Annotated in this window: 37 protein-coding genes and 1 pseudogene; 19 read left to right on the forward strand and 19 right to left on the reverse strand. The window is 53.0% G+C overall.

The annotated features are described in order from the left end of the window. From infB to uraH, 6 genes are all read right to left on the reverse strand, one after another. The coding region (gene infB / locus ACVBEF_RS10280; protein ID WP_447123844.1) for a translation initiation factor IF-2 at positions 1-2529 on the reverse strand (2529 nt) is incomplete at its 3' end. Positions 2530-2579: 50 nt separating this feature from the next. Further along, a complete protein-coding gene (nusA, locus tag ACVBEF_RS10285) occupies positions 2580-4139 on the reverse strand; it encodes a transcription termination factor NusA (RefSeq protein ID WP_447123845.1) in 1560 nt (519 codons plus the stop codon). Continuing rightward, a complete protein-coding gene (rimP, locus tag ACVBEF_RS10290) occupies positions 4136-4624 on the reverse strand; it encodes a ribosome maturation factor RimP (RefSeq protein ID WP_447123846.1) in 489 nt (162 codons plus the stop codon). The genes nusA and rimP overlap by 4 nt, the downstream gene beginning before the upstream one ends. A gap of 329 nt (positions 4625-4953) precedes the next feature. Further along, on the reverse strand, positions 4954-6933 hold the full coding sequence (rluB, locus tag ACVBEF_RS10295; protein ID WP_447123847.1) for a 23S rRNA pseudouridine(2605) synthase RluB: 1980 nt from the start codon (positions 6931-6933) through the stop codon (positions 4954-4956). Next, a complete protein-coding gene (scpB, locus tag ACVBEF_RS10300) occupies positions 6933-7748 on the reverse strand; it encodes an SMC-Scp complex subunit ScpB (protein ID WP_447123848.1) in 816 nt (271 codons plus the stop codon). The genes rluB and scpB overlap by 1 nt, the downstream gene beginning before the upstream one ends. Before the next feature lie 393 nt (positions 7749-8141). Continuing rightward, positions 8142-8495, reverse strand: a complete 354-nt coding sequence (gene uraH / locus ACVBEF_RS10305) for a hydroxyisourate hydrolase (RefSeq protein ID WP_447123849.1) — start codon at positions 8493-8495, stop codon at positions 8142-8144. Positions 8496-8800: 305 nt separating this feature from the next. Between uraH and puuE the strand changes: the two genes are divergently transcribed. Beyond that, positions 8801-9757: an allantoinase PuuE gene (puuE, locus tag ACVBEF_RS10310; protein ID WP_447123850.1), complete on the forward strand. Its 957-nt coding sequence runs from the start codon at positions 8801-8803 to the stop codon at positions 9755-9757. 61 nt (positions 9758-9818) lie between these two features. On the opposite strand, the gene ACVBEF_RS10315 is transcribed toward puuE, so the two are convergent. Then, positions 9819-11444: an HAL/PAL/TAL family ammonia-lyase gene (locus tag ACVBEF_RS10315; RefSeq protein ID WP_447123851.1), complete on the reverse strand. Its 1626-nt coding sequence runs from the start codon at positions 11442-11444 to the stop codon at positions 9819-9821. A 130-nt stretch (positions 11445-11574) separates the two neighbouring features. After that, positions 11575-12816: a urate hydroxylase PuuD gene (locus ACVBEF_RS10320; protein WP_447123852.1), complete on the reverse strand. Its 1242-nt coding sequence runs from the start codon at positions 12814-12816 to the stop codon at positions 11575-11577. Between the two features lie 453 nt (positions 12817-13269). Here ACVBEF_RS10320 and ACVBEF_RS10325 point away from each other — a divergent pair. The 7 genes and pseudogenes from ACVBEF_RS10325 to ACVBEF_RS10355 all read left to right on the forward strand — a co-directional run bounded on the left by ACVBEF_RS10325 (position 13270) and on the right by ACVBEF_RS10355 (position 20524). Beyond that, positions 13270-14207, forward strand: a pseudogene (locus tag ACVBEF_RS10325) (LysR substrate-binding domain-containing protein). A gap of 184 nt (positions 14208-14391) precedes the next feature. Then, positions 14392-15786: a nucleobase:cation symporter-2 family protein gene (locus tag ACVBEF_RS10330; protein ID WP_447123853.1), complete on the forward strand. Its 1395-nt coding sequence runs from the start codon at positions 14392-14394 to the stop codon at positions 15784-15786. Between the two features lie 69 nt (positions 15787-15855). After that, positions 15856-17616 (forward strand): allantoate amidohydrolase, encoded by a 1761-nt coding sequence (locus tag ACVBEF_RS10335; RefSeq protein WP_447123878.1) that lies wholly within the window; start codon positions 15856-15858, stop codon positions 17614-17616. A gap of 206 nt (positions 17617-17822) precedes the next feature. After that, complete coding sequence (locus tag ACVBEF_RS10340) at positions 17823-19184, forward strand: 8-oxoguanine deaminase (RefSeq protein ID WP_447123854.1); 1362 nt, start codon at positions 17823-17825, stop codon at positions 19182-19184. A gap of 80 nt (positions 19185-19264) precedes the next feature. Next, positions 19265-19729, forward strand: a complete 465-nt coding sequence (locus ACVBEF_RS10345) for an RDD family protein (protein ID WP_447123855.1) — start codon at positions 19265-19267, stop codon at positions 19727-19729. Beyond that, on the forward strand, positions 19719-20093 hold the full coding sequence (locus tag ACVBEF_RS10350) for an AbrB/MazE/SpoVT family DNA-binding domain-containing protein (protein WP_447123856.1): 375 nt from the start codon (positions 19719-19721) through the stop codon (positions 20091-20093). The genes ACVBEF_RS10345 and ACVBEF_RS10350 overlap by 11 nt, the downstream gene beginning before the upstream one ends. Next, a complete protein-coding gene (locus ACVBEF_RS10355) occupies positions 20090-20524 on the forward strand; it encodes a PIN domain-containing protein (RefSeq protein ID WP_447123857.1) in 435 nt (144 codons plus the stop codon). The genes ACVBEF_RS10350 and ACVBEF_RS10355 overlap by 4 nt, the downstream gene beginning before the upstream one ends. Positions 20525-20699: 175 nt before the next feature. On the opposite strand, the gene ACVBEF_RS10360 is transcribed toward ACVBEF_RS10355, so the two are convergent. Next, entirely contained in the window at positions 20700-20837 is a 138-nt protein-coding gene (locus ACVBEF_RS10360; RefSeq protein WP_447123858.1) for a hypothetical protein, read from the reverse strand. Positions 20838-20891: 54 nt separating this feature from the next. On the opposite strand from ACVBEF_RS10360, the gene ACVBEF_RS10365 reads away from it, so the two are divergent. The 3 genes from ACVBEF_RS10365 to ACVBEF_RS10375 are packed head-to-tail and all read left to right on the forward strand — an operon-like array spanning position 20892 to position 26664. Then, positions 20892-22334 (forward strand): Wadjet anti-phage system protein JetA family protein, encoded by a 1443-nt coding sequence (locus ACVBEF_RS10365; protein WP_447123859.1) that lies wholly within the window; start codon positions 20892-20894, stop codon positions 22332-22334. Continuing rightward, complete coding sequence (locus ACVBEF_RS10370) at positions 22331-23059, forward strand: DUF4194 domain-containing protein (protein ID WP_447123860.1); 729 nt, start codon at positions 22331-22333, stop codon at positions 23057-23059. Before ACVBEF_RS10365 ends, ACVBEF_RS10370 begins: the two co-directional genes overlap by 4 nt. Further along, entirely contained in the window at positions 23056-26664 is a 3609-nt protein-coding gene (locus tag ACVBEF_RS10375) for an ATP-binding protein (protein ID WP_447123861.1), read from the forward strand. The genes ACVBEF_RS10370 and ACVBEF_RS10375 overlap by 4 nt, the downstream gene beginning before the upstream one ends. A gap of 121 nt (positions 26665-26785) precedes the next feature. On the opposite strand, the gene ACVBEF_RS10380 is transcribed toward ACVBEF_RS10375, so the two are convergent. After that, positions 26786-27049, reverse strand: a complete 264-nt coding sequence (locus ACVBEF_RS10380) for an AbrB/MazE/SpoVT family DNA-binding domain-containing protein (protein ID WP_447123862.1) — start codon at positions 27047-27049, stop codon at positions 26786-26788. Between the two features lie 260 nt (positions 27050-27309). Between ACVBEF_RS10380 and ACVBEF_RS10385 the strand changes: the two genes are divergently transcribed. Further along, positions 27310-27666, forward strand: coding sequence for a type II toxin-antitoxin system RelE/ParE family toxin (locus tag ACVBEF_RS10385; RefSeq protein ID WP_447123879.1), 357 nt, complete (start codon positions 27310-27312; stop codon positions 27664-27666). Next, entirely contained in the window at positions 27666-27995 is a 330-nt protein-coding gene (locus tag ACVBEF_RS10390) for a helix-turn-helix domain-containing transcriptional regulator (protein WP_447123863.1), read from the forward strand. The genes ACVBEF_RS10385 and ACVBEF_RS10390 overlap by 1 nt, the downstream gene beginning before the upstream one ends. 76 nt (positions 27996-28071) lie before the next feature. Here the strand turns inward: ACVBEF_RS10390 and pyk are convergent, their stop codons facing one another. Both pyk and ACVBEF_RS10400 read right to left on the reverse strand, forming a co-directional pair. Further along, positions 28072-29493: a pyruvate kinase gene (gene pyk / locus ACVBEF_RS10395; RefSeq protein ID WP_447123864.1), complete on the reverse strand. Its 1422-nt coding sequence runs from the start codon at positions 29491-29493 to the stop codon at positions 28072-28074. 229 nt (positions 29494-29722) lie between these two features. Then, positions 29723-29851 (reverse strand): hypothetical protein, encoded by a 129-nt coding sequence (locus ACVBEF_RS10400; RefSeq protein ID WP_447123865.1) that lies wholly within the window; start codon positions 29849-29851, stop codon positions 29723-29725. 426 nt (positions 29852-30277) lie between these two features. On the opposite strand from ACVBEF_RS10400, the gene ACVBEF_RS10405 reads away from it, so the two are divergent. Continuing rightward, positions 30278-30505, forward strand: coding sequence for a hypothetical protein (locus ACVBEF_RS10405; RefSeq protein ID WP_447123866.1), 228 nt, complete (start codon positions 30278-30280; stop codon positions 30503-30505). A gap of 58 nt (positions 30506-30563) precedes the next feature. On the opposite strand, the gene ACVBEF_RS10410 is transcribed toward ACVBEF_RS10405, so the two are convergent. Next, positions 30564-31832 carry a glycerate kinase type-2 family protein gene (locus ACVBEF_RS10410; RefSeq protein ID WP_447123867.1) on the reverse strand — a complete coding sequence of 423 codons (1269 nt, stop codon included), beginning with the start codon at positions 31830-31832 and terminating at the stop codon, positions 30564-30566. 143 nt (positions 31833-31975) lie between these two features. Between ACVBEF_RS10410 and ACVBEF_RS10415 the strand changes: the two genes are divergently transcribed. Together ACVBEF_RS10415 and ACVBEF_RS10420 are read left to right on the forward strand one after the other, a co-directional pair. Beyond that, complete coding sequence (locus ACVBEF_RS10415) at positions 31976-32104, forward strand: hypothetical protein (RefSeq protein WP_447123868.1); 129 nt, start codon at positions 31976-31978, stop codon at positions 32102-32104. Beyond that, on the forward strand, positions 32088-32513 hold the full coding sequence (locus ACVBEF_RS10420) for a hypothetical protein (RefSeq protein ID WP_447123869.1): 426 nt from the start codon (positions 32088-32090) through the stop codon (positions 32511-32513). Before ACVBEF_RS10415 ends, ACVBEF_RS10420 begins: the two co-directional genes overlap by 17 nt. A gap of 159 nt (positions 32514-32672) precedes the next feature. On the opposite strand, the gene glxR is transcribed toward ACVBEF_RS10420, so the two are convergent. The 3 genes from glxR to gcl form a co-directional block, all read right to left on the reverse strand. Further along, positions 32673-33560, reverse strand: coding sequence for a 2-hydroxy-3-oxopropionate reductase (glxR, locus tag ACVBEF_RS10425; protein ID WP_447123870.1), 888 nt, complete (start codon positions 33558-33560; stop codon positions 32673-32675). A 140-nt stretch (positions 33561-33700) separates the two neighbouring features. Further along, a complete protein-coding gene (gene hyi / locus ACVBEF_RS10430) occupies positions 33701-34480 on the reverse strand; it encodes a hydroxypyruvate isomerase (protein WP_447123871.1) in 780 nt (259 codons plus the stop codon). Between the two features lie 192 nt (positions 34481-34672). Then, on the reverse strand, positions 34673-36448 hold the full coding sequence (gene gcl, locus ACVBEF_RS10435) for a glyoxylate carboligase (RefSeq protein WP_447123872.1): 1776 nt from the start codon (positions 36446-36448) through the stop codon (positions 34673-34675). Positions 36449-36781: 333 nt separating this feature from the next. Here gcl and ACVBEF_RS10440 point away from each other — a divergent pair, with 333 nt between their 5' ends. Beyond that, positions 36782-37699: a LysR family transcriptional regulator gene (locus ACVBEF_RS10440; RefSeq protein WP_447123873.1), complete on the forward strand. Its 918-nt coding sequence runs from the start codon at positions 36782-36784 to the stop codon at positions 37697-37699. Positions 37700-37913: 214 nt separating this feature from the next. Here ACVBEF_RS10440 and ACVBEF_RS10445 read toward each other — a convergent pair whose 3' ends face one another. The 3 genes from ACVBEF_RS10445 to ACVBEF_RS10455 form a co-directional block, all read right to left on the reverse strand. Then, complete coding sequence (locus ACVBEF_RS10445) at positions 37914-38609, reverse strand: IS6 family transposase (protein ID WP_447123880.1); 696 nt, start codon at positions 38607-38609, stop codon at positions 37914-37916. Between the two features lie 89 nt (positions 38610-38698). Then, positions 38699-38920, reverse strand: a complete 222-nt coding sequence (locus tag ACVBEF_RS10450) for an HD domain-containing protein (protein WP_447123874.1) — start codon at positions 38918-38920, stop codon at positions 38699-38701. 239 nt (positions 38921-39159) lie between these two features. After that, positions 39160-39342, reverse strand: coding sequence for a hypothetical protein (locus tag ACVBEF_RS10455; RefSeq protein ID WP_447123875.1), 183 nt, complete (start codon positions 39340-39342; stop codon positions 39160-39162). Positions 39343-39418: 76 nt separating this feature from the next. On the opposite strand from ACVBEF_RS10455, the gene ACVBEF_RS10460 reads away from it, so the two are divergent. Together ACVBEF_RS10460 and ACVBEF_RS10465 are read left to right on the forward strand one after the other, a co-directional pair. Then, positions 39419-39928, forward strand: a complete 510-nt coding sequence (locus ACVBEF_RS10460; RefSeq protein WP_447123876.1) for a glycine zipper 2TM domain-containing protein — start codon at positions 39419-39421, stop codon at positions 39926-39928. A 188-nt stretch (positions 39929-40116) separates the two neighbouring features. Continuing rightward, complete coding sequence (locus tag ACVBEF_RS10465; RefSeq protein ID WP_447123877.1) at positions 40117-40269, forward strand: DUF3309 family protein; 153 nt, start codon at positions 40117-40119, stop codon at positions 40267-40269. Positions 40270-40373: the final 104 nt, after the last annotated feature.

Below are 40373 nucleotides of genomic sequence, written 5' to 3' on the forward strand. Positions count from 1 at the left end.
GCAGTCGGTGATAGCTTCTCTAAGCGCCCGGTTCATCGAGCACGAATCGATTTTGCGCGCTTGTGCATCAGCACGGACGTTAAAGCCGATGATGACCGCTTTCGAAGCTAACGCCAGATTGACGTCAGACTCGGTGATACCACCAACGGCAGCATGCACAACCTGAACCCGGACTTCACTCGTCGACAGTTTTTGCAATGACTGTACCAACGCCTCTTGTGAACCCTGCACGTCGGTCTTGATGATCATCGGCAGATTTTTAACTTCGCCTTCGGCCATCTGATCGAACATGTTTTCCAGCTTAGCAGCTTGCTGTTTAGCCAATTTAACGTCACGGAATTTACCTTGACGGAATAAACCGATTTCACGCGCTTTGCGCTCATCGACCATGACCATGACTTCTTCACCGGCTACTGGCACTTCTGTTAAACCCTGAATTTCAACAGGAATAGAAGGACCAGCTTCGCTGATAGCCTTGCCATTTTCGTCAAGCATCGCACGCACACGTCCATATGCCGATCCAGCCAAGACTACATCGCCGCGCTTCAACGTACCGGACTGAACCAATATCGTTGCGACCGGGCCACGTCCTTTATCAAGGCGCGCCTCAACCACCAAACCACGCGCTGCAGTGGTAATAGGGGCTTTCAATTCAAGTACTTCCGCCTGCAACAAAACCTGCTCGAGCAATGCTTCAATGCCTTCGCCAGTTTTAGCCGAGACACCGACAAAAGGTGACTCTCCGCCGTATTCTTCAGGCACAACTTGCTCAGCGATCAACTCTTGCTTAACGCGATCCATATTCGAACCAGGTTTGTCGATCTTAGTGACGGCTACGACCAGCGGAACACCAGCTGCTTTTGCATGCGCAATCGCCTCTTTCGTTTGCGGCATCACGCCATCATCACCAGCAACCACCAAAATGACGATATCGGTCGCTTTTGCACCACGTGCACGCATTGCCGTAAATGCTTCATGGCCAGGCGTATCGAGGAAAGTAATCATTCCACCCGGTGTTTCAACGTGATACGCACCGATGTGCTGCGTAATTCCGCCAGCTTCACCAGACGCCACTTTAGAACGACGGATGTAATCCAGTAACGATGTTTTACCATGATCAACGTGACCCATGACAGTCACTACCGGCGCACGTGAGACAAACTCAGCATCAGCATGTTCTTCACCGTCAACCAGCAAGGCTTCCGGGTCGTCTTCTTTGGCAGCATGTGCAGCGTGGCCCATTTCTTCCACCAAAATCATGGCGGTTTCTTGATCCAACACTTGATTAATGGTGACCATTTGGCCAAGTTTCATCAAATGCTTAATGACTTCCGATGCCTTGACTGCCATCTTATGGGCAAGCTCGGCAACGGTAATGGTTTCAGGAACGTACACATCCTTGACTACTGCCTCAGTAGGAACTTGGAAGTTCGTTTCGTGATCATCACTATGTGAGCTACGACGACCCTTACCACCACTACGCCAACCATCGCGACCGCCACCTGCATTCCCACGGGTTTTAATGCCAGCACCGCGCTTTTTAGCGTCATCCGACCAGGTCGAAGACACATTTGCAGATTTAATCGATTTCTTATCGACGACAACTTTCTTGTCGTCTTTTTTCTCGCCAGGTTTTTTATCAGCGGGCTTGTGTAGTGTTCCTGCTGGCGCTGCTTTAGCAACAACAACCGGGGCAACCACAACAGGCTCAGGCGCTTTAATGACGCGGCGAGGCGCGTTCATCATCGCCTTGATTTGCGCTACTTCATCCTGCACGGCTTTACGGGCACGCTCAGTTGCAGCGGATTTTTCGGCTGCGTCCTTAGCGGCTTCTGCCACTTTTTTCTTAGCTTCTTCAGCAGCTATACGCTTCTTCTCGTCTTGCTCTGCGTGATCAGCAGTTTTCACTGGCGTTGATGCAGGTGTAGAAGAAGTAGCTTCTGGTGCGGCAGCAACTGCCGCTTTCTTTGCGTCAATTTCTGCTTTTTTGGCTTCGGCTTCCACTTTTCTGGCATCGCTCGCCGCTTTTTCTGCAGCCTTTGCTTGCGCTTCCTTCTCTGCTTCAAGCTTTACCAGATAATCTTGCTTTTCTCGCAGCTCAGCTTCTTGACGGGCCATTAATTCAGCTTGACGGCGCGCATCTTCTGCACGACGAGCCAATTCAGCTTCATCAATAACCGCAACAACAGGCTCAACCGGAATATCAGTCGTTTCCACCGCAGGCTCATCACGCTGGACGAAAGTACGCTTCTTGCGCACTTCAACCTGGATCGTGCGTGACTTCCCTGTTGCATCAGCTTGCTTGATCTCGGTGGTTTCCTTACGGGTCAGCGTGATCTTCTTTTTCTCGCCATCAGTCGCCGCACCGTGCGAACGTCGCAGGTGTTCCAACAAACGATCCTTGTCTTCTTTCGACAAGGAAGCATCCGTCGAATCTTTCGAGACGCCTGCTGAGCGCAACTGCGCCAGCAATACATCTGCAGACATCTTTAGCTCGGTGGCAAATTGGGCTACATTATTACTCGCCATTCAGTCCTCTTTTCTATGTGGCGCGGTAGACGACATTGGAACCTCGCGGATCACTTGACTTCCGCGGTATTCCATGCTTTAGCCTGTAAGGCTTTGGCACGATCATCGTACTTGGCATCGATGAGTTTCATCTCATCGTCGGTCACATCTTTAAATTCTTCTTTAATCAATTGACGGGCGCGGTCAGTTGGCAAAGCCAGAATCGCACCAAATTCGTCATACGCAAGACCGGCGAAAACCGCCAGAGTCTTGACACCTGCCAAGCCCAACTTACCAGCGACAACACGGTCCATGCCATCAAAATTGGCTAGCGCATCTTCCATGCCTTCCATGCCTTCTTCCGAAGCAATAGCTTCTGTCACCAATGCATCGCGTGCACGGTTACGCAACTCGTTGACAGTCTCCTCATCAAACGATTCGATTTCCAAAATTTCGGTAATCGGCACATAAGCGATTTCTTCAAGACTGGCAAAACCCTCTTCTACCAGAATATCAGCGACTTCCTGGTCAACATCGAGTTTTTCCATGAACAGTGCACGGATCGCAGCAGTTTCAACAGCTGACTTATCTGCAGATTCTTCGGCTGTCATAATGTTGATTTGCCAACCGGTGAGCTCTGCTGCCAAGCGTACATTTTGACCACCACGACCAATTGCGATAGCCAAATTTTCAGCATCGACAACGACATCCATCGCATGCTTTTCTTCATCAACTACTATAGACGAGACATTTGCCGGCGCAAGTGCGCCGATCACGAACTGTGCCGGATCTTCAGACCACAATACTATATCAACACGCTCGCCACCAAGTTCGCCAGTGACTGCTTGTACACGTGATCCACGCATACCAACGCAGGTGCCGATAGGATCAATACGCTTATCGCTTGTATATACGGCAATCTTGGCCCGAACACCTGGGTCCCGTGCAGCCGATTTGACTTCAAGCGAACCTTGCTCAATCTCCGGAACTTCGAGCTCGAACAATTTCATGATGAATTCTGGTGCAGTGCGCGAAAGAATGACTTGCGGGCCACGAGCATTGCGATCTATGCGCAAAATAAAGGCACGAACACGGTCGCCAATACGCAGATTTTCCTTAGGGATAGTCTGATCGCGCGGCAAACGTGCTTCAATTTTGCCTGACTCGACGATGGCATCACCACGCTCCATGCGCTTAATTGTGCCTGTCACCAGCGAGTCGCCACGCTCCAGAAAGTCAGCCAGAATTTGCTCGCGCTCTGCGTCACGAATACGCTGCAACACTACTTGCTTGGTATCCTGCGCAAAACGACGACCGAACTCAACCGATTCAATCGGCTCTTCAATGTGATCATCCACTTCGACGTCATCGATTTGTTCTTTTGCTTCAAAAAGCAAAATTTCCTGATCTGGTAATTGCAGGCCCGCTTCATCAGGCACAACGTGCCAGCGACGAAACGATTCGAACTCACCAGTTTCACGATCGATCGATACACGAATATCAACATCACCTTCATACCGTTTCTTGGTTGCCTGACCAAGTGCATGCTCGAGCGCGCCGAACACTACGTCTCGGTCGACGTTTTTTTCATGCGCGAGCGCATCGACCAACAATAAAATTTCGCGACTCATGCTTTGCGACTCCTAAAATTCACCTGCGGCACCAAGCGTGCCTTTTCGACATCAGCGAATGTAAAATCCAGCACCGCTGACGACCCATCGTTTGCTTCAAATTCCAATTTCAGATTATCGCCATCGGGCACCTGCAAAATACCCTGAAACGTTTTTCGATGCGCAGGACCCGGCATCGGCAAACGCAACTTGATAATCACTTCGTTACCCGCAAAGCGCACATAATCTGCATATTTTTTTAAGGGACGATCCAAGCCCGGTGATGACACTTCAAGCCGCTCGTACACCACATTTTCGACCGTCAAGACATGCAGCAACTGATGTGTCACTTTTTCGCAATCTTCAACAGTGATGTTCCCTTGTTCGGCATTTTCGGGGGTAACGTCGATAAAAACGCGCAATAAGCCACCTGCGGCTTTCTCGAGCTCTACCAACTCATAGTCCATGCCTACAACAGTTTTTTCGATCAGTTCCAGCACCTGCAAGGCGACTCTCCATTAAATAGCTACGCATTTCATCGCCCGAAAAAACCTGCAACAAATGTTTAGCAAAAAAAAAATGGGCATCAGCCCATCTTCTTATTACTTATTATTTGATGCTGTCTTTCACGACGACAATTGCGAAATGACTTTTGTTAACTTATAAAGTATAAGCTATCGGCATGGTTTCCGCAATGCGGAAACCATTTTTTCTTGTTATCGTCAATTTTAAAAAGATAAATAAAAATTATCAAATGATAATTTTTAAAATCCAAGCCAACAATATTTAAACGCGCAATCACGTATTTAAATACCTGAACAAATCAACGACATCCTTACCGTGGACGTCTGCGTGGTGAACCCGGAGTTCCCTGACCTTGATGGCCGCCAACTGGTGCTCTACCGCCTGCACGAACGGGACGCGCATTGTTGTTATTACGTCGCTGCCCGGCATCAGGAAAACCGAGTGCAGTTTGCAAAGGATCGGGCTGACGACTACGCTGCTGCCCCTGAGGGCGCCCACCTTGACCACCCTGGCCCTGCCCTTGGTATCCTTGCGTCTGATTCGGACCTCGCCCCTGATTCTGACGCGACTGTCCGTAACCCTGCCCTGGCCCTTTATTAAAACCTTGACCCGGATTTTGTGGACTGCTACTAGCGCGATTACCATTTGGCTCGCGATCACGCTCCCTTGCATCATCGCGCCCCTTGTTACCACCAGCACTAGGCGCTGCTATTTTTTCCAACCCATTAGCAGCCATCATTGCTCGTACAGCATTCTCATCCAACTCTTCCCAGCGACCGCGTTTCAGGCCACGCGGCAATGTCATTGCTCCGTAACGCGTACGAATCAAACGGGAAACAGTCAGGCCGATTGCCTCGAACATACGGCGCACTTCGCGATTACGACCTTCACCGATCGTCACGCGGTACCATTTATTGATACCCTCGCCGCCGCCGTCTGCGATCTTTGAAAATTGCGCAGTGCCGTCGTCCAGTTCAACGCCAGCCAACAATTTTTGGCGCATCCCCTGCTCCAACTCACCAAGTGTACGCACCGCATACTCACGATCAATGTTGTAACGCGGATGCATCAGCTTATTAGCCAGATCGCCGGAGGTTGTGAACAGCAGCAATCCTTCGGTATTAAAGTCGAGACGACCAACGGCCAACCATTTGGCAGCCTTCATATTTGGCAAACGATCAAATACCGATGGGCGACCATCCGGATCGTTATGGCTAACAATTTCGCCTGAAGGCTTGTGATAAACCAATACCCGTGGTGGACGCTTCGACACTTTGCGTTGTAACAATTTGCCGTTAATGCGTACCTGATCGCTCGGCAAAATGCGCTGACCGATATGGGCCGGCTCACCATTGACCGAGACACGACCGGCAATAATCAACTCTTCCATGTCACGGCGCGAACCCAATCCAACCTCTGCCAACACTTTATGCAATTTCGGCGCATCGTCTTCAGCCGTCAGATCGCGACGCACATTTTTTTGTGGCGCATTCCGACCGGCACGTTCAGTGGCTTCATCCTCGGTCACCAAGTCATCGAAATCTTCTGATGTCACAAACGAGAACACCTCATCGGCATCGGCGACACGCGGAGCACCTTGGGTTTTCTGACCCGGGCGACCTTGCTGGTTATGCGGTTTTTTAGCCTGCTGACGATCACGCGAATTCGTATTGTTGAGACTATTACCGTTATGACCGTCACGGCCCGGCGTCCGCCCTTCGCTACGACCGCCTGTACGTGCATTGCGTTCATTGCGCGGCGCACTCGCAGGAACCGCTCCAGTATCGGTATTGCCATTCGACTCAGATGGTGCAGGAGCATCAAGCGACACCACTTGCGACGAATCAACCGCTGGCTTTTGCGCAGCAAGTTCTTGCGCACGCGCAGCACGATTAGTACGTAATGCACGGGGGCCGCGGACACCACGTCGAACCGGCTTCTCTACAGAATTAGCATCACCAGATGAAACTGCCTCCAATGGTACAAACACCGGCGCTTCTGCAACGACATCAGTTACCGGCAATTTCTTTACCGCTGGTTTTCTGGGCCGCTTAGCTGGAACAACAGTTTCAGCTGAGACTTCGGCTACAAGCTCTTTTGCCACAGGCTTTTTGCGTGGAGCACGCTTTACCGGGGACTCAGAAGCGTTGGAGTCGCTAACACTCGCCTCTACCGCCAATGGCGCATCAACAGAGGCTTTACGCGCTCTTGGCTTTTTGGCCGGCTTCGACTCAGGGGTGTTTGCAGCAGCGTCGACTATCGGCGCGTCATTGGAACTAGGAGGATTCATTATTCAGATGGTAGTTGTGCAGACCGGGCTCGATAATCATCAGCTGACTCAAGCGGTGGGTCGTTGGTAAAAACTTCATTAGGTGCAACTGATGTTTCAGTCGGCTGTACGGGCGCAAGTTCATCGGTAATGACTGCCATGTCGCCCAGCTGTTCAGGAGTTGCTTCTGGTGTTTCTGTGGTTGCCGAACTCACTGCAACCTCTCGGCTCGCAGCCAGACTTGCCTCAAGATCCGCTTCCAACGCTTGTAACTCAAGCAATGTACCTTCCTGCATATCATTCTTAGCGACTTGCTGTAACGGCGGCAACTGATCCAAAGATGTCAGGCTAAGATCATCCAAAAACTGCTTGGTTGTAGCAAATAATCCAGGCCGCCCAGGCACATCACGGTAACCGATGGCTTCAATCCAGCCGCGCTCTTCGAGCATCTTGACTGTCTGCGAATTGACCGTTACGCCGCGAATTTCTTCTATATCACCACGGGTCACAGGCTGACGATAGGCAATAATAGCGAGAGTTTCAAGGGCTGCACGTGAATATTTCGGTGGTTTTTCCGGATTCATGCGCTCCAGATACATTTTCATCTCAGGCCGACTTTGAAAACGCCAGCCAGTGGAGAGAGAAACAACCTCAATTCCCTTATCCGACCAATCGTTGCGCAATTCTTCCAGCATCAATTTGATCGCATATGAGTCAAATTCACCATCAATGTCATCATGCACCGAATAGAGTTTTTTCAGGTCGTTAATCGACAATGGCTCATGAGCACAGAGTAGCGCTGTTTCGAGGACTTTCTTCGCCTCAACAATATCCATGTACGACGTATTTTAAAATTTTATTAACAATATGCGGAAAAGTAGGTTCGGTGGCGACAATGTGTCGCCTGCGACCGGATCAAATTGAAACGCGTTGATACTGCCGTCCGACGCTCAGGAGGTACAAAATTGGGCGGGACAAGAAGGCTTGACGGTGAGGCGAAGTTACCACTTGCATACGTCAGCCATCTCTTTTCTTTCGAGGATAGTAAGCGATTTAGGAATCAGCCTGCCTATTTTGCAAAAGATATTGCCCTGATTCTAACACAAGCTTTTGTGCGAGCATGCATTGAATTTTGATGTTGTTAGTTAGCCCTGCTTGCTACGATCGCACTTCAAAGTGCCCGTTCACTCGCAGAGACTGCATAGCGTACTGACCGTACTGACGTTGAATCAACTTCCCCGATAAGTCGAATACGACCACGGCGACACGACCAAAGGCACGTGATAACTCTGTTCCGCATTCGCAATCCCGAACGCCAGGATGACCTGATCAACGAAACGCGGCGTCGGCACGTTCACGCCTTCAGCAGCAAAATAATCCCCGGCAGCAAACACCAGCTCATATTGCCCCACCTGCATTTCCGCTCCTTGCAGCAAGGGCGCATCGCAACGGCCATCGGTATTTGTCACGACATTTTTCAACAGCGTTTTGCCATTCGCATTCACGGCATACAGCGCAATGTGCACGCCAACGCCCGGTTTTCCCTGCGTGATGTCCAATACGTGCGTACTTAACTTCCCCATTATTTTTCCTTATATCGGTTCAAGAGTGATAGGACTTACGCAAAATCGTTCCAGCAAGGCAAACTTTTGATGCCAGTACGAACCGTACGGCTAGGCGGGCGTAACGCTGCTGAGGCGATTTTGCGTAAGTCCTAAGTGAATTATCTATCCTGATCAAATCATATACCCCAGAATGGTGGTCAATATACTATCGCGCATATATTAATCATGAGCTCAGGCTACATAATTGCATCCATTGTCATACTTGGCTTTGCCAATATTTTGCAGATTACGTTAATCAAATAAGAGTATAAAAATACATGCCTATGTCAAATACCCCCAGCACTTACCCCCGCGATCTGATCGGCTACGGCCGCACGCCGCCCCATCCACAATGGCCCGGTCAAGCCCGAATAGCCCTGCAATTTGTCCTCAATTACGAAGAAGGCAGCGAAAACTGCGTCCTCGACGGCGACGCCGGCTCCGAAACATTCCTCTCTGAAATCATCGGCGCGCAAAGTTTCCCGGCCCGTCACATGAGCATGGAATCGCTCTACGAATACGGCTCCCGCGCTGGTCTATGGCGCTTGCTGCGCATGTTTGAAGACCGCAAATTGCCATTAACGATTTTTGGTGTAGCCCGCGCCCTACAGCGCAACCCCGAAGCCACCGCCGCCTTTGGGCAACTCGGCCACGAAATTGCCTGTCACGGCCTGCGCTGGATCAGTTACCAAAACATCGATGAAGCCACCGAACGCGCGCATATCGCTGAAGCCGTCGCCGTCATCAAAGAACTCACCGGCAGCGCCCCGCTCGGCTGGTACACCGGGCGCGACTCACCCAACACGCGCAGACTCGTCATGGAACACGGCGGCTTTAGCTACGATTCCGACAACTACGGCGACGATCTCCCGTTCTGGGAGCAAGTCAGCATCAACGATCCAGGCGCGCCGAACGGCACCACCACCACACCGCAACTCATCGTCCCGTATACCTTAGATACCAACGATATGCGCTTCGCCGCACCGCAGGGATTTAACTCCGGCACGCAGTTTTTCGATTATCTTAAAGACGCCTTCGACGTGCTCTATCAAGAAGGCGACCCGCAAGGCCTGAATCAGCCCAAGATGCTCTCCGTCGGCCTGCATTGCCGCATGGTCGGTCGTCCGGCCCGCGCCGCAGCGTTGGCGCGCTTCCTCGACTATGTGCAATCCCACGATAAAGTCTGGATTGCGCGCCGTATCGATATCGCAGACCACTGGCGCACAACACATCCATTTTGATTCGTTCATTAAAAAAACGCACAGCGAAAACTGTGCGTTTTTTTATATTAAACAAGCAACTTTACACAAACTCCCCAATCTTCCCGACCACAGCATCCCGCACCGATCCGCTCACCACAAACGACTGTGCCATCAAAATATCGCCATGGAACCAACGGTCCCCATCCAGACAAGCCGGAATCTGACGGCGGATTTCATCGTAAGCAGCCTGCGTACCCTGCCCCAGCACAAAGTCCGGCAACAAATCCTCCGTCATCGTCAACGCCTGCGCCGCCAACAACATTTCGACACCAATGATGTATTGCGTATTAGCAACCACAGTGGCCGCCTTGCGTGCGCACCAGGTTGAGTTGGAAACGTGATCTTCGCTATTACCCTTGGCCGGAATGCTATCGACGCTACCCGGCATGCACAGTGTACGGTTTTCCATCACCAGCGAACTCAAGGAACATTGCACCACCGGATAACCGGTATTGACCCCGCGCACGCCGCTCATCAGATTGCGTGGCAAACCCCATGACAAGGTCGGATCGATCAAACGCGCCACGCGTCGCTCGCAAATACTGCCCAGATCCGTGATCGCCATCGCCATCAAATCCATCGCCTGCGCCAGATATTGACCGTGGAAATTACCGCCGGAAATGATCTCAAAGCCGCCGCCATCCTTGCCGAAAATCAACGGATTATCGGTCGCCGAATTGATCTCCTTATCAACAATATTGTCGATATAGTCCAGCGCATCAAACACCGGTCCATACACCTGCGGCGCACAGCGCAATGAATACACATCCTGAATCCGGGCCGAATAAGGAATATCGGTCCGACGCGTCTCTTCCGGAAACTGCACCGAGCGCGCCTCGTGCGTAGTCCGGGTCGAACCCTTGAGCAACTTACGCACCACCGCCGCCGTTTTGATCTGACCAGCATGCGGACGCGCTTGCTGAATCCGTGGATCAAAGGCCGCCATCTCAGCGCGCATCGCCTCCAGCGTCAAACCCAGCGACAAACAAGCGTCCGTCAGCAAATTACGCGCATCGTGCGCTACCAACACCGCAACAGCCAGCGACGCCGTACAACCATTAATCAAGGCCGACGCATCTTTAGCCTGCAAATCAAACTTCACCGGCCCCAGGCCCGCCTTCACAATCGCCTCAGGCGCACGCATGCGCTGACCCTGATACATCACTTCAGCCTCATCAAATCCCGCAATCGCCGCCGCCAGATACGACAACGGCGCCAGGTCGCCAGACGCGCCGACAGAGCCTTTTTGCGGCATGATCGGATGTATCCCGGCGTTCAAAAACGCCAGCAAACGATCCACCACCTCAACCCGCGGGGCCGAATAATTACTCGCAAAAGCATTCGCCCGCAGCAACATCGTGGCGCGGCTGACTTCTTCCGAAAACGGCTCGCCTATTCCGGCGCAATGGGCCTTGATCAATTGGGTCTGAAATAGCGCGATGTGCTCAACCTTGATCCGTGTGTCTTTGAGCAAACCCACGCCGGTATTAAAGCTGTACATCATCGGCGCATCGTCATGCATCCAGGTCGCTTCGATATAGTCGCGACTTTCTTTCAAAGCAGCGCGAGACGACTGCGCCAACGTGACCGGCAAATGAGGAGCACGGGCCACGCTGACAACTTGCGCTGCGGTCAGGGTGAAGCCGTCAATGGTGAGCATAGTCATAGTAACTTTCAAAAATAGGTGTATTTCAGGGCGCAAAAAAGCGACAGGAAGCCAGCGACGTCACCGTCGCTGTTGTCCTGATTTTTACGCTATTGAATTAATTGCTAAGAGAGCGGGAGGCTACTGGAAATTACTTAGCACCCGCCTGATACCACGCACCGATCAGTGCGCGTTCATCGTCAGTAATCTTGGTCATATTCGCCAGCGGCATGGCTTTCAACTGCACCGCTTGCTGATAAATCCTGAACGCATTTTGACGAATCATATCCGGCGACTCCAGCATCACCCCGGCAGGCGCAGAAGCAAAGCCCGGCTGTGTTGGTTTTGCCGCATGGCACTCGACGCAACGCGCCGTAATAATCGACTGTATATGTTCCATATCGGCCACCGGCGCATTCGACGCAACTGCAGCATTGACCGCCCCATCAACCACCGCAGGAGCTTTGATCGGACGCGGCGCAATCGCCACCGCCACCGCAATCAACAACGCCAGACCCGCCGCCGGATAACCCCACGAAACCCGCCCCGCATGGCGCAGATTAAAGAAGTGACGGATCAACACGCCAGCGGCAATAATCGCCGCCAATATCAGCCAGTTATACGCATGGCTATACGTCATCGCATAATGGTTACTGATCATGATGAACAGCACCGGCAACGTGAAATAGTTATTGTGGACGCTGCGCTGTTTCGCTTTTTTGCCATACATTGGATCAGGCGATTTGCCCAAACGCATGGCTTCGACCAACTTGCGCTGCCCCGGAATAATCACCATCAGCACATTGCCCACCATCATCGTGCCGATCATTGCACCAACGTGTATATACGCGGCACGACCGCTGAGCAAATGGCTCAACACATAGGCCGCTGCAACGATAAACAGATACATCACAATGCCGAACAAACCATTACGTTTGCCCAAGGGCGAACGGCACAGCAAATCGTAGAACGTCCAGCCAATGACCAAGGTGCCCAAGCCGACGCCGATGGCCTGCCATGCGCTCAGGTCAGCAACTTCTTTATTAATCATCATCGCCGAAGCGTTGAAATAATAAACAATGAACAGCATCGCAAAGCCGCTCATCCAGGTGGCATAAGCCTCCCATTTAAACCAATGCAATTCTTGCGGCAACTCCGCGGGAGCCACCAGATATTTTTGCGGGTTATAAAAGCCACCGCCATGCACCGCCCACAACTCGCCAGAGACGCCTTTATTGGCCAGATCAGAACCCGGCTTGGGTGGACGGATCGAATTATCGAGCCAGACGAAATAAAAGGACGCGCCGATCCACGCAATCCCGGTAATCAAATGCAGCCAGCGCACCAGCAAATTGAGCCATTCGACTCCGTACGATACTAAGATTGAATCCATTGTCATCCTCAACTTTTTACGCTCGTCTGCCACTGCGGGCACTGCAAACGAGAGAGGGCCACCCCCTCAAAACCAGGCCGCGAACTTGATCATTACCAAATAATGACCAGCTCCGCTACGACCGCTATGACTTACGTTTGCTTGCTTATTTGCCACTTCCTGCACTGTACGTGCACTTCCCGCTAACGCAGTCACTTTCTTTTGCCCGAAGCGGCACTGCAAATCCAAGTGCGGCAACCGCGCAACACTCAGACACAATCCACCTCGGATTGATGGAAGATAAACGTGTTTGCCTTTAAAAGTAGTTTATTTGACGTATATTTAACATACGTATATCGATATACAAACCGGACTAAAACAACACAAATAATAAATAAACAGCGCCAGACAAATTGCTTGTATTGCATAAACACAATGACACGAGCAAATTGCAGGCCATCATCTGGAGACACCATGTCCAAACTTCCCGACCATCTCGACATTCACCTCATCCGCATCCTCCATCTATTACTCGTCGAAAAAAACGTCTCCCGCGTCGCGCTCAAGCTCAATCAGCCGCAACCATCGATTTCCGCCTCACTACGCAAATTGCGCGAACTAACGGGCGACCCGCTCTTAGTGCGCGGTGCACGCGGCATGGTCCCCACTCAGCACGGCGAAAGCCTGCTCAAACCCGCCAAACGCATACTCGACGAGACCGAACGCCTGTTCGTCCACAAGACCGCCTTTGTCCCACAAGAAGAAGCGCGCACCTTCCACATCGCCGCGCCCGATTACATGAACACGCCCTTCTTTCTCGAACTTGTCGCCAGAATGCGCAAAGACTCACCAAAAAGTCGCATCGTCATCCACGCACTAGGGCCAGAAACCGATTACGTGCGCCTGCTCTCAGACGGCGACCTCGATCTGGTCATCGCCAACTGGGACGAACCGCCCCAACATTTACATTTATCCAAACTATTCGACGACCCCATCGTCTGCCTGATGCGCGCCGACAGCGCCTACGCCAAACGCACCGCGCCCGACGCCATGACGGTGGAAGACTATCTGAGCCTGCCGCACCTTGCCCCCTGGCAAGTCCTGCCCGGCTACCACGGCATCATCGACGCCTTTCTCGACCGCCAAAACATGCGCCGCAACGTCGTGGTCGAATCCGCCTATTTCGGCATGCTCCCTTATATGGCGGCACAAACCGATCTGGTCCTCACCACAGGCCGCCAATTCGCCCAGTTTTATGAAAAAAACCTCGCCCTAAAAAGCTTTACATTGCCGATCAAATTCCCGCCGATGCGGTTTTATCAGCTCTGGCACGAGCGCGTCATCAGGCAACCGAACATAAATGGCTGCGCGAACAAATCAGTCAGATCGCCAAAGCCATGATCATCAAATAAACATGCTGCTTATATGCAAATATCGCAATCAACTATCAGCCCAGACATATAACGTTCTCCACGGATGCCTATAGTATCGGCCATGACAATATCTACTTAGCCCAATTGGGCTGGCGTAAATCTTGCTCACCCTATATTTATAAACAATAAAATAATTCTAAAAAATTCCCGGAGACAACCCACCATGAACACCACCATCGACCCCGTCGACGAAAAACTACCCATCACCAAACTCACCGCACTCGGCATGCAGCACGTACTCGTCATGTACGCCGGTGCGATTGCGGTCCCGCTGATTGTTGGCGGCGCGCTCCATCTGTCCAAAACCGATGTCGCCTTTCTGATTAGCGCCGATCTGTTTTGTTGCGGACTCGTCACCCTCATCCAAAGCCTCGGCTTCTGGAAATTTGGTATCAAAATGCCCGTCATGATGGGCGTCACCTTCGCCGCCGTCGGACCGATGGTCGCCATGGCAGGCAATCCTGATTTAACGATCGTGCACATTTACGGCGCGGTGATTGTCTCCGGGATTTTCTGCATGCTCGCCGCCCCCTACATGAGCCGGATGATGCGATTTTTCCCGCCCGTCGTAACAGGCACCGTCATTACCGTCATCGGCATTTCGCTCATGGGCATCGGCATTAATTGGGCCGCAGGCGGTCAGCCGGTGATCGGCAAACTGGTAGATGGCGTGTTCACCAAAATGCCCAACCCCGATTACGGATCACCGACCAGCCTTGGGATTGCCCTGCTGGTCTTAATCTCGATTTTGCTCATCACCAAATATCTCAAAGGCTTTATTGCCAATATTTCGGTCTTGATCGGCATGGTCATCGGCTTTTTAATCGCCTTATCGATGGGAAAAATCAGTTTTATCGGTCTTGGCGACGCCGACTGGTTTGCCTTCATCCGTCCCTTTCATTACGGCTGGCCACAGTTCGATCTCGGCTCCATCATCAGCCTGTGCTTAGTCATGATCGTGACCATGATTGAATCGACCGGGATGTTTATTGCACTGGGCGAAATCGTCGGCAAAGACATCGACGACCAAACACTGGCGCGTGGCTTGCGCGTCGATGGTCTGGGTTCGCTCATCGGCGGTATCTTCAACACCTTCCCTTACACCTCGTTCTCGCAAAACATCGGTCTCGTCGGCGTCACCGGCGTGCGCAGCCGCTATGTCTGCGCCGCTGCTGGCGTGATTCTGATGGCGTTTGGCCTGTTCCCTAAAATGGCCAGCGTCGCCGCATCGATCCCGCAATTCGTACTCGGCGGCGCTGGCCTGGTGATGTTTGGCATGGTCGCGGCGACCGGCATCAAAATCCTCGCAAAAGTCGATTTTGTCCACAACCGCAATAATCTTTTCATCGTCGCCGTCAGCATCGGAATGGGCATGATTCCCCTCGTTGCGCCGACTTTCTTTAACCAAATGCCCACCTTTTTAACGACCATTTTGCACAGCGGCATCTTGCTGGCGTCCGCGATGGCCGTCTTACTCAATCTGTTCTTCAATGGTGCAGGCAGCAAAGACCACGCGCGTGCATACGCCGTTGCCGCCGCGCAAAGTTCAGACCATTAATGTATGAGCGGGTCCCACCCGTCAATATTTACGCAAAGGATCAGGCGAGTGGGACTCGCCGACGAACAGATGACCACTCTGGACCAACTCAACGGCTGCGACGCCCACGCTTTCACAGCGACCCTCAACGGCATTTACGAACATTCGCCATGGATCCCTGAACGCGCCGCGCAACAGCGCCCGTTTGTCAACATCACCGCCCTCAAGTTGGCGCTGCAAGATATCGTGCGCAACGCCACACACGACGAACAACTCGGCCTGATCCGCGCCCACCCCGAGCTGGCAGGCAAAGCCGCCATCTCCGGCACGCTCACCGCAGAATCCACCGGCGAACAAGCCAAAGCCGGCCTCAACAATTGCAGCCCGGAAGAGTTCGCCACCCTGCAACAATTAAACGCCGCCTACAACGCCAAATTCGCCTTCCCCTTCATCCTCGCCGTCAAGGGCGCCGACGGTCAGGGTTTATCGCGCACCGCCATCATCGCCGCCTTCAGCCGTCGCCTGAAAAATCAGGTCGCCGACGAGCAAGCCGAAGCGCTGCGCCAAATCGGCAGAATCGCCGAAATGCGCACCAATGATCTGCTCGGGACCACGCCGCAATTAGGCGCGACCATCATGCAATGGGCCGAAACAATCGGTGCCTGGAGCGACGACGACGGTGTCCTCACCTGCGCCTACATGACCGACGCCCACCGCCGCACCGCCGCCCAAATCGCCGACTGGATGCGCGCCGCTGGCATGCAAGCCGAGATCGACGCCGTCGGCAACGTTGTCGGCCGCTATCTGTCGGACAACCCCAACGCAAAAACCCTGATCACCGGCTCGCACTACGACACCGTGCGCAACGGCGGCAAATACGATGGCCGCGAAGGTATTTTGCTACCGATCGCTATCATCAAACATCTCAACGAACGCGGCGAAAAACTGCCCTTCCATTTGGAAGTCATCGGCTTCTCAGAAGAAGAAGGCGTGCGCTTCAAAAGTACCTTTCTAGGCAGCAACGCCGTCATCGGCCAGTTCGATATGAACTTGCTAGACAATCTCGACCGCGATGGTGTGAGCATGCGTACAGCACTACAAAACGCCGGGCACGATCCGGCCATGATTCCATCGCTGGCACGCAATCCCGCTGATGTACTCGGCTACGTCGAAGTCCATATCGAGCAAGGCCCGGTGCTGCTGCAACACGATTTACCGGTCGGCATCGTCACCTCGATTGCAGGTAGTTGCCGCTACATGGTGCAGCTCAAAGGCGTTGCCAGCCACTCCGGCACGACGCCCATGACCATGCGCAAAGACGCCGCCACCGCTGCCGCCGAAATGATTCTCTACGTCGAACAACGCTGTGCGCAAGATCAGCAAGCCTCGCTAGTCGGCACTGTCGGCCAGCTACAAGTCCCCAACGGCTCCACCAACGTCATTCCCGGCGCGTGCGTTTTCTCGCTCGATATCCGCGCCGCCGATGACGCTATCCGGGATGCCGCCGTTAATGACGTACTGGCTTTTATCGAATCCGTTTGCCAGCGTCGCACCGTTGAAAGCAACGTCGAAAAAATGGTCTCCGCCCCTGCTGTGCCGTGCGCACCGTGGCTGATGGCACAACTCACCGCCGCCACAGAACGCGCTGGCGTGCGCCCGTTCACACTCGCCTCGGGCGCAGGTCACGATGCCATGGCAATGGCTAAAGCCACCGACGTCGCCATGTTGTTCACCCGTTGCGGCAATGGCGGTATCAGCCACAATCCATTGGAAACAATGACCGCCGACGACGCCGAAGTCTCCGCGCAAATCTTGCTGGATTTCCTGCGCAACTTTGTTCCAAAGTCCTGAACCAGAGCCGGAGGGTTGATATTTGACGTAAAACAACACTCCCCCGTTCGGACTGAGTAGGCACGCAGTGCCGTATCGAAGACGTACAAACGCATGCGTATACTTCGATACGCCCTCCAGGCTACTAAGTACAAACGGGGGAGGTTAACAATTCAAACATCACCCCCCTTAGTGATTCGACCAGAATTACCTTCCTCCCCATCAAAATGTCCAAAACTCTCCTCATCAAAAACGCCCGCGTCCTCGTCACAATGAACGCGCAGCGAGAAGAAATCGCCAACGGTGCAGTCTTCATCCGCGACAACATCATCGAACAAGTCGGCTCCAGCACCAACTTGCCGCACAGCGCCGACGAAGTCATCGACGCCAGCGATCACGTCGTCATCCCCGGTCTGGTCAACACCCATCACCACATGTATCAAAGCCTGACCCGGGTGATTCCGGCGGCGCAAAACGGCGAGCTATTCAACTGGCTCACCAATCTGTATCCGATCTGGGCCAATCTCACGCCCGAAATGATCAAAGTCTCGACCCTCACCGCGATGGCTGAACTGATCCTCTCCGGCTGCACCACCAGCAGCGACCATCTCTACATTTACCCCAACGGCTGCAAGCTCGACGACAGCATCGAAGCCGCCCAACAGATCGGCATGCGCTTCCACGCCGCACGCGGCTCCATGAGCGTCGGCCAGTCCAAAGGCGGCCTGCCGCCCGACTGCGTAGTCGAAGACGAAAACGCCATCCTGAAAGACACCCAGCGCTTAATCGAGACCTACCACGACGCCCAACGTCACGCCATGCAACGCATCGTCGTCGCACCCTGCTCACCGTTCTCAGTCTCACGCGACTTAATGCGCGAATCCGCCGTCTTAGCCCGTCAGCACGGCGTATCCCTGCACACCCATCTGGCCGAAAACGCCAACGACATCGCCTACAGTCGTGAGAAATTCAACATGACGCCCGCCGAATACGCCGAAGACTGCGGCTGGGTCGGGCACGACGTCTGGCACGCCCACTGCGTCCAGCTCGATGACGACGGTATTTATATGTTTGGCCGCACTGGCACCGGCATTGCCCACTGCCCCTGCTCCAACATGCGCCTGGCCTCCGGGATTGCACCGATCCGCAAAATGATCACCGCCGGTGTCAACGTCGGCATCGGCGTAGACGGCTCCGCCTCCAACGACGGTGCGCACATGCTAGGCGAAGTCCGTCAGGCCATGCTGCTGCAACGCGTCGGCTTCGGCCCCGACGCCATGACTGCGCGGCAAGCGCTGGAAATGGCAACGCTAGGCGGCGCAAAAGTCTTGAACCGCGACGATATTGGCGCGCTCAGACCCGGCATGTCAGCTGATCTGGTGATGTTTGATTTGAATCAGGTTCGGTTTGCTGGTGCCTGGCACGACCCGGTCGCCGCGCTGGTTTTCTGCACCCCGTCGGATGTGGCCTACAGCATCATTAATGGGCGGGTTGTTGTGCGTAAAGGGCAATTGACTACAGTGGATCTGGGCAATGTGCTGGAGCGGCACAACACATTGGCACACTCTCTGGCAGAAGCGGCGCGCTAATTTACCTCACAGGCAACAAATGTATTTCTTGTAAAATCACGCGTTTTACGAGAATGCATTACTAACTACGGAGTTGCCAAATGAATGAAGCGGTCGAGCTGGAATACGTAGGATTTTGGGCCAGAGTCTGGGCCAGTATTATCGATACGGTGTTGATGATGCTGGTTATTTTTCCAATATTGTTCGCCGTCTACGGACGGGAACATATGTCATCTGGCCTAGAGCTCACCGGGTGGGCAGACATCATCTTTACCTACCTCCTGCCTGCCGCTATCGTGATCGCGTTCTGGAGAGCTAAAAAAGCGACACCGGGGAAAATGGCCATCGGTGCCACCATCGTCGATGCCAGGACCGGCGAGCTGCCGAGCGTTATGCAGTGCGTCATTCGCTATCTTGGCTATTTCGTGTCGACAATTCCTTTTGGTCTCGGCCTGATCTGGGTAGGGATCGATAAGCGTAAGCGCGGATGGCACGACATGATTGCCGGCACCGTTGTTGTACGACGCAAGAATAGAGGCACTGAGCCGGTCATATTTGGCGGGTAACGATCAATGTTGCAACCGTATTTCCGAGAAAAATCTCGATCTTTACCATTTGACACAAAGTAAAGATTTTAGTATCTTTACCTTTATCATCAAAGTAAAGAGGTACAACATGTCAATCTTGAGTCTGAAACGCCAGGTCACACTGCCAAAAGAGCTTTGTGATCGGTTATTCGTAATACCGGGCGATGATCTTACGTTCCTTGAACACCAAGGGCGGATCACGATTATCAAAAAAATTAAAGGCAGCAGCGACGGTGCGCTGCGTCATCTGAAAGGTAACGCCAAATATTCCGATAGCGAATCATTGCAAGATACGCTGGCGAAAAAACATGACGTTCACCCTGCCAAAAAGCATGCCGCATGATTGCAGTCGATACCAATGTTCTATTACGTCGCCTGCTCGGCGATGACCTCAGCCAGGCAGCAAAAGCGCGCAAGCTCTTCGATCAGGCCGAGCAGATTTTGATTACCGATATTGTGCTGGCAGAGACCATCTGGACGCTCAAAGGCAAGCGGTATAAGGCATCGAAAGAAGACATTGCCACAGTCATCATGGGATTGTTGGAGGAGCCCAATGTCGTCTTTGAGAGCCAACAAGCGGTATGGTCAGCTCTCAATGACTACCTCAACGCACCCGTAATCAAAACGCCCGATGGCATGCGAACAGCCGATCTGCCGGATGCCTTAGTCGTCAACAAGGCAAAAGCGACGATGGTGCAATGGGGCGCGACCTATGAGGCCACATATACATTCGATCTGGCAGCACAGGCGCTGGCTGGCGCGAAAGCGCTTTGATCTTCAGAACGCATAGAGCCCGTCAAACTCCCCCCATACAGACAGTGCAACTAACCGAGTCCGTCCAAAATCCGTCCGACTTGCGTATGAAGGCGCACCACCCGTACCCACGCCTGCGGCTATACCAGGCCGATGTCATCCATATAATTCTAGAAACGGCAGTTGACCGCGTCGGTTACGTCGATAACACCTGATCCAAGCAGACTAAGCTGACCAAATGCAGCGCGCCATTCGCCACATGCGCAATCACCTTGTTACCACTCCACAAGACGGCAATATCGATCGCGCAGAAGTTTAATGAAATGCCTTTCACTGAAACTGCGAACCCTATATATTCTTGCCTACTCCATTTTTAGCAGGTAAAACTTTGTTTTTTGACATCGATAGACGCCACTTTTTCAGACCCGTTGCCGGCAAGCACCGCAGTGTTGTCGTTGCCTGTGTCCACACACTGTATGAGCGCCTGCATGGCCCCAGCGCCGACTATGCGCAAAACCTGACACGCGACAGCCTGCGCGACTTGTTATTGCCAGTGGTCCACGAGGCCCGACAGTTGCTGGCGCTACAAGACGATGCCGCGACCGAAGACGCAAACTCAAACACAAACACAAGCATCATTCCCGACCATGCCGATGACCAGCAAAGCACCAGCGCCATCATTCGCGCCCTGCACGCTGACGGCTGGCTGGAAACCTTTGGTGAGCGCGCCGGTCTCGTCATCGCCTACCGCTTTTCACGCGCTGGCAAATTGTTCGCAGAAGCCTTTTGGTCGCTCAATCGGCGCAGCGCCCGCACCCGTCAGCGCAATGTGCGCAGTTGCCGCAACGCCCTCGACGCCGCTTGGCGCAACAACGACGCCTATGACCTGATCGACGCCTACGAATACGCAGAAAAAATCATCAGCGACCTCTCCGAAGGTGTGGACTATTTTCAGGAACTGGTCCGACGCCTGATGCTGGAAGCGGCGCAAACGCCGTGGGATAACTTCATGGAATTTCTCGACCGGTTCGAAAAAGAATTCAAGAAGCAACTCACCGCCGACAGCATCGAGCGCCATCGTCAGGCCATCCGAAGCTTGATTGCGCAGCTCCACAGTCTCGATGAGGACAGATCGCGCTCTCTCGAATGGCAACTCAACGACATCGCGCCCTGGGCCGAACAGGAACGGGTCGGCCTCTCTACCGTCGCATGGATGCTCGATCGCATCGAAGACATGGTCGAAGCTGCCTGCACCACCAAACATCCAGAGTTGATCAAGGCCATGAGCGTCTACATGCAACGCGCCGCAGGCATCGTGCAACAAGCGCTGATGCTGCGCGGCGGCCACACGCGCCAAGCCTATAGCGCCGCCATCGCCACGACTGCGAGCCTCAGTGGCGAGGCGCAAAACGCCTTTCTCAACCGCATCGGCGACGCCATCGCCCCCGCCGCCATACGGCTACTGGACCCGGCCAGCTTCAAGCTGCGCACCGTCTCCCAGCGCCGCAAAGCGCTCACCGTCACCGCGCAACCAAAAGTCTCGCGCGAGGCCCGCTTGATTGCCGCCATGTACCGTGCCGAAGCAGACGCCTTTGCCTTATCCAACGACGACATCGTGCACCGTATCCGTGCCGAATTACACTTGCGCGATCGACCGATTCGGCTCTCCACGCTACCGGCGGCCAACACCACCGATGTCCTCAACAATATGCAATTGGTCGAAGCCGTCCGTGGTGCGCGTGACGCCACCCTCAAGGTCACCAAACTGCCCACCAAATTGTGGAATGACTTCTACGCCGGTGATGACTATCAGATTGAGATTAAAAAATGACATTGCATGCAGCCTTAACTACCCAACTCAGCGAACACAACATCGCCCCGGAACGCTTCCGTGAAATCGTCGGGCGCCTGTTTTCAGTCGGCATCGTGGTGCGTGAAGAAGATGGCGTTGAACAACGTTTATACGACGATGCACGCCGCATCGAAGACTGCCTCAGAGACTATTTCCAACTCGGCGGTTTTCGTCTTGAGCACAATCTGAAGGGTGAATTTTTCCGCCTCTATGCACCCGGTGCCGACGTGCCCGGCTTGCAGGAAGACGGCATGGAACCCATCCCCGGATTGCGGGCGCGCTTGTCGCCCGACTTTGTCGCTGCTGCGCTGGCCTTACGTTTTCAGTATCAACAGGGATTGATCGAAGGCGGCAATCGGCTCACCGACGCCGGTGAAGTATTGATTCGCTTTGAAGAATTATCAGCCACTTTACAAACCCAGTTAAAGCGCACCTTACCGGCCAATGCCGTTGACCGGCAACGCCTGTTGGCTGACTTAAAACGCCATCGTTTAATTCGCCTCTCTGCCAATTTCAGCATGGATGACGAAGACGCCCTGCTGGCGATACGACCATTAATTCTCGGCATCATTAGCGATGACATGTTAGAGGCGGCATTGGACGCCGACGCCACCGATGCTGCTGATCCAGAACAATCATCGACGGCGCAAGAAGACCCGATTCCCCCCAACATGCTTGAAGACGAACAAGGATTTTCACTATGAAACTGGAAAAACTCATCCTGGTGAACTGGGGCGCATTAACCTCGCAAGAATACCCAATGGGCAATATGACGCTGCTGACCGGCCCCACCGGCTCCGGCAAGTCCACCATGCTCGACGCCTTGCAGACCGTCATGACGGCGGTGTATCAAAACATTTTTAGCTACAACCCCGGTCAGGACGAAACCAATCAGAGCGCACGTAACGGCAAAACCAAACGCACACTCTGGTCCTACATCGTCGGGGCCGAAGACAACCTGTTCGCACGGCCCAGCGCGCACGGCTATATCGCCGCCATCTTTTCCCCCAGCGAAGGCGAAGAAGGCAGCACCTTCACCGCGCTGGTGGGAGCTGCCGCCCGCGTTGACGGCACGGGCGAGTGCCGCAACGCCATTGGTGAACGCATGGCGCTACTCATCATCGATGACGTCGCCCTCAGCATCGACGACCTGACTTCACGTGAGTTAGACGGCGGCATGCAAGTCGTCGCTGTCGAAAAAATCGAACAGCATCTGGCCGCCAGATACCGCAACGTCAACAACCTGCGCGAGAACAAACACGAATATCTTTGTCAGTTATACGGCCGCTTTCGCGGTCTGAAATCCGTCTCTTTCGCCGAAGCGTCGGGCGCAGCCAAGGCCTGGAGTCAATCGATTGCGCACAAGCCCATCGGCAGCGTTGACGATCTGGTCAAGCGCCAGATCCTCGAACTTGACACCACCGACATGACCAAGCGTATCGGCGACATCAGCAAACTGATGCGGCAAGTCGGGGCCTTGCGCAAAGAAGGCGAACGCATCGAAGACAACCTGGCCCGACTCGATCATCTGGCCAAAACCGTCGCCGACACCACCCGCGCCCACGAACTGGCGAGCCAGTCGCAATTACTGGTTTCATCGCTAGCCTTGCGCGACAATCAGCGCCAACTCGAAGTAGCAACCGACGCCATCGACACGGTGCAAATAGCGCTAGAAAAAGAAAGCGCCATAGTCGATGCGCTAGAGAATGATCAGAAAGCCAAAAACCGTAGCCTGACCCAAATACAAGCGCAAATGCTCGGCATTCCTGCCGCCGCACAAAAGCAACGCCTGGAAGATCAGATCAGCGATAGCAACAACAAGATCAAAACCGTCTTTAAAACCCTGCAAAAAAATGCAGAGCTGGCCCAAAAACTCGATACCGCCGCACAGCACGCCGCAGGTATGCAGCTCCCCACCGAACAAAGCAAGCTCATCGACGCCGCAAGAGAAGTCGCTGCCGCCTTATCTGCAACCGGAAAACACGACGTTGCAGCGCTATTAGAAAACATCAGCGCGCTCGAAAAGATGGCTGAAATCGACACCCTCAAAGCGCTCCTGCTAGTCAACAATGCCCAAGGCGTCGATCAGGTATTGGCCCGATTACACGCCGCATTGGCAGGTGCCGAGCATAGCTTCATCGCCGCCCTCCAATCACAAATCGGGCTACTCGACGCCAGCACCAGCGCGGCCTTGAAACGCGAAAAAGACAGCGCCGCACGCAAAGCCAATCTGGCTCAGGGCGGTGCAGATTACCCGCCGCATATTCGTCACGCACTCAACCAATTCAGCGCAGAGCTGGGCGCAGCAAAGGTGCAAGTATTGTGCGATCTGGTCGAGCCGTTAAACACCGACTGGCAACCCGCCATTGAAGGCTATCTGGGCGGTGCACGCTTCAATCTCATCGTCGATCAAGAATGGGAAACCCGCGCTATCAATTTTGTGCGTCAGCGCAAACTGCGCACGCATGTGATTCAAGGCAGTTTATGCCTCAAGCATCTGAAAGCCGAACGCACGCCTGGCGACTCTATCGTCCATGAACTCAGCGCCGAGCATCCGATTGCCCACGCCTATTTGCACGAACAATACGGTCAGGTCCTCAAAGTAAAAGATGCCGAAACCTTGCGCCACACCCCACGCGGCATCACGCAAGACGGCAAAGGCAGCGGCTCGCGCACCATGTTCACGGCAGAAACCGACCATTTGGTATTCGGTCAGGAAGCCAAGCGTTTAGCCAGTCTGCGCGCAGAACAAGATCACGCAGAAGCCGAACAGGAGTTGACTCAACTGCGCCTGCAACTGCGCGAGTTGCAAGGCGCGCTGGCATTAATGGGCAAACTAGAATGCCCCTCCTTTACCGCCATCGCCGAGCTTGAACAAGCAGTGTCGAACATCGATGCTGCCCGTGGTGATGTCAGCCGTCTTGATTTAACGCAAGTGAGCAAACTCGAAGAAGAAGCCGAAGCCCTCAACCTTGAAATTGCCGGTCTGGAAGCGCATAAAAAAACCTGCAACAAAACCATAGGTGGCTACGATGCAAAGCTGCTGGCACTACAAAAAGAAGTCGCCGTTCTGACGACCGGAATGGCCGCCAGACAAGACGCCGTCGATGGCGACAGCGCCAAAATACGCGACCTCTGCATCGTCAACGCCGGCCTCTCTTTCACTGCAATGTCGGACCAAATCAATGCATGGGTAGCAGAGAAAAAATATTCCCCGCAACAAGCTTTAACGCAAAAAGATGCACAAAAATCGCGTACCTGGCAGATGTACAGCGACGTACGCAACGCCCTGGGCCTATATCACGCACACGCACGCATCGATGAACGTTTTGAAATCAGCGCCGCCGACGAAGCCCGCGACGGCGACTTTGCCCCTTTATATGCGCTAGTGGTCAAGCTACATGCCAGCGTGCGCGAACAATTAGCGCACCAACGCGGCATCGGCCTATACAAAAACGTCGAAAAACTCCGCACCGCCGAATCCTCCTTCAACGACGTCTTCACCAAACAATTCTGCTACGAGATACGCAACGCCATCGATACCGGCGTGAAGACGCTAAAGACGCTCAATATCGAACTCGACAAACTCAAATTCGGCACCGACAAATTCCGCATCGACTGGTCCGAATGGATACCGGAATTCAAAGCCTATTACGACTTCTTTTGCGCCACAGCCGAACTATCGGAAGCCAACGATTCCGCCAACCTGTTCGGTGCCTCAGAACTAAGTGCAGAGAACTGCGCCGTACGCGACCGTCTGGTCCAATTGCTATTGTCGGACGACGAAGAACGCGCCATCAAAGAACTACAACGCTTAGCCGATTACCGCAACTATCGACGCTACGAAATCTATAAAGAATCCGACACCGGCTCGCACATTCGCCTATCCGAATGGGGCACCGGCTCCGGCGGTCAATTAGAAACACCGGCCTACATCATCCACGCCGCCGTCGTCACCAACCGACTCAAACGGTTCGAAAAAGGTAGCAGTTTGCGACTATTGGTCAACGACGAATCATTCGCCAAAATGGACGAAGGCCGCGCCCGCGACGTATTGAAATTCCTGCGCGACAACCTCGGCATGCAACTGCTCTGCGCGATGCCGACCAAACATGCCGGGGCAATCAAACCAGAGTTTTCACGCGAATGGAGTTTTAGCCGTACTGAGGCCGAAGGCAATGGCGAAGTTGGTTTTGTGTCTGAAGCCGATGAACGCGAATTGCGCTCGGACAAACTGCGGGAGCTGTGGGAGTTGCGCCGGTCGCAGGTGCGGGAGCAGGCGCAGATGAAGTTTGAGATGGCGGAGTAAATACCGTAAATTGTTCACCAAAGAAGCGCTAATTAGCCTTGCGCCCTACCCGCTTCAAGCACCTATAGACCCGCCTCTACGGCGGGTCTATCTACTTCAGCATTTCCAGCGGCAAGTTGCATCAGCAAAGCCCCTCATTCATTACCCGTCCAACCTTGCGCGGTCGCTGCGCTGATTTGTTCAATGGTGGCGACTTTTGGGACCGGTCAGCGAGTAAGCCGACGAAACCTTCAATCGTTCCGGTAAGTTGTACGGCCTTGAATATGACCCGACCATCTGGCAGTAAATCGAGCTTGATCTGATCCCCGGGCTTGATGCCGAGGTGTTTCAGTACGTCTTTTCTAAACGTTACTTGCCCCCGTGCGGTAACGGTCAATATCGTCATGGCGATGTCCTCACAGTCTTTTGACAGATGAAAATGAAATGCAAATTTGGCTTACGTCCAATGTCTGCGCATCGGTTGAGCGAAAACCTTAAATGACAGGTAGCGCACAAAATTCCGCTACATGGATTCCGTAAAATAACGAGATCAGGAGATACACACTGTGCAAAGCATGAATATCTCACTACAAAACCCGCTCATGAGATTCGCAGAGCCACTTCTATGACTCCATGAGCAAATATTGATAGGAAGAAACAAGCTTGATACCTTTATTTTCTGTAGCTTCCAAGCTACAATCCCAAATAGAACTTTTTCGATATCAACGCGACGATGGGCGTGAGCCCTTCACAGAATGGCTAGATACCATACGCGACAAAGTCGCACAGACTCGCATACGGATGCGGTTGCGGCAGATACAAGCTGGCAACTTTGGCGATTGTGAAGCGGTTGGTGAAGGAGTCACAGAGTTACGTATTCATGTCGGTGCTGGGTATCGTGCGTACTTTGGACGGCATGGGAAATCGGTCGTGATCCTGCTTTGCGGCGGAGATAAACGTACGCAATCGTCTGATATCAAACAGGCCAAACTACTTTGGATGGAATGGAAACGGAGGCAATGATGAAAAATGTAAAAGGCGTGGTCTCGCATCACGAACGAGAAATCGCAGAACTGAGCGCGGATCGCGAATTGGCTGTCGAGTATTTAAAGGCGGCGATGGAGTCCCTGGACAATCCCGATAATCGTGCTGCTGGTTTGCTGGCGCTGCGTACCGTGGTTGAGGCTTATGGCGGACTTGCGGTGGTTGCCGCCGAAGCAGGCATCAGCCGTGAATCCTTGTACAGGACATTATCGCCAACAGGCAACCCGACGCTCAAAACGCTGATTGCAGTTCTCAAAACAGTCGGGCTGCGATTATCTGTTGAAGCAGAACATCACGCACACGTTTAAACACTGCATACTTCAATGAAAAACGACACCCCAGAGGTGTCGTTTTTCATTCGTCTCAACGATCAGCATATCCTTTTTATTGAGGAAATATTTCCGCCAATCGCAACAAATTAGTACTACCCGGCTGACCAAACGGCATCCCCGCCGTAATCGCAATCTGATCCCCGACTTCCGCAAAACCTTCCTTAAAGGTCGTCTCGCAAGCCGCCTTCACCATCTCGCTTTCATTATGTACCTGATCGCTAATAGTCGAATGCACACCCCACACCAACGCCAGCCGCCGCGCGGTTGTCAGCTTAGGCGTAATGCTCACGATAGGCGCAATCGGCCGCTCACGCGCAGCGCGCAAACTGGTGTGTCCTGAACTGGTATAGGTCACGGTCGCCTTCGCCCCCATGATCCGGGTCACGTCGCGCAACGCTGAACAAATTGCGTCGCCCTGGTTAGGCAATGGCGTCTGATGCTGCGCGTCCAACATGTTGCGATACAACGGATCCTGCTCAACCTCAGTAATAATCCGATTCATCATCTCAACGGCCTCCAACGGATACGCACCGCTGGCCGACTCCGCCGACAACATCACCGCATCCGAACCGTCATAAATCGCGCTAGCCACATCCGACGCCTCAGCGCGGGTTGGCACTGGCATGGTAATCATCGACTCCAGCATTTGCGTAGCAATCACGATCGGTTTTCCATGCTGGCGACAGACGCGCAAGATACGTTTCTGCACACCCGGCACCCGCTCCGGCGGCAGCTCCACGCCCAAATCGCCACGCGCCACCATAATCGCATCCGACACCTGAACAATCGCATCAAGCTGATCTAACGCAGCTGGCTTTTCCAACTTAGACAAAACCCAGGCACGGTCGCCAATCAACGCCTTGGCTTCCAACACATCTTCCGGGCGCTGCACAAACGATAGCGCTATCCAGTCAACACCAAGCTCTAAAGCAAAAGCCAGATCGCGCTTGTCTTTCTCAGTCAACGCCGGAATCGGCAACACCGCATCCGGCACATTAACGCCCTTACGATCCGACAACGCCCCGCCATTCACCACACGGGTACGGATACTCTGCCCATCGCTATCCAACACTTGCAAGCGCAACTTGCCATCATCCAACAGCAATGACTGACCACTGGCAATCACTTCAAACAACTCAGGATGCGGCAAACAAACACGCTCTGAGTTACCCAAAGCAGGATCGCGATCAAGGATAAATTCCTGCCCGGCATTGAGCGTCACCTTGCCATCAGCAAACTGACCAATGCGCAACTTAGGCCCCTGCAAATCCGCCAAAATCGCAATCGGCCGACCAACAATCCGCTCAACCTCTCGCACAATCCGATAACGCTCCTGATGATCAGCATGACTACCATGACTAAAGTTAAAACGAAATACATCGGCACCAGCCTCAAACAGGCCTTGAATCATTTCCTGACTGGAACTAGTTGGCCCCAGAGTGGCTACAATTTTTGCTCTACGTTGACGTCGCATGGCGAACTTTCTTTAAAGAAGGACTACAAAATCGGATGGCGCCAAACAGATAGGATCAGCGGTGGGACATAGTATCCCGTCAGTCATGTATTAGCATTAATTCATTATTTTTTAAGCGAATTACGCGATCAAAAACCTGCAAATTTTCAGGCGCAGGCGCAGTTGCTTTTGACCTTGCAGGCGCAGCCACAGTTGCCGTTGCTGTTGAATTGGCTGTTGACGTACCCCGTCATATGACGCTGCCAAATTTTCCTGCCGCCAGACGGATCAGGCTGATGACATGTTTGAGCGCAGCGAGTTGGTCATCAGACCCGGCTGGCGGCAGGAAAATTTGGGGACCGCGAAGCGGCAGCGGCATCTGCGGTCGCCTTTTCTTTGGTTACTTTCTTTTGGCGAAGCAAAAGAAAGTGACCGGCTGCCGGGCCGCCCCCGGCTAGCCTCCACGGAGTAGCAACCGCATCAGAAACCACAGAACGAAAATCCCCTAAAAAGCAAACAAAATCACAATTACAAAAACCGAATATTTCCAATTGACCTCCGTTATCCACGGAGGTATCGTGTCGGCTGTTCCCCACAAAGGAACTCAGGTATGACAGCCTGAATGATCTATACCCGGACCGCGTCAAGCGGTCTGGGCCCTAAGTTCGCCCTCTCCGGGCGGCGGTGCCGGAAAAGCCTTCGGGCTTGCTGGTTTCTGGTATAGATCGCCAGTCTGTCATTCCGACATTTGCCGCCCACCCGTACTCAAACGGGACCGGTCACCCCCTGACTAAAAGATAGAACGATGCCATTCACCAATGCTCCCGAACCATCTCCAGACAACAATCTCAACAACATCAAACAACGCTACTTCCTGCTCGACCTCGCCACACTCTTAGCCGATGCACGCGCACTAGCTATTGGCGACACCGGCTGCAAAGCATTGCAAAAACTAGCCCTGCTATCAGCCCGACTATTAGGCAACTACGCAGTCCAAGAAGTTGAATTAATCAACGCCCGTAAGCAAACTTAGCCACCCCGAATAAGCAGCAACACCATCAGTACTCCGTGGGACGCCACGGAGTACAAACCTACAAAATCATCACAGCCCGAAAATCATTCACATTAGTACGCGTAGGCCCACTCACCACCAAATCCCCCAACGCATCAAAAAACCCATACCCATCATTGTTATCCAGCATCACCTTCGCCCGCAAACCCAACCCCACAGCCCGCTCCATAGAATCAGGCGCATAAATCGCCCCCGCATTATCCTCAGAGCCATCAATCCCATCGGTATCGCAAGCAATCGCGTGAATATCCGGATAGCCATCCAACGCCGCAGCCAGACTCAGCAAAAACTCCGCATTGCGCCCACCACGTCCATTACCGCGCACGGTCACCGTCGTTTCGCCCCCCGATATCACCACGCAAGGCTTACTAAACGGCTGCCCCCGCCGCGCAATCTGGCGCGCCAACGCTGCATGCGCGAGCCCGATATCACGCGCCTCGCCCTCCATCTCGTCCGACAAAATATACGGCGTCAAACCCGCAGCCGTAGCCGTCGCAGCCGCCGCATCCAACGCATCCTGCGCGGTCGCAATCACAAAATGTTGGTTACGCGCCAGCCGTGGGTCGCCCGGCTTGGCACTCTCGCCTGCGCCGGATTCCAGATGCTGCAAGACCGCTGGTGGAATGTCGATCCGATATTTGTTCAGCACCGCCAGCGCCTCGGCGCAAGTGGTCGGATCAGCCAGCGTCGGGCCGCTGGCGATGATGCCCGGATCGTCGCCGGGAATGTCCGAAATCATCAGCGTGACAACCCGCGCCGGTGCGCAAGCCAACGCCAGCCGACCGCCTTTGATGGCGGATAAATGTTTGCGTACGCAATTCATTTCGAAAATGTTTGCGCCGCTTTTCAGCAGCACTTTGTTGATTGCTTGTTTTTGTTCTAGCGAGATGCCTGGCGCTGGCAGTGCCAACAAGGCTGAGCCGCCGCCGGAAATGAGGCATATCACGAGGTCATCTTCGGTCAATCCTCGCACCATTTCCAGCATTCTTCCCGCGGCTTGGCGACCGGCTTCATCAGGGACGGGATGCGAGGCTTCGACTACTTCGATGCGTTGGCAATCTGCGCCGTGACCGTAGCGGGTGACGACTAATCCGGTTATTTCGCCCTGCCAATGGTCTTCTACTGTTTTAGCCATGGCTGCTGCGCCTTTGCCAGCGCCGATGACTAGCGTACGGCCTTTTGCTTTGGGGATTTTTGTTAAATAGGTTGGGAGACATTTTTCGGCGCTGACGGCGGCTACTGCGCTTTGGTACATGTCTAGTAATAATTGGCGGGGATTGGTCGTCATGTTGGGCTTATATTTGGTTGAGATTCGGCCGTCGTTATTTAAAACGGTTTGTGCTCCGTGGAGGCTTGTCGGGGGCGGCCCGACAGCCGGTCACTTTTTCTTGCTTCGCCAAGAAAAAGTAACCAAAAAGAAGGCGACCGCAAATGCCGCTGCCGCTTCGCGGTTCCCACATTTTCCTGCCACCAGCCGGGTCTGATGACCAACTCGCTACGCTCAAACATGTCATCAGCCTGATCCGTCTGGTGGCAGGAAAATGTGGCAGCGTCAAATGACGGGGTAGGTCAACTGCCAATTCAAAAGCAACTACAACGTCAAAAGCAACTGCAACGGTGGCTGCGCCGGCAACGTCAAAAGCAACGTCAAAAGCAACGTCAAAAGCAACGTCAAAAGTGGCTCCGCCTGCACTTCAAAAACAACTGCAACGTCAACCACTCCGTTGTTGATAGAGTGAGGACCCCCATCATCAACAAGGCTGCTGTTTTTGACGTTGACCTACCCCGTCATATGATGCTGCCAAATTTTTCAGCCGCCCGTCGGGAATTGTCTGAGGACATGTTTGAGCGCAGCGAGTTGGTCCTCAGACCCGACGGGTGGCTGGAAAATTTGGGGACCCGGAGGGCAGCAGCATTTGCGGTCGCCTTTTCTTTGGTTACTTTCTTTTGGCGAAGCAAAAGAAAGTGACCGGCTGTCGGGCCGCCCCCGACTAGCATCAACGGAGCACATACCGTATCAATTACCACCCAACAGCTCCCAAAGAACACCAACCATCTCAACAACAAGCAATCAACTTCAAAAACAATGGCAATCACAATGCCCGCAATTCTGCGCCCATTTCACCATCTACGCCGAAGCAATTTCATGATGAGACATAATCTCAATAGCCCGACACAACGCCGAATGATCCAACCCACTCATCCCGTGCGCAGCACAGGTATTCATCAACTCCTGCGCCATAGCAGTATTAGGCAACGACACCCCCAACGCCTTAGCCCCCTGCAAAGCCAAATTCAAATCCTTCTGATGCAACTCAATCCGAAACCCCGGATTAAAAGTCCGCTTCACCATCCGCTCCCCATGCACCTCCAAAATCCTCGAAGCAGCAAAACCCCCCATCAACGCCTGCCGCACCCGCGCCGGATCAGCCCCTGCTTTAGAAGCGAATAACAACGCCTCAGCCACCGCCTGAATATTGAGCGCAACGATAATTTGATTCGCCACTTTGGTAGTCTGACCATCGCCATTACCGCCAACAAGCGTAATGTTTTTACCCATCAGTTCAAACAACGGCTTGACGTCATTAAAGGTCGCTTCCGAACCACCAACCATAATCGTCAGCGACGCCGCCTTAGCCCCAACCTCACCGCCGGACACCGGCGCATCCATATATTCGCAACCAAGCGCATTAATTTTTTTAGCAAACTCTTTCGTCGCAATCGGCGAAATCGAACTCATATCGATCACAACCTTGCCCGCGCTCAGCCCTTCGGCAACGCCTTTTTCACCAAACAGCACTGCGTCAACATGCGGCGTGTCCGGCACCATGACGATGATAATGTCAGCGCGCTTGGCGACTTCTGCGCCGGATGTGCACACCGTTGCACCGCCCTCAATCAACGCCGCAGGCGGATTTTTTTGATCGTGCAGATACAACTTGTGACCGCCACGTTGCAGATTGTCCGCCATGGGCGCGCCCATGATGCCGAGTCCAATAAAGCCTATTTTTGCCATGATGATGTTCCTTGAATTGTTAAGATAAATCTAAATAAATAGGACTTTCGCAAAGTCGTCCCAGCAAGGCGTGCCGATGAAGGCAGTACGCTAGTACGACTAGGAAAGCACAACGCGGCTGGGGCGATTTTGCGGAAGTCCTAGATGCCGTGCGCGGCGCGCCAGCCCAATCCTTCAACCGTGCCTGCCTTGGGCTTGTACTCGCAACCGATCCAGCCGTCGTAGCCGATTTCATCTAAAAACGCGAACAGAAACCGATAGTTGATTTCACCCGTACCCGGCTCAAAACGACCGGGATTGTCGGCTAACTGAATGTGCCCGATGCGCGGGAGATTGGCCTTGATCGTGCCAGCCAGTTCGCCCTCCATTCTTTGCATGTGATAGATGTCGTACTGCACGAAAATATTCTCTGAGCCAGTCGCCTCGATCAAATCCAGCGCTTGCCGGGTGCCGTTGAGATAAAAGCCGGGGATATCGAAAGTATTGATCGGCTCGATCAGTAAGCGAATACCCGCGTGCTGCAACTTGTCGGCGGCAAATTTCAGATTGCTGACGACGGTCGCTTTTACTACTTCAGCACTGACGCCGGATGGCGTAATACCGACCAGACAATTGAGTTGCGTCACGCCTGGCACCTTGGCGTAACGCAGCGCTTCATCGACGCCTTCCTTAAATTCACTGACGCGATTCGGATGGCAGGCAATCCCGCGCTCACCCGCCTCCCAGTTACCGGCAGGCAAATTGTGTAGAACCAGATCGAGGCTGTGCGTCTGCAATTGATCGCTGATTTCTTCTGCCCGAAACGCATACGGAAACAGAAATTCAACGCCCTTGAAACCTGCCTTGGCGGCTGCACCGAAGCGCTCCAGAAATGGTAATTCGGTGAACAGCATGGTTAAATTTGCGGCTAGTTTGGTCATCTTTTTTCTCCTGATTAATCCAGAAAATGAGAGCGTGTTGACATATAAATTTCTAAAATGTGATAAAGCCCGTTCGGACTGAGTAGGCACACAGTGCCGTATCGAAGATGCACAAACGTATACAACTACTTCGATACGCCCTTTGGGCTACTCAGTACGAACGGTTTTTTTGAATGCAAATATCAACATGCCCTAATCCAACAAGCTAATCGCGGTAGGCGCATCGTCACGCGAGGTTGCCAGGTCTTCAAACTCATTAATATTGTCGATCTCAGTCCCCATCGCCACGTTGGTGACGCGCTCCAAAATAACTTCCACTACGACCGGCACACGGAACTCGGCCATCCAGCGCTTGGCTTGCGCGAAGGCGTCTTGAATGTCGTTGGGATCGGTGACGCGGATCGCTTTGCAGCCGAGGCCTTCGACCACTGCGACGTGATCGACGCCGTAGCCGTTGAGCTCTGGGGCGTTGATATTTTCAAAGGCCAGCTGCACGCAATAATCCATCTCAAAACCGCGCTGCGCCTGACGAATCAGACCTAGGTAAGAGTTGTTCACGACGACGTGGATGTAGGGCAAATTGAACTGTGCGCCGACGGCTAATTCTTCGATCATGAATTGGAAATCATAGTCGCCCGAAATCGCAACGACTTCGCGTTTCGGGTCCGCTACGCAGACACCCAATGCGGCGGAGATGGTCCAGCCCAATGGTCCGGCCTGACCGCAATTGATCCAATGGCGGGCGTGATACACATGCAGAAATTGTGCGGCGGCGATTTGCGACAAGCCGATGGTGCTGACGTAGCAAGTGTCGCGACCGAAGGCACGGTTCATTTCTTCGTAGACGCGCTGCGGTTTGACCGGCACGTTTTCAAAATGCGTGCGGCGCTGCATGGTGCGTTTACGTTCCTGACATTCGCCCAACCAGGCTGAACGGTCTGGTAATTTGCCAGCGGCTTTTAATTCTTTAGCGACTTCGATAAACAGGATCAACGCGGCTTTGGCGTCGGAGACAATCCCGTAGTCCGGGCCGAAGACGCGCCCAATCTGGGTCGGCTCGATATCGACATGGACAAACTTGCGTCCCTTGGTAAATACCTCGACCGAGCCGGTATGCCGATTGGCCCAACGGTTGCCGATGCCAAGCACAAAGTCGGATGCGAGCATGGTCGCATTGCCGTAGCGATGGCTGGTTTGCAGACCGACCATACCGGCCATTTGCGGATGATCGTCGGGAATCGCACCCCAGGCCATCAAGGTCGGGATCACTGGCACACCGGTCAACTCGGCAAACTCCACCGCGAGGTCAGCCGCATCGGCGTTGATGACGCCGCCGCCGATGGTCAGCAAAGGCCGCTCGGATTCGCCCAGCATGGTCAGGGCTTTTTCGATCTGCTTTCTTGAGGCTGCTGGTTTGTATACCGATAAGGATTCGTAAGTCTCGATATCGAATTCAATCTCAGCGACCTGCACATCAAACGGTAAATCGATCAACACCGGACCGGGGCGGCCCGAGCGCATCAGATGAAAAGCTTGCTGAAACACACGCGGCACCAATGCTGGCTCGCGCACGGTGACAGCCCATTTGGTGACCGGCTTGGCAATCGACTCAATATCGACCGCCTGAAAATCTTCTTTATATAAACGTGCACGCGGGGCTTGTCCTGTGATGCACAGAATCGGAATCGAATCCGCCTGCGCCGAATACAAACCGGTAATCATGTCCGTGCCAGCGGGGCCGGAGGTGCCGATACAGACGCCGATGTTGCCTGCCTTGGCGCGGGTAAATCCTTCTGCCATGTGCGAGGCACCCTCAACATGACGCGCCAATACGTGCTTGATGCCGCCATGCTTTTTCATCGCTGAATACAGCGGATTGATGGCCGCACCGGGCACGCCGAAGGCTTGCGAGCAGCCCTCTTTTTCCATCACCAATACTGCTGCGTCAATTGCTCTCATCTTTGCCATAGTGCCTCCGGGTTGCTTATATCTACTGATGGTTATTCCATGCAGCACATCGTATAAGCAAACTTTATGTTTGATAAGAAGACAAAATGTCTGTTTATTCCATACTTTTTGTATGGAATTAGGGCTACAGTGATTGGCTACACTCATTCGAAGGTATTGACCCTCAACATTTGCAAAACACAATACAACCCGTTCGGACTGAGTAGGCACAAAGTGCCGTATCGAAGATGCAGCAACGTATGCAACTACTTCGATACGCCCTGACGGGCTACTCAGTACGAACGGTATTTTTAGACGCGAAGATCAAATTCTTGCTGAATAACTGGAACAAGTATGGACAAGCTAAAACAAATCGAAGCCTTCACCAGCGTGGTCGAAAAAGGCAGTCTGGCAAGCGCTGCGCTCGCGCAAAACATCACGCCGGTGATGCTGGGCCGACGCATCGATGCGCTGGAAAAACGGTTGGGAACAAAGCTGATGCACCGCACGACCCGGCATTTAACGCTTACCGAGCAAGGAACGGTGTTTCTGGAACATTGCCGCAAACTATTGGCCGATCTGGATTTTGCAGAAAAAATCATCTCCGAAGGCCGCCACAAAGCCACCGGCCATCTGGTCGTCTCAGCTCCGGCAGCATTTGGGCGCAAACACGTCGCCCCGCACGCCCCGGCTTTTATTGCCGACAACCCAGAGGTAAAAATCTCGTTCAACCTGACCGATCGCGTGGTCGATCTGGTACGTGAAGGCTATGACATCAGCATCCGCATCGGCGGTGCGATTGATCCCAATTTCGTTGCAGTAAAACTCGCAAGCAACCGCCGCGTAGTCTGCGCTACGCCGCACTACCTTGCGCGCAACGGTATCCCCACAACGCTGGACGATATTGCCGACCATAATTGTCTGTCCTTCAACCTGCAAGGTGGCCAGCAACGCGGCTGGTATTTTCAGCAAAACGGCAAACCGATCATCATCAAAGCAGAAGGAAATCTGGATTGCAACGATGGCGAATTGCTGCATCGTTGGGTGAGTGAAAGTCTGGGACTGGCATGGCGCTCAACCTGGGAAATCCAGTCGCAACTGGCCTCCGGCGAGCTGATCACGGTGCTCGATGAATTTGCGTTGCCGCATTACGACATCATGGCGGTGTATCCGCAGCAACGGCATTTACCAGCTAAGACGCGGTTTTTTATTGATCGGTTGAAGCAGACTTATGGGCGGGAGGGGTATTGGACGCGGGGTGGGGGTGGGTGACTATGGGAAACTATAATTTCTTATAACCCAGAATAGCAAAGTCTCGCTCAGCGGCGGGGTAAGGTGATATTGAGCCATATGCGATCTCGGAAGCGATCCATGATCACTTGCAACGGCGTGAAGGAACACTATTGAAATGGGCGGGCAAGACGATTGCCGGTTGTGTCGCGTTAAGAAAAAAGCTGAATTGAAGCCGTGGATGGTCTACCCGCCCTTATGCTGGACGGCCTGATCCAACGAGTGCATAAAATTGTTGCGCTGCTGTTATTTTCTGGAAGCCCCTGTGCATTAGTTGTCCTTTGCGTATCATGTGCATGGTCTCAATACCAGCAAGTATGATTTTAGCAGCCCGAAAAGATTTGAATCCCATCATCGGTTTGGTGATGCGTTTAACGGCGCGATGATCTTGTTCAACGATGTTGTTGAGATACTTTACCTGGCGCACGATGATGGCATTTCCATGGCTGATGTTGATCGTATCAATGCCTGCTTTATTGGCACCGCTCTTGTCCATCACCACTTTTTCAGGAATGCCATTGTCAAGCATGGTTTTGCGAAAGAAGCGCATAGCGGCTTGCTTATCGCGCTTTGTTGTCAATAGAGAATCAACAGTTTGACCGTCTTTGTCTACCGCACGATACAGATATTTCCAGTTACCTTTGACCTTTATATAGGTCTCATCCATACGCCAGCTAGTCCCCACCGGACGCTTCACTTTGCGAAACTTTTTCTCAAATAACGGCAATAGTTTGAGCGCCCACCGATGCACTGTCGAATGATCCACTTCGATGCCGCGCTCAGCCATCATCTGTTCCAGTTGGCGCAGGCTCAATGGATACGCAATATACCAACGCACGCACATCAACATTATTTCCAACGGATAATGCAATCGTTTCAATGCCTTTGCCATTTCGGGAATCAGCCCGTTACTAGATATTACAGATAGATTCATTGCCGATATTTGTCGTCTGTCGAAACACAAATTCTAAACTAGTGACGTTATTGCGACAAAACCAAAGCGGACCATGATAAAAATGCCGACTCTGTACAGTTCAGCAAATCACAACAGGATTTAAGTAAGGAGGGAGATTGTTGCAGATAGAGCGTGCCCACCGCCGCCACATCCAGACAATGAAACGGCAACAAATGCAACGCCGCTGCCCCGTCCTCAGATGGTTGTGCCTTGCCCCAGTAACGAAAATACGCTGCGCTTTCGCTCATACATTGGCCTTGAACACGTGCTTATATCAATATGACGATCAAGGCAAATCTGCATCGGCCTAAATAGTAAAAATAAGAAATGATGCAGAAAAGCATATATCACTTTCACTTATCCAATTGTTAATACTCGTATAACTTATATACACAAATTCCTGGTGCAACATTTAAGTGAATAAATGAAAGTGGCGCTTTATTATTAACAATGATGCACTGACACCTCCCCAATTCCTACAACACTATCAGCCCATGTCTGATGGAGGAAGGGTGGCTTTCTCCCTATATTTAAATGTAATCTGAACGCTTAAGAGCGTATTTCCGGGAATTGCAAATACCTGATGAAAGGAGCGCGTGATGGGTAAGTATTTTTTGGCGTGGCTGCTTGGTGTGCCTGCCATTATTGTGGTGCTGCTATATTTTTTCATGCATTAATCCAGAGAATAGATGCGACTAATCGTGATTAGTCCGACAACGTTTGCGAATAATTTTGTAGGTGATGCTATGAAAATTGATCACAACTTCTCTCACATATTGATAACGACACTGACCGGTAGCGCCTTGTTGCTTGGCGGTTGTGGCAGCCCGTATGGCGGCCAGCAATATTCTGGCGCTTCGTCTTACCAGCCTGCGCAATCTGGTCAATATGCGCCGTCAAATCAGAATGGTCGGCAGGCCTATAATGGTCGGGGCGTGGTCGATGCTATCGATGTTGTCCCGGGGGAGCAGAGTCGCGGGATTGCGGGGGCGGTTGTTGGTGGTGTTTTGGGTGGTGTGCTGGGGCATCAGATTGGCCACGGCTCTGGTAACACGGTCGCCACCATTGCTGGCGCGGTCGGGGGTGCTGCGGTGGGTAACCAGGTGGAGCAACGCAATAGCCAAAGTCCGTCCTCTTACAACATACGCGTTCGTATGTACGACAACGGTTTCCAGACGATCAATGTGAGTAATCCCGGCGATCTGCAGGTGGGTGATCGGGTCAGGGTGGAGAACGGTCAGATATCGCGTTATTGATGTTTCTGAAGTTGCCGGGACGTGTTGACCGATGCATGCTTATGATTCGATACGACTCAGTACGCACGGATTTTTTAAACGCATATAGCAACATGCCGGCATCAGATCGAGAGAGGTGCTGCTTTTTTGTCAGCGTGCAGCATAAGAGACGTCACCTAAACCGACAACTAACTATCAAGGAGTCAGGCATGGGCACCATTCTTTTGATTATTTTGATTTTGTTATTGGTCGGTGCGTTGCCGACATGGCCGCACAGCCGTAGTTGGGGTTATGGGCCGAGCGGGATTACGGGCGTGATTGTGATCATCCTGATTGTGTTGCTGCTTACCGGGCGTCTTTAACTTTGAAATAAAACATTTGCTGTGTTGTTCGCTAAACACAAAAATAAATGCAAAAAGAAAAAAAAAAAAAAAAAAAAAAAAAAAAAAAAAAAAAAAAAAAAAAA

This window comes from Glaciimonas sp. GG7 (genome assembly GCF_052976905.1).

Bases quoted from the DNA above. Each gene is read 5' to 3' on its own strand.
- nusA (WP_447123845.1), bottom strand. From the start codon at position 4,139: ATGAGTCGCGAAATTTTATTGTTGGTCGATGCGCTCGCGCATGAAAAA.
- rluB (WP_447123847.1), bottom strand. From the start codon at position 6,933: ATGAATCCTCCTAGTTCCAATGACGCGCCGATAGTCGACGCTGCTGCA.
- scpB (WP_447123848.1), bottom strand. From the start codon at position 7,748: ATGGATATTGTTGAGGCGAAGAAAGTCCTCGAAACAGCGCTACTCTGT.
- uraH (WP_447123849.1), bottom strand. From the start codon at position 8,495: ATGGGGAAGTTAAGTACGCACGTATTGGACATCACGCAGGGAAAACCG.
- puuE (WP_447123850.1), top strand. From the start codon at position 8,801: ATGTCAAATACCCCCAGCACTTACCCCCGCGATCTGATCGGCTACGGC.
- ACVBEF_RS10315 (WP_447123851.1), bottom strand. From the start codon at position 11,444: ATGACTATGCTCACCATTGACGGCTTCACCCTGACCGCAGCGCAAGTT.
- ACVBEF_RS10320 (WP_447123852.1), bottom strand. From the start codon at position 12,816: ATGGATTCAATCTTAGTATCGTACGGAGTCGAATGGCTCAATTTGCTG.
- ACVBEF_RS10330 (WP_447123853.1), top strand. From the start codon at position 14,392: ATGAACACCACCATCGACCCCGTCGACGAAAAACTACCCATCACCAAA.
- ACVBEF_RS10335 (WP_447123878.1), top strand. From the start codon at position 15,856: ATGACCACTCTGGACCAACTCAACGGCTGCGACGCCCACGCTTTCACA.
- ACVBEF_RS10340 (WP_447123854.1), top strand. From the start codon at position 17,823: ATGTCCAAAACTCTCCTCATCAAAAACGCCCGCGTCCTCGTCACAATG.
- ACVBEF_RS10345 (WP_447123855.1), top strand. From the start codon at position 19,265: ATGAATGAAGCGGTCGAGCTGGAATACGTAGGATTTTGGGCCAGAGTC.
- ACVBEF_RS10355 (WP_447123857.1), top strand. From the start codon at position 20,090: ATGATTGCAGTCGATACCAATGTTCTATTACGTCGCCTGCTCGGCGAT.
- ACVBEF_RS10370 (WP_447123860.1), top strand. From the start codon at position 22,331: ATGACATTGCATGCAGCCTTAACTACCCAACTCAGCGAACACAACATC.
- ACVBEF_RS10375 (WP_447123861.1), top strand. From the start codon at position 23,056: ATGAAACTGGAAAAACTCATCCTGGTGAACTGGGGCGCATTAACCTCG.
- ACVBEF_RS10380 (WP_447123862.1), bottom strand. From the start codon at position 27,049: ATGACGATATTGACCGTTACCGCACGGGGGCAAGTAACGTTTAGAAAA.
- ACVBEF_RS10390 (WP_447123863.1), top strand. From the start codon at position 27,666: ATGAAAAATGTAAAAGGCGTGGTCTCGCATCACGAACGAGAAATCGCA.
- pyk (WP_447123864.1), bottom strand. From the start codon at position 29,493: ATGCGACGTCAACGTAGAGCAAAAATTGTAGCCACTCTGGGGCCAACT.
- ACVBEF_RS10400 (WP_447123865.1), bottom strand. From the start codon at position 29,851: ATGCCGCTGCCGCTTCGCGGTCCCCAAATTTTCCTGCCGCCAGCCGGG.
- ACVBEF_RS10405 (WP_447123866.1), top strand. From the start codon at position 30,278: ATGCCATTCACCAATGCTCCCGAACCATCTCCAGACAACAATCTCAAC.
- ACVBEF_RS10410 (WP_447123867.1), bottom strand. From the start codon at position 31,832: ATGACGACCAATCCCCGCCAATTATTACTAGACATGTACCAAAGCGCA.
- ACVBEF_RS10415 (WP_447123868.1), top strand. From the start codon at position 31,976: ATGCCGCTGCCGCTTCGCGGTTCCCACATTTTCCTGCCACCAGCCGGG.
- glxR (WP_447123870.1), bottom strand. From the start codon at position 33,560: ATGGCAAAAATAGGCTTTATTGGACTCGGCATCATGGGCGCGCCCATG.
- hyi (WP_447123871.1), bottom strand. From the start codon at position 34,480: ATGACCAAACTAGCCGCAAATTTAACCATGCTGTTCACCGAATTACCA.
- gcl (WP_447123872.1), bottom strand. From the start codon at position 36,448: ATGGCAAAGATGAGAGCAATTGACGCAGCAGTATTGGTGATGGAAAAA.
- ACVBEF_RS10440 (WP_447123873.1), top strand. From the start codon at position 36,782: ATGGACAAGCTAAAACAAATCGAAGCCTTCACCAGCGTGGTCGAAAAA.
- ACVBEF_RS10445 (WP_447123880.1), bottom strand. From the start codon at position 38,609: ATGGCAAAGGCATTGAAACGATTGCATTATCCGTTGGAAATAATGTTG.
- ACVBEF_RS10450 (WP_447123874.1), bottom strand. From the start codon at position 38,920: ATGAGCGAAAGCGCAGCGTATTTTCGTTACTGGGGCAAGGCACAACCA.
- ACVBEF_RS10455 (WP_447123875.1), bottom strand. From the start codon at position 39,342: ATGAAAAAATATAGCAGCACCACAATAATGGCAGGCACACCAAGCAGC.
- ACVBEF_RS10460 (WP_447123876.1), top strand. From the start codon at position 39,419: ATGAAAATTGATCACAACTTCTCTCACATATTGATAACGACACTGACC.
- ACVBEF_RS10465 (WP_447123877.1), top strand. From the start codon at position 40,117: ATGGGCACCATTCTTTTGATTATTTTGATTTTGTTATTGGTCGGTGCG.